50 protein-coding genes and 3 pseudogenes (2 of these 53 cut by a window edge) are annotated in these 56,143 nt (G+C 73.3%); 28 read left to right on the forward strand and 25 right to left on the reverse strand.

Translation table 11 applies throughout. The annotated features are described in order from the left end of the window. Positions 1–259 carry the beginning of a TetR/AcrR family transcriptional regulator gene (locus ACWD01_RS07760; protein ID WP_451159171.1) on the reverse strand. Its footprint begins 452 nt before the window's first position, so only the first 259 of its 711 coding nucleotides appear in the window; the start codon lies at positions 257–259; the stop codon falls past the left edge of the window. Between the two features lie 182 nt (positions 260–441). Here ACWD01_RS07760 and ACWD01_RS07765 point away from each other — a divergent pair, with 182 nt between their 5' ends. After that, on the forward strand, positions 442–1,494 hold the full coding sequence (locus ACWD01_RS07765) for an alcohol dehydrogenase catalytic domain-containing protein (RefSeq protein ID WP_451159173.1): 1,053 nt from the start codon (positions 442–444) through the stop codon (positions 1,492–1,494). Between the two features lie 121 nt (positions 1,495–1,615). Here ACWD01_RS07765 and ACWD01_RS07770 read toward each other — a convergent pair whose 3' ends face one another. Together ACWD01_RS07770 and ACWD01_RS07775 are read right to left on the reverse strand one after the other, a co-directional pair. Next, entirely contained in the window at positions 1,616–3,025 is a 1,410-nt protein-coding gene (locus ACWD01_RS07770; RefSeq protein WP_451159175.1) for a DEAD/DEAH box helicase, read from the reverse strand. A 151-nt stretch (positions 3,026–3,176) separates the two neighbouring features. Continuing rightward, on the reverse strand, positions 3,177–4,133 hold the full coding sequence (locus ACWD01_RS07775; protein ID WP_451159177.1) for a helix-turn-helix transcriptional regulator: 957 nt from the start codon (positions 4,131–4,133) through the stop codon (positions 3,177–3,179). A 39-nt stretch (positions 4,134–4,172) separates the two neighbouring features. Here ACWD01_RS07775 and ACWD01_RS07780 point away from each other — a divergent pair, with 39 nt between their 5' ends. The 3 genes from ACWD01_RS07780 to ACWD01_RS07790 all read left to right on the forward strand — a co-directional run bounded on the left by ACWD01_RS07780 (position 4,173) and on the right by ACWD01_RS07790 (position 5,723). Beyond that, complete coding sequence (locus tag ACWD01_RS07780; protein WP_451159179.1) at positions 4,173–4,655, forward strand: hypothetical protein; 483 nt, start codon at positions 4,173–4,175, stop codon at positions 4,653–4,655. A 154-nt stretch (positions 4,656–4,809) separates the two neighbouring features. Continuing rightward, entirely contained in the window at positions 4,810–5,139 is a 330-nt protein-coding gene (locus ACWD01_RS07785) for an STAS domain-containing protein (RefSeq protein WP_451159181.1), read from the forward strand. A 125-nt stretch (positions 5,140–5,264) separates the two neighbouring features. Next, on the forward strand, positions 5,265–5,723 hold the full coding sequence (locus ACWD01_RS07790) for an META domain-containing protein (RefSeq protein WP_451159183.1): 459 nt from the start codon (positions 5,265–5,267) through the stop codon (positions 5,721–5,723). 128 nt (positions 5,724–5,851) lie between these two features. Here ACWD01_RS07790 and ACWD01_RS07795 read toward each other — a convergent pair whose 3' ends face one another. From ACWD01_RS07795 to ACWD01_RS07810, 4 genes are read right to left on the reverse strand one after another with little or no spacing between them, the layout of a single operon-like run. Beyond that, positions 5,852–6,163, reverse strand: coding sequence for a hypothetical protein (locus tag ACWD01_RS07795; protein ID WP_451159185.1), 312 nt, complete (start codon positions 6,161–6,163; stop codon positions 5,852–5,854). Continuing rightward, the gene (locus ACWD01_RS07800; protein ID WP_451159187.1) at positions 6,150–6,539 is read right to left on the reverse strand and encodes a hypothetical protein; all 390 of its coding nucleotides are present in this window, start codon (positions 6,537–6,539) and stop codon (positions 6,150–6,152) included. Before ACWD01_RS07800 ends, ACWD01_RS07795 begins: the two co-directional genes overlap by 14 nt. 2 nt (positions 6,540–6,541) lie before the next feature. Continuing rightward, complete coding sequence (locus ACWD01_RS07805) at positions 6,542–7,771, reverse strand: Nramp family divalent metal transporter (RefSeq protein WP_451159189.1); 1,230 nt, start codon at positions 7,769–7,771, stop codon at positions 6,542–6,544. Next, positions 7,768–8,316, reverse strand: coding sequence for a hypothetical protein (locus tag ACWD01_RS07810; RefSeq protein WP_451159191.1), 549 nt, complete (start codon positions 8,314–8,316; stop codon positions 7,768–7,770). The genes ACWD01_RS07805 and ACWD01_RS07810 overlap by 4 nt, the downstream gene beginning before the upstream one ends. Positions 8,317–8,611: 295 nt before the next feature. On the opposite strand from ACWD01_RS07810, the gene ACWD01_RS07815 reads away from it, so the two are divergent. Then, the gene (locus tag ACWD01_RS07815; protein WP_451159193.1) at positions 8,612–9,970 is read left to right on the forward strand and encodes an alkaline phosphatase PhoX; all 1,359 of its coding nucleotides are present in this window, start codon (positions 8,612–8,614) and stop codon (positions 9,968–9,970) included. A 107-nt stretch (positions 9,971–10,077) separates the two neighbouring features. Here the strand turns inward: ACWD01_RS07815 and ACWD01_RS07820 are convergent, their stop codons facing one another. Beyond that, entirely contained in the window at positions 10,078–10,674 is a 597-nt protein-coding gene (locus tag ACWD01_RS07820) for a hypothetical protein (RefSeq protein WP_451159195.1), read from the reverse strand. 45 nt (positions 10,675–10,719) lie between these two features. Further along, the gene (locus tag ACWD01_RS07825) at positions 10,720–11,337 is read right to left on the reverse strand and encodes a TetR/AcrR family transcriptional regulator (RefSeq protein ID WP_451159197.1); all 618 of its coding nucleotides are present in this window, start codon (positions 11,335–11,337) and stop codon (positions 10,720–10,722) included. Between the two features lie 50 nt (positions 11,338–11,387). On the opposite strand from ACWD01_RS07825, the gene ACWD01_RS07830 reads away from it, so the two are divergent. Beyond that, positions 11,388–11,924, forward strand: a complete 537-nt coding sequence (locus ACWD01_RS07830) for a GNAT family N-acetyltransferase (protein ID WP_451159199.1) — start codon at positions 11,388–11,390, stop codon at positions 11,922–11,924. A 27-nt stretch (positions 11,925–11,951) separates the two neighbouring features. Here ACWD01_RS07830 and ACWD01_RS07835 read toward each other — a convergent pair. Then, positions 11,952–12,176, reverse strand: a pseudogene (locus ACWD01_RS07835) (class I SAM-dependent methyltransferase); the annotation flags it as partial. Positions 12,177–12,492: 316 nt separating this feature from the next. Between ACWD01_RS07835 and ACWD01_RS07840 the strand changes: the two are divergent. The 4 genes and pseudogenes from ACWD01_RS07840 to ACWD01_RS07855 form a co-directional block, all read left to right on the forward strand. Further along, a pseudogene (locus ACWD01_RS07840) lies at positions 12,493–12,684 on the forward strand (DUF4253 domain-containing protein); the annotation flags it as partial. Positions 12,685–12,806: 122 nt separating this feature from the next. Beyond that, a complete protein-coding gene (locus tag ACWD01_RS07845) occupies positions 12,807–12,911 on the forward strand; it encodes a hypothetical protein (RefSeq protein WP_451159201.1) in 105 nt (34 codons plus the stop codon). A 299-nt stretch (positions 12,912–13,210) separates the two neighbouring features. Then, entirely contained in the window at positions 13,211–14,941 is a 1,731-nt protein-coding gene (locus ACWD01_RS07850; protein WP_451159203.1) for an SPFH domain-containing protein, read from the forward strand. After that, positions 14,938–16,275, forward strand: coding sequence for an SPFH domain-containing protein (locus ACWD01_RS07855; RefSeq protein WP_451159205.1), 1,338 nt, complete (start codon positions 14,938–14,940; stop codon positions 16,273–16,275). Before ACWD01_RS07850 ends, ACWD01_RS07855 begins: the two co-directional genes overlap by 4 nt. Before the next feature lie 88 nt (positions 16,276–16,363). On the opposite strand, the gene ACWD01_RS07860 is transcribed toward ACWD01_RS07855, so the two are convergent. Genes ACWD01_RS07860 through ACWD01_RS07880 form a run of 5 tightly spaced genes read right to left on the reverse strand, consistent with a single transcriptional unit; the run spans position 16,364 to position 28,952 of the window. Then, complete coding sequence (locus ACWD01_RS07860; RefSeq protein WP_451159207.1) at positions 16,364–18,154, reverse strand: hypothetical protein; 1,791 nt, start codon at positions 18,152–18,154, stop codon at positions 16,364–16,366. Beyond that, positions 18,151–21,822 carry a vWA domain-containing protein gene (locus tag ACWD01_RS07865; protein ID WP_451159209.1) on the reverse strand — a complete coding sequence of 1,224 codons (3,672 nt, stop codon included), beginning with the start codon at positions 21,820–21,822 and terminating at the stop codon, positions 18,151–18,153. Before ACWD01_RS07865 ends, ACWD01_RS07860 begins: the two co-directional genes overlap by 4 nt. 4 nt (positions 21,823–21,826) lie before the next feature. Further along, positions 21,827–23,026 (reverse strand): AAA family ATPase, encoded by a 1,200-nt coding sequence (locus ACWD01_RS07870; RefSeq protein ID WP_451159211.1) that lies wholly within the window; start codon positions 23,024–23,026, stop codon positions 21,827–21,829. A 35-nt stretch (positions 23,027–23,061) separates the two neighbouring features. Beyond that, entirely contained in the window at positions 23,062–28,101 is a 5,040-nt protein-coding gene (locus ACWD01_RS07875) for a hypothetical protein (RefSeq protein ID WP_451159213.1), read from the reverse strand. Continuing rightward, on the reverse strand, positions 28,098–28,952 hold the full coding sequence (locus ACWD01_RS07880; protein WP_451159215.1) for a DUF4132 domain-containing protein: 855 nt from the start codon (positions 28,950–28,952) through the stop codon (positions 28,098–28,100). The genes ACWD01_RS07875 and ACWD01_RS07880 overlap by 4 nt, the downstream gene beginning before the upstream one ends. 242 nt (positions 28,953–29,194) lie before the next feature. Between ACWD01_RS07880 and ACWD01_RS07885 the strand changes: the two are divergent. Continuing rightward, positions 29,195–29,296: pseudogene (locus tag ACWD01_RS07885) on the forward strand (NAD(P)-dependent oxidoreductase); the annotation flags it as partial. Positions 29,297–29,357: 61 nt separating this feature from the next. Here ACWD01_RS07885 and ACWD01_RS07890 read toward each other — a convergent pair. Beyond that, positions 29,358–30,020 carry a response regulator gene (locus ACWD01_RS07890; protein WP_451159217.1) on the reverse strand — a complete coding sequence of 221 codons (663 nt, stop codon included), beginning with the start codon at positions 30,018–30,020 and terminating at the stop codon, positions 29,358–29,360. Next, positions 30,017–31,144: a sensor histidine kinase gene (locus ACWD01_RS07895; protein WP_451159219.1), complete on the reverse strand. Its 1,128-nt coding sequence runs from the start codon at positions 31,142–31,144 to the stop codon at positions 30,017–30,019. Before ACWD01_RS07895 ends, ACWD01_RS07890 begins: the two co-directional genes overlap by 4 nt. 193 nt (positions 31,145–31,337) lie before the next feature. On the opposite strand from ACWD01_RS07895, the gene ACWD01_RS07900 reads away from it, so the two are divergent. From ACWD01_RS07900 to ACWD01_RS07915, 4 genes are all read left to right on the forward strand, one after another. Then, the gene (locus tag ACWD01_RS07900) at positions 31,338–31,733 is read left to right on the forward strand and encodes a DUF6223 family protein (protein WP_451159221.1); all 396 of its coding nucleotides are present in this window, start codon (positions 31,338–31,340) and stop codon (positions 31,731–31,733) included. Positions 31,734–31,822: 89 nt separating this feature from the next. Beyond that, the gene (locus ACWD01_RS07905; protein WP_451159223.1) at positions 31,823–32,512 is read left to right on the forward strand and encodes a hypothetical protein; all 690 of its coding nucleotides are present in this window, start codon (positions 31,823–31,825) and stop codon (positions 32,510–32,512) included. Between the two features lie 60 nt (positions 32,513–32,572). Beyond that, a complete protein-coding gene (locus tag ACWD01_RS07910) occupies positions 32,573–33,637 on the forward strand; it encodes a hypothetical protein (protein ID WP_451159225.1) in 1,065 nt (354 codons plus the stop codon). A 160-nt stretch (positions 33,638–33,797) separates the two neighbouring features. Beyond that, on the forward strand, positions 33,798–34,310 hold the full coding sequence (locus tag ACWD01_RS07915; protein WP_451159227.1) for a hypothetical protein: 513 nt from the start codon (positions 33,798–33,800) through the stop codon (positions 34,308–34,310). A gap of 32 nt (positions 34,311–34,342) precedes the next feature. On the opposite strand, the gene ACWD01_RS07920 is transcribed toward ACWD01_RS07915, so the two are convergent. The 5 genes from ACWD01_RS07920 to ACWD01_RS07940 all read right to left on the reverse strand — a co-directional run bounded on the left by ACWD01_RS07920 (position 34,343) and on the right by ACWD01_RS07940 (position 37,493). Next, on the reverse strand, positions 34,343–34,798 hold the full coding sequence (locus ACWD01_RS07920; protein WP_451159229.1) for a pyridoxamine 5'-phosphate oxidase family protein: 456 nt from the start codon (positions 34,796–34,798) through the stop codon (positions 34,343–34,345). A 42-nt stretch (positions 34,799–34,840) separates the two neighbouring features. Next, a complete protein-coding gene (locus ACWD01_RS07925; protein ID WP_451159231.1) occupies positions 34,841–35,467 on the reverse strand; it encodes a VOC family protein in 627 nt (208 codons plus the stop codon). 5 nt (positions 35,468–35,472) lie between these two features. Further along, on the reverse strand, positions 35,473–35,925 hold the full coding sequence (locus ACWD01_RS07930) for a helix-turn-helix transcriptional regulator (protein WP_451159233.1): 453 nt from the start codon (positions 35,923–35,925) through the stop codon (positions 35,473–35,475). Positions 35,926–36,043: 118 nt separating this feature from the next. After that, positions 36,044–36,454: a VOC family protein gene (locus ACWD01_RS07935; RefSeq protein ID WP_451159235.1), complete on the reverse strand. Its 411-nt coding sequence runs from the start codon at positions 36,452–36,454 to the stop codon at positions 36,044–36,046. A gap of 58 nt (positions 36,455–36,512) precedes the next feature. Then, entirely contained in the window at positions 36,513–37,493 is a 981-nt protein-coding gene (locus ACWD01_RS07940; RefSeq protein WP_451159237.1) for a LysR family transcriptional regulator, read from the reverse strand. A gap of 40 nt (positions 37,494–37,533) precedes the next feature. Here ACWD01_RS07940 and ACWD01_RS07945 point away from each other — a divergent pair, with 40 nt between their 5' ends. Then, on the forward strand, positions 37,534–38,463 hold the full coding sequence (locus ACWD01_RS07945; protein ID WP_451159239.1) for an EamA family transporter: 930 nt from the start codon (positions 37,534–37,536) through the stop codon (positions 38,461–38,463). Between the two features lie 169 nt (positions 38,464–38,632). Further along, positions 38,633–39,769, forward strand: coding sequence for an MFS transporter (locus tag ACWD01_RS07950; RefSeq protein ID WP_451159241.1), 1,137 nt, complete (start codon positions 38,633–38,635; stop codon positions 39,767–39,769). Between the two features lie 81 nt (positions 39,770–39,850). On the opposite strand, the gene ACWD01_RS07955 is transcribed toward ACWD01_RS07950, so the two are convergent. Beyond that, positions 39,851–40,954 carry a flavin-containing monooxygenase gene (locus tag ACWD01_RS07955; protein WP_451159243.1) on the reverse strand — a complete coding sequence of 368 codons (1,104 nt, stop codon included), beginning with the start codon at positions 40,952–40,954 and terminating at the stop codon, positions 39,851–39,853. A 61-nt stretch (positions 40,955–41,015) separates the two neighbouring features. On the opposite strand from ACWD01_RS07955, the gene ACWD01_RS07960 reads away from it, so the two are divergent. Continuing rightward, complete coding sequence (locus tag ACWD01_RS07960) at positions 41,016–41,390, forward strand: ArsR/SmtB family transcription factor (RefSeq protein WP_451159245.1); 375 nt, start codon at positions 41,016–41,018, stop codon at positions 41,388–41,390. A 273-nt stretch (positions 41,391–41,663) separates the two neighbouring features. Here ACWD01_RS07960 and ACWD01_RS07965 read toward each other — a convergent pair whose 3' ends face one another. Next, entirely contained in the window at positions 41,664–42,029 is a 366-nt protein-coding gene (locus ACWD01_RS07965; protein ID WP_451159247.1) for an ArsR/SmtB family transcription factor, read from the reverse strand. A 74-nt stretch (positions 42,030–42,103) separates the two neighbouring features. On the opposite strand from ACWD01_RS07965, the gene ACWD01_RS07970 reads away from it, so the two are divergent. The 3 genes from ACWD01_RS07970 to ACWD01_RS07980 are packed head-to-tail and all read left to right on the forward strand — an operon-like array spanning position 42,104 to position 44,884. Next, positions 42,104–42,274, forward strand: a complete 171-nt coding sequence (locus ACWD01_RS07970; protein WP_451159249.1) for a hypothetical protein — start codon at positions 42,104–42,106, stop codon at positions 42,272–42,274. A 29-nt stretch (positions 42,275–42,303) separates the two neighbouring features. Then, on the forward strand, positions 42,304–43,659 hold the full coding sequence (locus ACWD01_RS07975; RefSeq protein ID WP_451159251.1) for an NAD(P)-binding domain-containing protein: 1,356 nt from the start codon (positions 42,304–42,306) through the stop codon (positions 43,657–43,659). Between the two features lie 4 nt (positions 43,660–43,663). Continuing rightward, entirely contained in the window at positions 43,664–44,884 is a 1,221-nt protein-coding gene (locus tag ACWD01_RS07980; protein ID WP_451159253.1) for an MFS transporter, read from the forward strand. A 19-nt stretch (positions 44,885–44,903) separates the two neighbouring features. On the opposite strand, the gene ACWD01_RS07985 is transcribed toward ACWD01_RS07980, so the two are convergent. Further along, positions 44,904–45,344: a GNAT family N-acetyltransferase gene (locus tag ACWD01_RS07985; RefSeq protein ID WP_451159255.1), complete on the reverse strand. Its 441-nt coding sequence runs from the start codon at positions 45,342–45,344 to the stop codon at positions 44,904–44,906. 164 nt (positions 45,345–45,508) lie between these two features. On the opposite strand from ACWD01_RS07985, the gene ACWD01_RS07990 reads away from it, so the two are divergent. The 7 genes from ACWD01_RS07990 to lpdA all read left to right on the forward strand — a co-directional run. Beyond that, the gene (locus ACWD01_RS07990; RefSeq protein WP_451159257.1) at positions 45,509–47,494 is read left to right on the forward strand and encodes a hypothetical protein; all 1,986 of its coding nucleotides are present in this window, start codon (positions 45,509–45,511) and stop codon (positions 47,492–47,494) included. After that, on the forward strand, positions 47,491–49,032 hold the full coding sequence (locus ACWD01_RS07995; RefSeq protein WP_451159259.1) for a hypothetical protein: 1,542 nt from the start codon (positions 47,491–47,493) through the stop codon (positions 49,030–49,032). The genes ACWD01_RS07990 and ACWD01_RS07995 overlap by 4 nt, the downstream gene beginning before the upstream one ends. Before the next feature lie 188 nt (positions 49,033–49,220). After that, positions 49,221–50,624 carry a hypothetical protein gene (locus ACWD01_RS08000; protein WP_451159261.1) on the forward strand — a complete coding sequence of 468 codons (1,404 nt, stop codon included), beginning with the start codon at positions 49,221–49,223 and terminating at the stop codon, positions 50,622–50,624. A gap of 85 nt (positions 50,625–50,709) precedes the next feature. Further along, a complete protein-coding gene (locus tag ACWD01_RS08005) occupies positions 50,710–51,975 on the forward strand; it encodes an AAA family ATPase (protein ID WP_451159263.1) in 1,266 nt (421 codons plus the stop codon). Then, positions 51,972–53,336 carry a vWA domain-containing protein gene (locus ACWD01_RS08010; protein ID WP_451159265.1) on the forward strand — a complete coding sequence of 455 codons (1,365 nt, stop codon included), beginning with the start codon at positions 51,972–51,974 and terminating at the stop codon, positions 53,334–53,336. The genes ACWD01_RS08005 and ACWD01_RS08010 overlap by 4 nt, the downstream gene beginning before the upstream one ends. A gap of 265 nt (positions 53,337–53,601) precedes the next feature. Continuing rightward, entirely contained in the window at positions 53,602–55,206 is a 1,605-nt protein-coding gene (locus tag ACWD01_RS08015) for a cellulase family glycosylhydrolase (protein WP_451159267.1), read from the forward strand. A gap of 169 nt (positions 55,207–55,375) precedes the next feature. Then, positions 55,376–56,143: the 5' portion of a dihydrolipoyl dehydrogenase gene (gene lpdA, locus ACWD01_RS08020; RefSeq protein WP_451159269.1), read on the forward strand. Its footprint extends 633 nt past the window's final position; only the first 768 of its 1,401 coding nucleotides appear in the window; the start codon lies at positions 55,376–55,378; its stop codon lies beyond the right edge, outside the window.

A 56,143-nucleotide genomic window follows, 5' to 3' on the forward strand; every position in this document is an offset into this window, starting at 1 on the left:
GGACCTCCCGGCGGGTGTCCACCGCCGGCAGATGCTTGTCGAGCACCGCCCGCAGCAGCCCCGCGCGGTCGCCGAAGTGGTACTGCAGAGCCGTCGCGTTGCGCTGGTCGGCGGCCCGGTTGATCTCGCTGAGCGACACACCGTCGACGCCCTTTGCCGCGAACAACTGCTCGGCGGCCCGGACGAGTTTGCCGCGAGTGTCACGGAGCTCCCGGCTCCGCGGCGGCCCTTTCTCTGCGCGCGTCTTTTGGGGTGTCACGGACTATGGTTTCCCCTCATACCAAAATGATACGGTCCCATTAAAGATTGATCCTAGCGCCTGAGGCGCGAGGGGGGACGGTCAATGCCCTGGACGTCGACACCGACACCACGGTCCTCTGCCTCGCCACTCCGGCGTCGTCGCGCTGCACCGGCGCCCCCCGCGCCCGGACGGAGGAATTAATGAAGGCCCTCACCTACCACGGCCGCCACGACATCCGCTACGGGGAGGTTCCCGACCCGGCCGTCACCAGCCCCACCGACGTGGTCGTCAGGGTCACCACGGCCGGCATCTGCGGCAGCGACCTGCACATCTACGACGGCCACGGCTTCAGCCCGGAGACCGGATACACCCCCGGACACGAGTGCGTCGGCGTGGTCGCGGAGACCGGCAGCCAGGTCACCCGCTTCAAGCCCGGCGACCGGGTCCTCGTCCCCGCCTCCGCCGGCTGCACCCTGTGCAGGACCTGCGCGGCCGGGTACACCGCCAGGTGCGAGCGCGCCAAGTCCCCGATCGACCTGTGCTACGGAGTGGGCCCCCAGCTCCAGGGCAGCCAGGCCGAGTCGCTGACCGTGCCCCACGCCGACGTCAACCTGGTGCACCTGCCGGAAGGCATCTCCGACGAGGCCGCCACCGTCCTGACGGACAACGCCCCCACGGCCTGGTACGGCTGCCGCCGCGCCCGTATCCAGCCCGGCGAGACCATTCTCGTCATCGGCCTCGGCCCGGTCGGCCTCATGGCCGCGCAGTCGGCCTTCGCCATGGGCGCCGCCCGGGTGCTGGGCGTGGATCCCGTCGCGGAGCGCCGCGCCTTCGCCGCCACCCTGGGCGTCGAGCCGGTGGAGGGCGAGGACGCGCGAACGGCCGTACGGGACATGACCGCGGGACGCGGGCCGGACGCCGTGGTGGAGGCCGTCGGCTCGGACACCACCATCGAGCTCGCCCTCAGAGTCGTCCGGCAGGCCGGCCGGGTCAGCGTCATCGGGGTCAGCCAGAACGCGGCGTTCCCGTTCCACATGGGGATGGCCCAGATCAAGGAGCTGGAGTTCGCGATCGGGCTCTGCTCGGTGCACTACGAACTGCCGGTCCTGATCGCCCTCACCCAGGCCGGACGGCTCACCCCGGAGGCCGTGGTCTCCCACCGTCTCGGCCTGTCCGAGGGCGGTGCGGCGTACGAGCTGTACAACAGCCGCGCCGCCGGCGTCCTCAAGGTCCTTCTCGACCCGGCCCGTTGACGTGTAGCCGCCGGACCTTCGCGTGACGCCGCTGCCGCCGCGGCGTCACGCGCCTTCCTGACGCGGCGTCACACACCGTCCCAACGAAACACCCCGGGCGGCAGGGGCCGACGGCGGTTGCTCAGCGTCCTCTGCGCACCCGGGCGGCTCTGCGCGCCTCCGCGACCTTGCGGGCCTCGGCGGCCTTGCGTGACTCCTTCGGGGCGCTGCCCGGCCGGGTGCCCATGCCGCGGAAGGCCGCGTTGCCGGTGGCCTTGGCCGCGGCGGGCGGACGCTTCGCTCCGGTGATGCTGCTCAGCTTCTCCTCGCCGGAGCGCACCTGCGTGACCACCGGCCGGATCCCGGCGTCGGACATCATCCGGTTCACGTCACGCCGCTGGTTCGGGGTGACGAGGGTGACCACGCTGCCCGACTCGCCCGCGCGTGCGGTGCGGCCGCCCCGGTGGAGATAGTCCTTGGGGTCGGCGGGGGCGTCGACGTTGACGACGAGGTCGAGGCCCTCAATGTGGATGCCGCGTGCGGCGACGTTGGTGGCCACCAGCACGTTGATCTCACCCTCCTTGAACTGCGCGAGCGTGTGCGTGCGCTGCGGCTGCGACTTCCCGCTGTGCAGCGCGGCCGCCCGGATTCCGCTGCCGCGCAGATGGCGGGTGAACTGGTCGACGCCGTGCTTGGTGTCCAGGAACATCAGCACCCGCCCGTCCCTGGCCGCGATCTCCGTGGCCGTGGCGTACTTGTCCGCGGGGTGGACGTTCAGCACATGGTGTTCCATCGCGGTGACCGCGCCCGCCGCCCGGTCCACCGTGGCGAGCACCGGGTCGTGGAGGTAGCGGCGGACCAGGTCGTCGATGTTGCGGTCGAGTGTGGCCGAGAACAGCATCCGCTGGCCCCCGGCGGGCACATGGTCCAGGAGCTCCGTCACCTGCGGCAGGAACCCCATGTCGCACATCTGGTCCGCCTCGTCCAGCACCGCGATCCGCACCTGGTCCAGGTGGCAGTCCCGGCGTCCGACGAGGTCGGTGAGGCGTCCCGGAGTGGCGATGACGACGTCGGCGCCGGCCCGCAGCTCGGTCGCCTGCCGCCCGATCGACAGTCCGCCGACGGCCGTCGCCAGCCGCAGCCCCAGCGCCACGGCGTACGGCTCCAGGGCGTCGGCGACCTGCTGCGCCAGTTCCCGGGTGGGGACCAGGACGAGCCCGCGCGGCCGCTTCGGCTCGGCGCGCCGACCCGCAGTGCGGACGAGCAGCGCCAGCCCGAAGGCGAGGGTCTTCCCCGAGCCGGTCCGCGCGCGGCCGAGGATGTCCCGGCCGGCCAGCGCGTCGGGCAGGGTGGCCGCCTGGATCGGGAACGGCTCCGTCACCGCGAGGTCGGTCATCACCCGCACCACCTCCGCCGGGAGCTCCAGCTCGGCGAAGGAAGCGGCGGGCGGCGAGCCAGGGGTCAGCGTCTCCGCCGAGAGCTCGCCCCGCGGCGCCACGGTCCGGGTCGTGCCGGCACCGGAGCGCCCACGGGCTGACGGCTTGCTGTTCATGGGGACCCTTCCCTGGTCTGGCGCCCGGAACGAGGCGGGGCCCGCACCCCTTGGCGCGGGCCCCGGCGATGTCGAAGCGTCCGCCCAGGCTACCAGCGCACCGAACAACACCTGCCGTGCAGAAGCGAGCGCCAAGGCCACCAGGACGACATCACACCGACGCGTACCGCGCTGCCAGCGCGCGGGACGTGGCCGCGAGGCGGGACCGCAGTTCCGCCGGCTCGAGGACCTCGGCGTCGGCGCCCATCGCGAGGAAGTAGCCGTGTGCGTGATCGAGCGACTCGACGGGCAGCACCGCCCTGATCCAGCCGTCCGCCTCCGCGGTGCCGGTCTCGGCCAGCGCCCGGGCCGCCGCCCCCGCGAGACCGGCCGCGGCCCGCGGTGCGAGACGGACGACGGCCTCGTCACGGTGGAGGCGGGCCCGGAAGTCCGCCTGATAGCGCTGCCAGTAACCGGCCAGGTCGAAGTCCGCCGGCGCCTTGAACCGCTCGTCGCACTCGGTGAGTTCGAGGATCTGGTCCACCCGGTACGTACGGGGGCCCGGGCCGGCCACGACGTACCAGCGGCCCGCCTTGAGCACCAGGCCGTAGGGCTCCAGCCGGCGGTCCACGTCGGTCGGCTCCTTCCAGCGGCGATAGCGGACCTCGAGCACCCGGCTCTCCCACACGGCGTTCGCGACCCGCCGCAGATGCGGGACGTCGTCGTCCTCGGCGTACCAGCCCGGGGCGTCGAGATGGAAACGGGAGCGCATCCGGTCGGCCTGGGAGCGCAGCTCCGGCGGGAGCGCCGCGCGCAGCTTGAGCCTGGCGGCGGCCAGGGCCCCGCCGAGTCCCAGCTCGGTGGCGGGCCCGGGGACCCCGGAGAGGAACAGCGCCTCCGCCTCGCCGGCGCTCAGCCCGGTGAGCCGGGTGCGGTAGCCGTCGATCAGGCGGTAGCCGCCGCTGTGCCCGGTGTCGGCGTAGAGCGGTACGCCCGCCGCGGTCAGCGACTCGATGTCGCGGTAGACCGTTCGTACCGAGACGTCCAGTTCCGCGGCGAGCTGGGCGGCGGTCGTCCGGCCCCTGGTCTGGAGCAGCAGCAGGATCGACAGAAGGCGGCTGGACTTCACTGACACAAGATGTCAGTGAAGCCGCTCTACGGTCCAGCCATGACTTTCGCCGAGAAACTGCTGCGCGCCCTGCCGCCCGTCGAGGTGGGCGGCCGCAGCGTCAAGCGCTACCACGTCACGTCCGACCCCGACGGCATCGCTCCCGAGGTGGAGAAGGCCGCGTACGCGATCCTTCCCGAATTGCTGCCGGAGGCGGACGGCACGCCGCCGGCGACCTTCGTCGTCCTCCACAGGGGAGGGGACGACGGGGCGTACCTCAATGCGTACAGCTGGGTGTGGGACAACGTCCTGCACTTCGGCGGGGCGGCGGCCGGCCAGCCGGTGCTGGGCTGCCCCGACCGGGATCCGGCACACTTCGTCCGGCTGGACCGGTCGCTGATCGGCTGCGTCTGGGAGCTGCCGCCGATCCTCCATGAGCGCGACGCATGGGTTCGGCACATGCTCGCGCCCGACCGCCCGGACCTCGCCGGCTATCTCGCCGACTCGCTTCCCGACGGAACCACGGGAGACCACCGCGCCTGAACGGCCGTCCGCCATCTCCTCAGCCGGCCCGGTCCGTGGCCGGCGTCGTGACCCGAAAGCAGCCGGATGTTCATATAGGGGGTGTATCTCTGACATAGAGCGCAAACTCTCACAAGGTTGCGCCGACGCCTCACGTGCCACCGGAGGGAGAACCATGATCACCTCGGCCTCACGCGGACAGCAGCACCCCGCGACCATCACGTCCGACGGTGAACGCGTCGACGTGGCCTTCCACGGCGCGCTCTACTCCTCGATGGCGCGCGCTCTGGAGGAGCAGCTACAGGATCCGCGGCTGCACGGCGCCCGGGTGTGGGTTTTCGACATGCACGCCCTGGAGCGGATCGACCTGGTGTGTGCCTACGCCCTGCTCCGCGCCGTCAGCACCGCGGACGCCCCGAGCGTCGTCGTCTCCGGCTCGAACCGTCGCGTGCAGCGCACGCTCCACCACGCGGGTCTGCACGCCGTCGCCACGTTCGACAACTGACGCCTCAGTGCACGTACGCGGGTGTCCTCGACGCCTCCGAAGGACCCACCGCCGGTGCGGAACCAGAGGCGGTTCGCCCACGTCACACGGCCATGAAGCGAGGGACGAATGCGAAGCACGCTGCCGTGGCCCTGGTCGCCACGGCCGCACTGGCCGCCTGTGGAACAGCGGCCGGCCAGAGCAACGTGGACGGCGCGGACAGCGACGCGCCGGTGACCGGTGTCCGCTGGGTGCCGGAGAGTGTCACCGTCGACGGCAAGGCGTACGACCTGCCGCCGGGGACCGGCTCCTACGTGGAATTCAAGCCCGGAAAGAAGGAGGGGGCCGGAGGAGACTCCGGAGGCAGGATGGGCTGCAACCACTTCGGCGTCGATGTCGCCGTCGAGGGCGACACGATCAAGATCTCCGACATGGTGTCGACGGCGATGGGCTGCGGCATGAAGGGCCTGCAGGAGTTCGAGGAGCGGTGGTCCCAGGTCTTCACCGGCGACCTCACGGCCAAGGTGTCCGACAACGGCAAGACCCTCACCCTGACCGCGGACGACGGCGACCGCATCACCCTCGCCACCGAGGGGAACAAGTAGGGAGCGGCGCGGATCCCTTGGCTCCCCCGTCTACTTGCCGCGGGGGCGGCGCAGGATCAGCCAGGCGAGGAGTGCGACGAGCGCCGCGTACTCCAGCCACGCGAAGAGGACGGCGAGTCCTTCCGTCGTCATGACGCGTCTCCCGTCGGCGCGGTGCGGACGGTGAGTCGGCGTTCGTGGAAGGAGAGGACGTCCGCCCAGGAGATCCGCCGGCTCCGGCGGTTGAGCAGGGTGGCGACGGCGGTGACCAGGTAGGGCCCGTTCACCTCGTGCTGTGCGTAGCCGAACCGGTAGGCGAGGGCGGACGGCCCGACCACGACGGCATCGATCCGCCACGGCTCTGACGCGGACGGACGCGCGAGGCGGATGTCGTGGACCTTCCCCAGCCGGCGTCCTCGGGTGTCCTCCACCACGGACCCCAGCAGGTCAGTCGCTCTCACGCTCACCCCCGGGCAGCCTGGACACGAGGTGGCGGCGCAGCCACCTCTCCGGGCCCAGAAGCCGCGGGAACGCCTGGATGCGGGCGTCGACGGAGATCACGGGGCCGACGTCGCCGATCAGCTCGGCGGGCACCTCGACGGGCCCTTCGGCCGGCGAGATCCGCCGGGCCAGCCCGGTCCACCAGAGTCCCGGCCGGCCGCCCAGCCGTGCTCCGAACGCCTGCTGGCCGACCAGCAGGGCCGCGAGGACGGGCGGCCCGCCGTCGGGGCCCGGGTCGGTGAAGAGGAGGTCGTCCACCTTGCCCAGCGACGTACCGTCGGCGTCGACGAGCTGACGGTCGAGGAGCTCCAGGCCGGCGTCCAGATACTCGGTCATGGTCACAGTCCCGCCTTGGTCGCGATGAGCAGGGGCAGGGCGGCCAGCGCGCCGGCCACCACAAGGAGCAGATAGACGGTGCCCACCGCGTTGGCAAGGCGCCCGTTGACCCGGTCCCCGAGATAGCGGCGGTCGTTGGAGATCACCAGGATCGGCAGATACGTCAGGGGCAGTACCGCGGCGCCGAGATAGACGGCGTAGATGGTGACCGTCACCGGGTTGACCGTGGTGAGCGCCACCGCCGTCGCGCCGAGCAGGGTCACCAGCAGCAGCGTGTGGAACCGGCTTGCGTCGGCGGGGCGTGCGACCTTGCCCCAGGTCCAGCCGAAGTGGTGGGCCACGGTGTAACTGGAGGAGAGCAGCGTTTCGATGGTGGAACCGAACACGGCGGCCACGATCCCCAGAATGGCCAGGGCGAACCCGACCTGCCCGAAGGCCAGGACGACGGGCAGCACGGTCTGGCTCAGATGCTCGACCTGGATGCCGGCGGGCTGCAGAACCTGGTGGGCGACGACCTGGATGCCGATGGCCAGGATCCCGCCGATGGGATACCCGATCCAGCAGTTCATCCGGACTTCCGTCAGGTTGCGCGCCCGCCAGCGGTGCTCCACGGCCGCCGAGGAGAAGAAGAACACCTCGTACGGCGTCATCTGCGCGCCGAGCATCACCAGCGCGTAGAAGAAGTAGGTGGGCAGGCCCTCACCTGCCGGCAGCTGCGGCTGCGTCACGTTGTGGAGCATCTCGCCCCAGTCCGGCCCGAGCTGCCAGACGGCCACCACGAAGACGAACAGCGCCATTCCGGCCAGGCCGTAGGCCCGCTCCATGAGTTCGAACGGCACACGCCAGATGACGAGCCAGGCGAGGAACGCGACCGGGGGCACCCAGAGCAGGTAGTGGACGTCCGTCAGGAGTTCGATGGCCAGGGCGATGCCGCACAGTTCCGCGACGAGGGCGATCGCGTTGACGAGATAGGAGACGACGACGGTGACCAGGCCGGTGCGGGCCCCCATGCGCTCGCGGATGAGGTCGAACACCGTGCGGCCGGTCACCACGGCGACGCGGCCGGCCATTTCCGAGTAGAGGGCCACGCCGATCACCGCGACCACCGTGACCCACACCAGGGCGAGCCCGAAGCGTGCCCCGATCAGAGCGTCGGTGATCAGGTCGCCGATGTCGATGAAACCGCCGATCGCCGTGAAGACGCCCAGCGCCAGGCTGAGGACCTTCTTCATGTCGGCCTGATCATCTCGAAGCGGGACAGCCGGGCGGAGAGCGCGGGCAGCCGTTCACCCAGCGCCACGAGTTCGGTGGTCCTGCCGTCGCGGGCGGCGATCCGCAGGTCCCCGAGGGTGCTGTGGCATTCGGTCAGCAGGGAGGTGATGCGGGTGCGCAGCCGGTTGCTCTCCTCGGTCGGGGGCTGCACGGAGCCGAGTTGCGTCGAGACCGTGCCTACCGCTGACTCCACGTCGGACAGCGTCCTGCTGGTGTACGCGGCGGGTGACTTCCCGGCCTCCACCGCGGTGACGACGAGGCGCGCCGTCTCGACGGACGAGCGTGCCGCCTCCGCGGCGTTGGCGACCTTCTCCTCGTAGTCCGCGCCGGTACGGGACGTGCCCACGCAGCCCGCCAGCGTCGCGAGAAGCACCAGCACCGGCAGCAGCACGGCGGCGCGGCGCGGGCACGCCCCGGGCGCCGGTACGCCGGCGAGGAACCCGGCCGGCCGTTCCTCGGCGCCGGCCCTCGTGCTGCCGGGCGGGTCCGACGTCGTGCGGGGCAACGTTCCTCCGTGATTCCGCCACGCCGACCGGTGACGCCGCTGGGTGTCCGTCTGATCGCCGCTGGGTGTCCGTCGCGGCCAGCCTGGCATCCGGAACGGGCCCGGCAGCGCCGCCACCGCTCCGACGGGCCCCGATTCCGCCGATTGGCAGCATCCCCGCGCACCTGGTGGGGCCGGGGACTCAGGTGGCTGAAAACGTTCGCCCAATGCTCATCTTCGGTTGGGAATCGGAACCGCGGCCCACTCCTAGGGTGATGGACGCCGCTCCCCAGCCCACAGCTTCGAGAGGACTCCCATGACAGGCACGTCCGCCGGAAGTTCGACCGGTTCCGGTTTCGAACGACGTACCCTCCTGCGCGGGGCCGCCGTGGCTGCGGCCGCGTCCGTCCCCTTCCAGGCCCTCGCCGCCCGTACGGCGTCCGCCGCGCCGGTCAAGTCCGCCTTCGACGCCGGGTACGGCCCGCTGGGCCCGGTCAAGGACCAGGCCACCGGTCTGGAACTGCTGCAGCTGCCGCGCGGGTTCGAGTACATCACCTACGGCTGGACGAACGACCTCATGGACGACGGGGTCCGCACCCCGGGCTCGCACGACGGCATGGCGGCCTTCCGCTACGGCGACAAGGTCCACCTCGTCCGCAACCACGAGCGCGGCGCCGGACCGGCCTTCACCGCCCCGGCGTACAACCCCGAGGCCGGCGGCGGGACCACCACCATGGTCTTCGACCCGGACGCGGGCCAGTGGCTGGAGTCCTACGGCAGCCTCGGCGGCACCATCCGCAACTGCGCCGGCGGACCCACCCCGTGGAACACCTGGCTCACCTGCGAGGAGACCTTCTCCACGACCGCCGGCAAGCGCCACGGCTACATCTTCGAGGTGGCCTCCGAGGGCAAGGGCAACCCCGAGCCGTACAAGGCCATGGGGCGGTTCAACCACGAGGCCGTCGCCATCGACCCGGTCACCGGCTACGTCTACGAGACCGAGGACCGCGGCGACGCGTCGCTGTACCGGTTCGTCCCTGCGGTGCCCGGCGACCTCTCCAAGGGCGGCCGGCTGGAGGCCATGCGCATCGGCGCCACGACGTACGACACCCGCCGCGACGGCGACAAGGCGTACGGCACCGTCTCCTGGGTGCCCGTGGAGGACGCCGACCCGGCGGCGGACACGGTGCGCCACCAGGCGCAGGCGAACGGCGCCGCGGTGTTCAGCCGCCTCGAGGGAGCCTGGTACGGCAACGACCGGATCTACGTGATCACGACCGACGGCGGCCCCGCCCGCCAGGGCCAGGTCTTCGAACTCGACCCGGCCACCGACGAGTTCCGGGTCCTCTTCGCCTCCCCGGGGGCCGAGGTGCTCAACGCGCCGGACAACATGTGCGTCAGCCCCCGCGGCGGTCTGGTGCTCTGCGAGGACGGCAGCGGCACCGAGTACGTCCACGGCCTGACCATGGAGGGCGAGATCTTCCGCTTCGCCGCCAACAACGCCGACCTGCGCGGCGGGACGGCGGGCAAGTCCGTCGCGGCGGCCGACCACCGGGGTTCCGAGTGGGCGGGATCCGTGTTCGAGCCGAAGAACGGGAACTGGCTGTTCGTGAACATCCAGACCCCCGGCATCACGTTCGCGATCACCGGCCCCTGGCGTCAGGGCGCGCTCTGATCCGGCCCCTGGGGTACCGTCCGGCCCCGGCCGGGCGGCCCCGGTGCTCAACGGCCGCTGTCCGGGCGGGACAGCGGCCGTTGTGTCCAGCGCTCACCGGAGCCGGCTCACTGCCCGCCGAGTAGCAGCACAACGGACACGTACAGGCTCCCCGACACCGTCAGGAACAGAAAACCGAGAGCCGTGTGGACGACGAGACCTCGCCCCGGCGCCAGACCCAGATGCACTCGGGCCGCCCGGCTCACCCTGGGCGCGGGGACTCCGCGCGCCGCGTTCGCGTCCGCCTTCTCGATCGCCCGGCGCAACTTCCGGCGGCTGCGCTCAGTGGTGACGCCCAGGCGTACACCGTGGGCGTCGCGCACCACCAGGGTGCGGTGGACACTGCCGTACGAGAAGGTCGTCAGCAGCCGGACCGTGGTGATCCGGTCCAGGTCGACGGACCGTTCGCCGGTCAGGGTGCGCGCGATCAGACGCGACGACGAGTGCCGGAACGGGGCCTGCTCCTCGCACAGGGCGGGCAGGAGCACGACGCCGATGATGCCGCCCAGCAGGCCGAGCACGATCGGTGTGCCCTCGGGAACCGCGCCTGTCCTGGCCAGTCCGTAGCCGGCGAAGGGCAGCAGAAGGACCGCCACCGCCAGGCCCGATCCCACGCGTGCACGGACCACGCTGCGGGCCGCGGCCGCGTCCTTCGGTGCCGCCACTGAACACCCCCGTGCTGTCTGCGGCGGCCGTCCGCCGTGATCGGATCACTGTACGGCCGCAGAGGGCGGGGACGGGGCCGGGGATGCCAGTGCGGTCAGGTAGTCGTCGAGCAGTTGTGTCTGCCGGTCGGGCGGAAAGGCGGCGGGATCGAACAACGCCTGGACCACCAGGCCCAGTACGAAGGCCTGAGCGCCGGCCGCGATGCGTCCCGGGTCTCCGGCGGGCAGTTCCCCGAGCCGCTGGGCGTCCGCGACCGACGCGCGCAGTCTGTCGCGGCTCCGGGCGTACTTGCGGCCGTAGTCGTCGCTCAACTCCGGGTCGGCGAGCGCCGTGTCCCACGAGGACACCCAGATCCGGTTGGCGGCGGTGGCCTCGGCGGTCAGCGGCAGCACGGCGAGCAGGGCAGCCCTCACCGCGGACAGCCCCTGCCCGGCGGCCCGCCGGGGACGAGCGGCGGTGCGGCGGTCGAGCAGGTCGAGGGCGTGTGCGACGAGGTCGTCCTTGGTGGGGAAGTAGTGCGTGAGCAGACCGGTGGTCGCGCCGAGCTCACGCGCGACGGCGCGCAGCGTCAGCCCGTTGAAGCCGTCGGCGGCCAGCACGCGCCAGACCGCCTCCGATACGTCGCGCCGACGGGCTTCGTGATCCCCCTTGGTACGTGGCATGCTGCGACGGTACATAACCATAACGCTTGTTGTGCGAATGCGAGGTTCCCATGTTCTCCCTCCCACTGCGGGACGACGCGCACCTGTTCCCGCTGGAGCCGTGGCACGCCGAGGAGTTCGCCGCCCACCTGGACCGGGCCCGCGAGCACATCCGGCCGTGGGTCGGGGCGGGCTTCGTCACCGACGACGTCGACGGGGCGCGCGCGACACTGCGCCGGTACGCCGAGCGCCAGGCCGCGGACGGGGCCCGCCTGTACGGCATCCGTCTCGACGGCGCCCTGGTCGGCGGCGTGATGTTCACGGACTTCAGCACCGCCACGGGCTCGTGCGAGATCGGCTGCTGGCTGGAGCCGTCCGCCGAGGGCCACGGCCTGGTCACCGCGGCGTGCCGCGCCCTGCTGGACTGGGCGTTCCTCACCCGCGGAATGCACCGCGCCGAATGGCACTGCCGGGCCGACAACGAACGCAGCGCCGCGGTGGCCAAGCGGCTCGGCATGACCCTCGAGGGCGTACGCCGCGAATCCTGGCCCTTCGACGGCACCCGCCACGACAAGCAGCTCTGGGCGGTCCTCGCCTCTGCATGGTGAGCGGCCTGGCGAGGCGGCCGGCCGGCGTCACCGCCGCTGCGACACTGCCAGCTCGATGAGACTGCGCTTGGTCACCCGGCCGCCGTACCGCCCGTCGATCAGGCCAGCGACGCACCTCAACAGGCCGTCCCTGGCGGCATCGGGAAGAGCCCGATGGCCGGAGTAGGTCCGCAACAGCTCCAGATACTCCGCGGTGGTGTACGAAAGGTCCTGCTCGTAGCAGCGGAACACGGTGGGGCCGAATCTGCCGGGTCCTGTACACGTGTGGGTCTCCGACGAGTTCCCCCAAGACGTCGAACGGCTGTGGCCCCGGCTGCTGAGCGAGCAAAGAACACACGGCCTGGTTCCACTCCTGTGCTGGCCCGGCGCCATCGGAAGACCGCTCAACTTGGACCGCCTCGACGCCGTCGAGCTGGAGGAGGTGCTGGCCGCGGACTTCGCCGAGTACCGCCGCAGGAGGCTGCCTATCTGGACGGACCCGACGCCAAGCCCAGTACCTGACGGAATCGAGCCGTGGCCACACGATCCCGGGCCACCCTTCGAACAGTGGCCGGGCCTGGCGCCGGCGATGCCGATCGCGCCGTCAGGCCCGACGCCCGAGGGGACTGCGGCAAGTCTGGTGGCCGGGCTCATCGAGGAGGGCCGGTTCGGGCTGGACGAATGCCGCCTCGTTCTCGTCCCTGCCCGTCGCAGCAGTGACGCTCTGGCGTTGACCGGCTGGTCCGCGGAAGCGCCACTCCCTCTGCTGTGTGCACTCCTGCGGAGCTGGGAGGAGCGCTTCGGCGCCCAGGTCGTGGCGGTGTTCGGCAGCGAGCTGCGTGTCTCGGGGTCGCGAGACCTACCGTTGAAGCAGAGCACACGGACCTGCTCGCTCTGGAACACGTGCTGTCGACCGCGGACAACATCGTCGACGACCCGCCCACACCATTTCCCGAGTACGCGACGGACCTCATGGGGCGAACTTCCTGGTCGTTCTGGTGGGACTGACCCGCGAGACGTCGCCGGACCCGGACGAGGGCGGCGCCGGGTGCGGTGCTGCCCGGCAGTGAGGTGAGGCTGATCGTTCGCAGGGCCAAATACCCTGTGCCTACGGCTCGTTGGCGCATCGCCCGGGCCGCGTTGCGTTGCCTGTGCGCCTCGGCGCCGAATGCGCCGGGTGACGCGGCGGGAGCGGCGTACGGCGTCTGTCCGGGTCGGAAACGCGTGGTGAATGACTACCCTGCCCTGTACCCGGCCGGGGCCATGGTGTGGGATGGCCCGCAGATAGCAAGAGCGAAGGGGGAAACGTGGCACGGACTCAGAACCTGCGGGAAGCCGCGCGTGCGTACGCAGGAGGTGCGAGCCCGCAGCAGATCGCCGAGGAGGCGCTGCGTCGCCGCGCCGGCGGCGCGGGCGGCGGCAGCGGTGGCGGCGACGACGGAGGCCGGCGGCAGTCCGGCGCGGCCGGGGCACAGGCCGGTCAGGGGACTCAGGACGAGGGCATGGACCCCGGAGACTTCCCCGCCGCCCGGGAACAGGGCGGCAGCATCGCCACCGTCATGGCGCAGAAGACCGTCCCGCTGGACGAGGCCGGCGAGGCCCTCAACCGCAGCGAGCAGCGCAAGGAGGGCGGCGAGCAGGTGCACGCCATCTGCCCGATGGTGATGCCGCGCGGCCGCTCCTTCCTGAGCATGCTGCCCGTCGTGCTGCTGCTCGTGCTCGGCGCCGTCGCCTCCGTCATCGTCGCGGCGGCCGGAGACGGCCTGCTCACGCACCCCCTCTTCGGCATCCACTACTGGGTGATCTCCGTCCTTGCCGTCGCCTTCGTCTGGGCGCGCCAGGGCATGGTGATGGTCCCGGACGGCTGCCAGGCGCTGATCACCCGCTTCGGCAAGCTGGAGAAGGTGGTGGGCCCCGGCCGGGTGATCCTGCTGAGCCCGTGGAAGCGGGTGTCGTACATCGTCAACACCACCCGCGAGTACCCGTTCAACGCACCGGTCCGCGAGGCGCCGACCAAGGGCGGGGTGAAGGCGTCGATCGACCTCTTCATCCAGTTCCGGATCAGCGACCCCACCGAGTTCGTCTACACGCTCGGCGCCGTGCGCGGCTTCGAGGAGAAGCTGAGCAACGCGGTGAGCGAGACCATCCGCAGTCTCATCTACGAGCAGGAAGCCGCCGCCATCTACGACATGGTCGGCGAGGACACCGGACGCCTGGTCGAGCAGCTCAACCAGCAGTTCCGGCCGGCCGTGGAGCTGACGAACGCCAACATCACGCACGCCGAGCCGTCCGACCGCGCCTACCGCATGGACCTGGCGTCGCCCGAGATGGTGCGCGTGGCGAAGGAGGCGTACACCCACGAGTACGCCCTCCAGCTCCGCAAGGAGCAGGACGAGGGTGACCTGACCAAGGAGCTGGCGACCCGTCAGGAGACGCTCTCGGCGATCCAGGCGGACATCGCGCAGTACCAGGCGCAGATGGACACCGCGGTCGAGCGCGAGACCAACCGGGCCGAGGCGCTGGCCCGCCAGCGGTACGTGCAGGCCGAGTCGGAGGCGAAGGCCAACGCGGCCCTTCTGGAGGCGCAGGCCCTCGACATCCGCGCGGTGACGGCGGCCGAGGCGCCGGAGATCCTGGAGTACCGCTACCAGCAGCAGGTGCTGGACACCCTGGAGCAGGTCGCGGACCACCTTCCGCGGTTGGTGCGGATCGGTGGTCCGGGGGAGCGCGGGGAGGCCGCCGGTGTCGACTTCCTGCAGCTCGCCAAGGAACTGATCGGCGAGCACGGGACGGAGCTGTTCACGGACGCGGACATGGCCACCATGCGCGCCCGGCTGACCGACGTCGCCGCTCGTATCGCTGATCGTGAGACCGAGATCAGCGCTCTGCTGGAGGCCGACCGGCCGGTGGTACCGCCCGTCCGTGGCGAGGAACCCGGCACCACGGAGCAGCCCGGCGGCCCCGGATCCGGCACAGAGTCCGGCTCCGGCTCCGAGTCCCCGTCGTCCCCGTCCGAGCCTGAGGAGGGCGCCCTGTGAGCACCGCACGTATGAACCGCAGGTCGGTCATCTCCGAAGCGGTCGCCCCCTGGAGCGAGATCGCCCAGCTGCTGCGCGGCGGCGAGGCCGGCACCCTGATTCCGGTCATCATTCCGCGTCACCGCCGCCGGCTCTGGTGGATGCTGCCCCTCTGGCTCGGCGTCTTCTCCCTGCTGTCCGGCGTGATGCTGACCCTGCGGGAAGCGGAGGCGGAGTCGGAGGGCAGCGATGTCGCCGACTTCGCCTACGGCGCACTCGCCACCCTCGGTTACGCCGGTGGCTGCGTGCTCCTCCTCGCGGGCGCCCTGTGGTGGTGGCGTTCCTCGATCGTGGAGATCGAGCAGGGCACCAACGGTGTGCTGACCCGCTACGGCGCCGTCACCAACACCCTGGAGGCCGGCCGCCACTACCTGTGGCACCCGTGGTCACGCGTGGACTTCGTGGTGGACACCGCCACCGAAATCCCGTACTCCGCCCCGGTCATGGCCTGCCCGACGCAGGAGAACGTGCCACTGCGGTCGATCGAGTTCTTCCTGAAGTTCCGCATCACCGACGCGGTGCTGTTCGTACGGACCATTGGCGCGGGCAACTTCGACCTGGTGCTCTCCAGCGCCGTCCAGGACGCGATCCGGCAGCGGGCGCGCCAGATGCGCACCGAGCGGGCCTACGACCTGCGCGGTTCGGACGTCGCCGACATGCAGGAGCTGCTCAACCGCCAGCTGTCCCGCTACGGCGTCCGCATCACCGGCTGCAACATCCCGGACGTGCAGCTGCCGACCCAGTACCAGCAGCATCTCGCCACCCGCGAGCGGGTGGCGAAGGAACGCCACGCGTACGAGCAGGAGTGGGGCCTGACCCGTAAACGCCGTATCGACAGCCTCGGAATGGACATCGAACGGGCCAAGAAGGTCCGCGACGCCCGCATCGTCGAGGTGAAGGCCGCGCTGAACCGGGCACGCGAGGCGGTGGCACAGCTGCTGGAGGAGCAGGAGACCAACGCGCAGCGCGTGCGTTTCGAGATCGAGACGCGCGGGCGCAGCGGGCTCATCGCCGCCGAGAACGAGGCCCGTGCGCAGCGCGCCCTCGCCCAGGCGTACCGGGACAACGCCGCGGTGCTCCAGTACGAACTGGCCCGTCGCCGGCTCGAGGTCGGCGCCGAACTGGCCACGCACGCCCCGCAGCCGGTGGTCATCCGTACGGACGGACCGGGCAGCGGCGACACCTCCGCCCTGTCCACCCTGCTCACGGCGCAGCTGCTGCCGCGACTGTCGCAGGCCCTGCCGGCCGGGGACGGCGTCCCCGCCGTGCGGTACGCGACGGACGACGAGGGATAGAGCGCGAAGGACCGAGCGGCGGAAAGCCGTTCGGGGCCCCTGCCGGTCGACGCACCGTTCGTCGCCGGCAGGGGCTGGGCATATCACCTCACCTGCTCCCGCTCCACGCGGCGGCGCACAACGACCGCTCCACCTCGTCCGTGTAGACGGCGGCCGCCAGCCACGCGCGTGCGAAGCGGTCGGTGTCCGCCGGGAGCAGGCGGCCGAAGGCGTCGCGCGAGCGGTCCGCGGCGGCCGCCTGGAGGCCGTCGAGAAGGTCGCCCGCCGTACTGAGACCGACCCGGCGGAGCCGGCCGCTGTCGCCTGCCCCGCTCCCGGGCAACGCCAGGACGCGGCGGCCTCCGGAGACGGCCTGGTGCAGGCGGCGCCGCAGCAGATGCAGCGGGGCTTCGTCCACGGCGGGTGCGGCCGCACTCTCGGGGGGTGTGCGCTGCGCGGGCAGATCCGCGTGCTGGAGGCGGTCCAGACCGAGGTCCACCCGGGCTGCCGGGTCGCCGGGGTGCTGGGCGGCGAGCAGCAGGGCGCGCGGGAGCGGCCCCGGCGCCAGGCGGGCGATGACCCGCAGCCGGCTGCCCCGGGCCGCGGCCAGGAGGCGGAGATTGTCCCGGTAGGGGAGAGCGGGGCTGTCGTGCGCCGTGGTGAGCCGGAGCGTCAGACCGTCGCTGTCGGCCAGCAGACAGTCGCCCGAGGCCTCCCGTGCCGTGCCCGTGAGCGTCACGTCGAGGAACAGCAGGTCGTGGCCGTCGCCGTCGAGGGCCCGGGCGACCTGCTGGGCGACGGGCACCGCCCACAGCAGCTCCAGCGGGTCGGCGTGCCACGCGACGCCGGAGGCGCGTACCGCCCGCACCCCCGCCCCCGCGCCGAGCCGGCCCGTCGGGGAGACGGTGGCGCCGGAGACGGCGAGGCCCGCACGGGACAGCTCACGGTGTGTCAGGGCGGTGTCGCCGATCCGTACGGCCCGGTCGGCGGCGCCGGTCGCCCGCCCGGGGCCGCCCGGTGCCACGTCGGCGACCGTGTAAAGACGGCCCTCGGCGTCGGCGGTCCAGGTGACGGCACCCGCGTACCCGGTCGCGGTGAGGACGGGCTCCGAGAACAGGCCGTACAGGCGCAGCGAGCCGTCGGGGCGGTACGGCTGCCGTACCGTGCCGCGCAGCCCGGCCAGATCCGCTCCCGTCGCCTGCGGCAGGCGGTGGGCGACGGCGAGGACGTCCCGGTGGGCGCCGGCCAGGTCGGCGAGACGGTACGCGGGGTCGGCGGAGCGGGCCGCGCGCACCGCGGTGACCACGGAGACCGCCGCCGCGGAGGCCCGTGGGAGGCCCGCCAGCCGGGCGGTGTACGCGGCGCGCAGCAGCTCCGCCTGGAGGACGGCGCCGGCTCCGTCCGTGCCCGCTTCGAGCACGGTGGCCGCGGCGTCGTACAACGCCTGTGCGGCGGTGCGCTGTTCGTCGGTGGCGGCCGCGTCCTCCGGGGCGTCGTCGTGCGAGGCGGTCCCCTCCGTGGAGTCCGACTTCGGAGTCCCGTCGGCCGCCGACGTCCCCTCCATGGCCGACGTCCCCTCCGTGGCCGAAGGCCCGTCCGCCGCCGGGGCCACGTCCGCGACCGGTGCCGCGGAGGCCGCGGCGGCGCGGTGCAGGCAGTCGGGGGCCAGCAGACAGCCGCAGCGGATGGCGTCCGCCGCGGTCACCACCCCGCCGGGGGCGTGTATCTCGAGGTCGGTGTCGTCGTCCACGGCGATGCGCACGGTGTCGCCGTCCCGGACGGCCGGGCGCGCCGCGAGCTTGGCGACGCCCGCGTCGAGCCGCTTGCGGAGCCGCGCCGACAGGGCCTCGACCAGTTCGGCGGTGACGGACGGGGCGACCGGAGGCAGGTCCGGGCTCATGCGATCTTCTCCCCTACCCAGCGGGCGAGTTCGAGCGGACTGAGGGCGGCGACGGGCATCCCGGCGGCGACGAGCTGTCCCGCGACGCCCGTGGAGTAACGGGGCCGGCCGGTGTCGTCGAGGCTCGCGCAGCCCAGGACGTGGCAGCCCGCCCCGACCAGCGCGCGGACCTCGGCGAGGAGCCCGCCCAGCGGATAGCCCTCCTCGAAGTCGCTGACGACCACGACGAGGGTGCGCGAGGGCACGGTGACCAGTTCGCGGGCGTGCCGCAGACCGGCCGCGATGTGGGTGCCGCCGCCGACGCTGACCTCCAGCAGCAGGGACAGCGGATCGTCGACGTGCCCGGTCAGGTCGACGACCTCGGTGGAGAAGGCCAGGAAGTGCGTGGACAACGTCGGGACGCCGGCGAGCACCGAGGCGGTCAGCGCGGCCCAGACGGTGGACGCCTCCATGGATCCCGACACGTCGGTGACCAGGACCAGCCGCCAGTCGGCGGCCCGCCGGGCGCGCGTGCGGAAGACCGGCCGTTCGGGGATGACCCGTACCGTGCCGTCGGGGCCGCGCTGCGCGGTCGCCAGGTTGGCGCGCAGGGTCCGGGGCAGGTCCAGGCCGCCCCCGGGCCGGCGGCTCGGGCGCGGCAGTGCGGTGCCGTGCAGGGCGGGGCGCAGCCGCGTGGCGAGTTGGCGGGTCAGTGCGTCGACCAGTTTCCGCACGAGCGGGCGCAGCGCGGCGAGCCGGGCCTCGGGCAGCCCGCCCGCGTGCCGCAGTACGGTGCGCAGCAGATCGACCGACGGCCGTACGCTGTCCGCGTCCAGCTCGGCGAGGACGTCCCGGCGCCCCGACTCGGCGGCGGCCGCCAGGACTTCTTCGCGGACGCCCGGCCCGAACAGCGCCGCCAGTTCCTGCGACCACTCCCGCACCCCGGGATAGGGCGCCTCCCGGCCGCCGCCCGCTCCGCCGAGGTCGCCTCTGCTGCCCTCTCCGCGTCCGGCGCCGTACAGCTCGTCGAGCGCGGTCGCCAACGGGGCGGCGGACGGAGGAAGCCGGTTCGTGCGACGGCCGAGGACCAGCCGCCAGCGGTCGGCGGGGGCCAGGAAGCGGTCCTGGACAGCGGGGGAGTCGGCCGAATCGGGGGAGTCGGCGGAACCGGGCGAGGTGTCGGGGGAGTCGGCGGAACGCGGCGATGCGTCGGAGACGGGTGAGGTGTCGGAGGCCAGTGGGGCATCGGTGACTGGTGAGACGCCGGAGATCGGTGTACGGGCTGCGACGGCACCCGCAGGCGGCGGCAGCAGGCCCAGCGACCGCAGGCTCTCGCGGGCAGTCAGGTCCGCCCGGGTCCAGACGGCGAGGGCGGCCGGGTCGACGCCGTCGGTGTCGGCGAGGCGCGGAGCGTCGAGGCACTCCTCGACGGTCGCGAGGAGACGGTCGCGGGCGGCCGGGCTCAGCGTGTCGAAGCCGCCGCGCAGCGCGGGAAGCCGGTCGAGGAACTCCCGGTCGGGCAGCTCCGAGACGCGGTCGAGCAGGGGTTCCAGGGCGGGCGCCGCCGCCTCCAGCAGCGGCCCGGCGGCGGCCAGCAGCCCACTGAGCCGGGCGGTGAGTGCGGAGCGCGCGTCGGGGCCGGTGGCCCCGTCGACCCAGGACGCCACCCGGTCACCGAAGTCCCGCGCGTCCTCCTGCCCGAGCAGAACGCGTACAGCTCCGGCGGCGCCGCGCATCAGCGGGGAGCCGTCGGCGGCCAGTCGGGCGAGGGCGTCGGTGAGCCGGATACCGCCCAACAGGTCCGCACGGTGGGCCAGTTCGAGCAGGGCGTGGGCGTCCGCCGGGTCCTCGGACCCGGTGAGACCGTCGACCTGCCGCACCGCCGCCGTCGTGAGCTGCTCGGCCACGGCGGCCGCCCGGGCCGTACGGTCCGCGTCGGCGTCGAGCCCCGGGACATGACCGGCGCGCAGCCGGTCCAGCAGCGCCAGTCCCGCGAGCAGCTCGGACAGGGTGCCGGACAACGGAAGCACCCGCGCGACGTCCTCGAGACGCTCGTCCGCGAGAGCGGGCAGGCCGCACTGGGCCGCCTGCGCCAGCCCCTCCAGGGCCTGCGCCGACGTCGTCCCGCCCGCGTCGGACTCGGCGCGCCGCCGCTCGCGCAGCACACCCTCGGCCGCCTGCGCGGGCGTGACCCCGCGTACGCCGGCCGCCGTCAGCATGGCCGCCGTCGCGGGTGTCCAGCGCACCTCCCAGCGCGAGGTGAGGGCCTCGGCGCCGCCCGCTGCGACGACCTCCTTGGCTTCCCCGTAGGGCACCCCGCACACCGTCAGCCGCTGCAGCAGCAGTTGCCGGCGCCGGTCGAGGTCCGAGCGCAGCGGATCCAGACGCAGGTCACGGGCCGCACCGGGGCCGGCCGCCTCTGGGCCCGGCAGGCCCAGGGCCGCCACCTCGGCCTCGACCGCGGGGGCGAGGCCGCTGCGCGGCGCGTCCGGGGCGGGGCGTCCGGTGCGGGTGCCGACGAGGACGTGCTCCATGGCCCGCGCCACCGCCCGCCCCCGGCCGTACGGTTCGCCCTGCGCGAGCACCGTCTGCAGCGCTTCGACCAGCTCACCGCGGCCCGCCGCGGGCAGTCCGCGCAGGCGGGCGAGGTCGGAGGCGAGGCGGGTCACCTCGCGCGCCTCTGCGGGCCCCGACGGATGGCCGAGCTCACGCAGTCGCGCGCACACCCGCACGGCCGCCCGCGTCAACGCCTCCTCCAGCGCGGCCGGATCGCCCGCCGCCCGCAGCACCCTGTCCTGCCACTCGGGGTCACGGATGCCCGCCGGGTAGCCCGACCGCTCGTCCAGGAGGGCGTAGGTGTAGGGGATGAGGGACGTCGTCCATGCGGGACGGGCTGCGCCCGCGCTGGAGGGCCCCGCCTCCGCTGCCGCCTCGTCAACCGCCTCCGTGGGGTCGACGGCCGCCCTGGTGTCCGGGCCGATCAGCGCGGGGGCGTGGAAGGCCCCGACCACCGCGGCGGCCCGCTCCCCCCGCGCGGTGGCCCGGGCCAGCTGGGCCCGCATCCACTGCTCGCGCCGCAGATCCAGCTCCGGCACACCGCCCGAGGAAGCCGCGTCCTCGCGCAGTGCCCACCCCGTGAGCAGGGCCGCCCGGCGCAGGGCCTCGGGCGGGGAGCCCGGAGCGGTGGCCTCGACGAGCCGGTCCCAGAGATCGTCCCCGGCGCGGCCGGACAGCCGGGCCCGCAGGGCCGTGGCGATCCCGGGCTCGCCCGAGCCCGGCGCCGTGCCCTGTCGGCCCTCCTCCCAGGCCCGGTCGGCGAGCGGCAGATCGCAGGCGATCACCGGCACGTCGTACCGGGCGGCCCAGCGCACGGCGGCCAGTTCGGGCGAGAAGTCGGCGAACGGATAGAACGCGGGGCCCTGGCCGCCGCCCCCGTGACCGGGGGCGGCGGCCAGCGCGACGGGGGCCCGCGTCTCTTCGTGCCCGAGCCACGGCAGCCACTGCTGCATCTCGGCCGGCAGCTCGACCAGCAGGACGTCCGGCTTCGCCTCGTCCAGCAGCACGGGCACGGCGGCGGCCAGGGACGGCGCGTGGTGCCGTACGCCGATGAGGTAGGGCGCCGCCGGGTCGGTGAGCGCCGCCAGCGCCTCGTCCGGAGCGCCGGTCACGGCGGCGGGGGAGGGGAGCACGGTGTCAGCCCTCCAGGACCGTACGCAGGTCCCACAGGGTGCGCCACGTGGCGGAGCCCTGTTCGGCGCGGCGCCGGACGGGGCCGTCCCAGTAGCCGCGCAGCCGCGCCGCGTCGGCCGGGTCGTCCTTGCGCACGACACCCAGCAGATGCCCCGGCAGCAGGCCCAGCACGTCACGGTCCCCGGGGAAGTACGCCGCGGCGAGAGCCAGCGCGCCCGCGACGGACACGGCCTCCGCGGTGCTCATCACCGTCGACGGCCGCTCCACTTCCCAGCCCTCCGCCGACCTGCCCTCACGCAGGTCCCGGAAGGCGGTGACGAGGGCCTCCAGAACGGCGTCGTCGACCTGGAAGGGCGCCCCGGCCCGCTCGACGGACGCCCGGGCCTGACTGCGCACCAGAGCGGTCTCCGCGTCCAGGTCCGCGATGGGGCCGACCGTCTCGAAGTTGAAGCGGCGCTTGAGAGCCGCGGACATCTCGGAGACGCCCTTGTCCCGCAGGTTGGCGGTGGCGATGAGGCAGAAGCCCGGCGCCGCGTGTGCGAGGGCGTCCTCCGTGCCCGCCAGTTCGGGCACGGCGATGCGCCGCTCGGAGAGCAACGACACCAGGGAGTCCTGCACTTCGGGCAGGCAGCGGGTGACCTCCTCGACCCGGGCGACGGCGCCCCGGCGCATCGCGGTCAGCACCGGCGAGGGCACCAGCGCCTGCCGGCTGGGCCCCTGGGCCAGCAGCAGGGCGTAGTTCCAGCCGTACTTCAGCTGGTCCTCCGTCGTGCCCGCCGTGCCCTGCACGACCAGGCCGCTGGTGCCGCACACGGCGGCCGACAGCAGCTCCGACAGCATCGACTTGGCGGTGCCGGGCTCGCCGACGAGGAGCAGCCCGCGCTCGCCCGCGAGCGTCACCACACACCGCTCGACCAGGGCCCGGTCGCCGACGAACTTGCCCTCGACGGCGAGGCGGCGCGGCACCCCGTCGGGCACCGCGGCGCCGTCGGGCAACTTCAGGGCCCGGCCGTCGCTGCCCATGACGAACGTGACGACCGCGCGGGGGGTGAGCCGCCACGCCGGCGGACGCGGCCCGTCGTCGTAGGCGGCGAGGAAGGCCAGCTCGACGGCGTGCCGGTCCTCGGGCGGGACGATCTGGCGGGCGAGGCCGGGAGAGGGAGAAGCGGAGTCGTGGGAGGTGGGGGAGAGCGTGGCGGTCATCGTCGCGTGTTCTTCCGGTTGCGGTGGGACGGTGGTCATCGGCGGCGGCCCTTGCGGGTCGCGCGGGTGGTGAGCTCCTCGTACGCCGGGGCGTCACCGGCGCGGACGCGGGCCACCGCGCGGGCGAACAGCTCCGGCACCGGCACCAGCGGCACCGTGCGGGCACGGGTCCGCACGGGGTAGAGGCCCCCCTTCCAGATCTCCACCGGCAGCGCGGGGGCCTTGAGGTCGAGCCAGCCGCCGGGCAGGAAGAGGGAGCGCCCGGCGCGCGGCCGCTTGGCCTCGACGACCAGGTCGGTGGCCGCGAGTTCGGCGCGGGCCTTCTTCATCCGGGCGGGCCTCCAGCCGGTCCAGCGGGCGCAGTTGCGGTCGGTGGGGTCGGGCAGGGCCAGCAGCTGGAGGTAGAGGGCCGCCGCGTCCTCGCTCAGGCCGTGGGCCTCGGCGGCCTCCCCGACCAGCTCGGGCACGCCGGCGGTCGGGTCCTGCGCGTAACCGGCGGACGGCTCTTCGGGACCGCTGCCCGCCGCGAGCGCGCGGGCCAGGTCCTCGCCGAGGATCGTCCGCAGGGCCCGCAGGCCCTCCCCGCGTCCCGCCCCGACGAGCCCTTCGACCAGACCGAACACGGCGTCGTCGGGACCGTCGAGTCCGGCCGGGCGCACCAGCACGGCCTCCTGGTCGCCGTACCCGGGGCGCAGTACCAAGGCCTCGCCCAGCCGGGTCAGGCCGTCCGCGTCGGCGCCCCCGGTGGCGGGCAGGCCGTACGCCTTGCGGAGCAGGGGTCCGGCCGGTCCCTTCTCCGCCCAGGCGATGTCGAGGTCGATCAGCAGGCCCGGGTCGGCGATACGGCCGCGCAGCGCGGCGAGGCCCTCGACCAGGGAGGCGCGCAGCGGGTGGCCGTAGGGCAGGCCGTAGGCGAGCGAGGCCAGCGTGTGCACGGCACTCGTCAGGTGGTACTGCCCCGGCAGGGCGGCGGGGTCCGCGGCGACGAGATCGCCGTTCTTGCCGGGGCGTTGGACCGTGGTGCGGCTGAGCCAGGGGGTCCACCGCGGGTTGAGCACGGCCTCGGCCGAGCCGGCGGGCACGCCCGCGAGGTCGAGGTCGGCCATGAGGTCCTCGGGCAGCCGGACGAACCCGCCGAGCCGCTCGGCCCACACGCGTCCTGCCGCCGCCGTGTCCGGGCCGGCCGTCCACAGGTCGGCGGGGGTCTCGGGCAGCAGGGCGCCGAGGAGCGCATTTCGGTGGCCGGACCACAGAGCACCCAGCAGGCCGTTGCCCAGATCCCTCTGACGCGGCTTCAGACCGATCGTCGTGAGCATCTCGGTGGACAGCTCCGTGGGCGTGCCCGCGAGCAGCAGGGCCGCCTGGAGGGGGCCCAGCCCGCCGCCGGTCGCGTGGGCGAGGGCGTCGGGCGCCTCGGGCTGCCAGGGCGCGGCGCCCTTGTCGCGGATCAGCCGGGTCACGGCGGTGAGCGCGTCGGCGGGGAAGACCGGCGGGTGCGCGATCTCCTTCTCCAGCGTGAAGTGGGCGACCGCGCCGAACAGTCCGGCCGGATCGTGGTCCAGCGCCAGCCAGTGCACGCGCCCGCTCTGCCGGTCGACGTTCCGATTGCCGATGACGACGACGGTTCGGCCGCCCTGCCGCAGGACCTGGCCGACGCGCTCCTGCTTGTCGTGCGGCTCGCTCAGGACGATCTCGCGCAGTCCGCCGCCCGGCGCGGCCAGCGGCCCGTCCGCGACCGCCTCGAGCAGCAGGAGCAGCGCCTCACGGTGCGCGTCGGACACGACCGGGGAGGCCGCGCGGTAGGCCAGCGGGCGCAGCACGTCCAGCACGGACGGCCAGGTCATGCCGCTGCCCGGGATCGTGCGGTCGTCGCTGACCCATCCGCCGGACGTGAGGCGGGAGCCCTTGTGCAGCGGCCTGCCGTCGGCGGGCTTCCCGGACAGCACGTGGTTGACGGAGCGGATCTGACGCAGCGCTCCCCACCGCCCACCGCCCCACCAGCCCTGCTGGGGGGCGAGGTCGGTGACCGCGCCGCGCAGCGTCTGGTCGTCGCCGTGTTCGGGGCTGAGGTCGGCGAACATGCCCTCGACGCCTCGCCGGTCCCCCTGCGGCCGCTCCACCGGAGGTGCCACGAACGCGGCGGTCGACTCGGCGAGCCGCAGCACCGCCCGCACCAGAGCGGCGACACCGGTGAGTAGGTGCGGCTCGGTCAGGGCGGGCAGGCAGCGGGACACGGCCTCGCGCAGGAAGGCGTCGGCGGTCGGCACAACGGGCTTCTCGGTGTCGGTTGTCGCGGTGGCGGCCGACGGCCCCCCGGCAGCGGCCACCATCGCCGCGCGCTCCGCCAGCGCCTCGGCCCCCGTACGCAGCAACTCACCCGCCTGTTCGTCGCTCAGTGCGCGCAGGAGCGCCGACGCTGCCTCGTCACGCGGCCGCAGCGCATGCCAGAAGGCGACCGGCGGGACCAGCCGCGTACCGGCCGCGAACTCACCGCCCCGTTCCAGCGGCGTCACCCGGCCCAGCTCCACGGCCGCGCCCGAGGCACTCCCGGCAGCGGGGCCCGGCCCCGCCTCGCCCGCGTGCAGGGCGATCTGCCGGTGCACGGCGACGACGACCGGCGCTGCGCCCCCGGGGAGGCGCAGCGCCCCCAGCGGAACACCCGCCACCCCGTCCCGCGCGGCCGGCAGGCAGACCGTCCGCCCGTCGGGGGTGCCGGCCGTCGTGCGGGCCTCGCCGCCCTCGCCCTCCGTGCGCACCCAGTGGCCGAGGACCGTACCGTCCGTGCCGAACGGGCTGTCCTCGAGGCCGGGCTGCAACGGCAGCACCGAGCACTGCTGCTGCAGCAGGGTCGCGCCCTCCCGGATGCCGGTCCGCAGGAACGCGGGCAGTGAGGCGCGCCCGTGCGTGCCGGAGACCGGGTCGTACTCGAGCCACAGCTGCTGCCGGCCCTGCCTGCCCTCCCGCCAGTACGAGGTGCCGTCGCCGAGGACTCGGCGGCCGGGCGGCAGGACGGTGTCACCGGCGTGCAGCGCGCGGCCACCGGTGGCGCGGCCGCCACCGGGCATCGGTAGCGACGGTTCACCGGCGTCACGGGGGTTGTACCAGCCGGGGACCCGCTCGCCGGTGAGCGGGAACACCTCGGCGGGGCGGGCCGACCAGTATCCGACCTGCTTGTTGTCCTGATGCCACATCACCAGCAGCTCGCCGTCCGTGTAACGGAACGACGGACGCTGCCACTGGTTCAGCTCCACGGGCAGGCGCAGATCGTGCTCCAGCAGGATTCCCTGCGGGCCGACGACGATCGCCTTGTGCCTGCGGGACAGGATCAGCGCGGGCCACGCCTCGTGAACGGCCAGGGTGTCGTCGCGGTCGCGCCGCGTCTCGGCGTCGAGCCGCCGCAGCGCCTCGTCCAGGGCGGGCCAGCCCAGTTCGTCCAGCAGGCCGGCGCGCAGGGTACGGCCGAGCAGCGGCGTGACCTCGTGCGCGGCGACCTGGGCGACGGCTGCCGGGCCGACCTGGGCGGCGACCGTACGGAAGGGTCGCATCCGCTCCAGCGCGGCGCGCGCCGCGGGCAGGGCGGCCGCGGCGGCCAGCTCGGCCGCCGCGTCGTCCAGCCACTCGCGCAGCACGTCGGCGAGCACGGGGTGGCCGGCCAGGCTCTTCAGCAGCTCGGCGTCCGGATGGTGGCCGCTCAGCGTGCCGACGGAGCTGTACAGCAGGCGCCGGCAGCGGGCGTCCGCGGCGACGGCGGTCAGATCCCGCCGGCCCGGCAGCGTCTCCCGCAGCCACTGGTTCAGGGGCAGGAAGACGTCCTTGTCCGGGCCGGGAAGGGTCAGCGGCACACCCTCCGCGACGCACAGGTCCAGCAGATCCAGATCGGCGCCGGCGTGCCAGCGGCCCGTGAACAGGTCCACCGGCCGGCCCTGGGCGCGCAGACGCGGCACCATCCGCTCGACCAGCGCGAGCGTGGCCGGCGAACGCCCGCTCACCGTACTGCCGTGCTTGCGGTACGCGGCCCAGCGGCTGAGCCAGTCCGCCGCGTCGACCTCCTCTGCCGCCGCCCCGGCCTCGCCGGTCAGCAGTGAGTCCGCCCCGGTCTCCGCGAGCAGCGTCAGCCAGAACTCGTCGTCCTCGGTGGACCCGCCCAGCCCCGCCGGCATGATCTCCAGCAGCCGGACCCGGACGGCGGGCTGCTGCCCGGCCAGGACGGACAGCGTCGCCCGGTACGCGTTCCAGAAGGACGCGGGCGCGCGGACCGCCGCGGGGGAGGCGAGCAGGTCGGCGACGAGGGCGCACTCCTCGGTGACCCGGTCCAGCCCTGCCGCCTTGATCAGCCCGCGGGCGTCCTGCGGCAGCGAGGCGTACGGCGGCATGCCCGCCGCGCAGCGCTCCACGGTGAGCTGCCGGAACTGGGCCCAGGCCGCGGCGGGACTCAGCCGCGTCGCGAGGGCCTTCACGTACTCCTTGAGCGCCTTGACCGTCAGCGCGCCGGCGAAGGCGAACTCGAGGAACACCGCGCGCTGCCGCTCCTCGTCCACGGTCAGCCCGTGCACCCGCTCGGCCTCGCGGGCCTTGCCGAAGAAGGCGGCCGCGTAGGTGGTGTTCTCGTGCTGGAGGAAGACGCGGGCTGCCTGCTCGTAGAAGGTCGGCAGGAAGTGCGGCACGGCACGGCCCAGCCGCTCCCCGAGCGCCTCGAAGCCCTCCTTGGCCGTACCGGGGCGGGACTTGGCCTGCCGCGCGAGCCGCTCGACGTCCTTGACCAGCGCCAGCGCGTGGTGCCCGTTCGCCGGGTCGTTGACCAGCGCCCAGGCGGGGAAGCCGAGCGTCTCTCGGCGCACCTGCCCGACCTCGGGCGTCAGCGGCTGCCGGACGAGTCCGAGGAAGTCCAGAGCCAGGTCCTCGGCCTCACCCAGCATGCCCGGCACCAGCCGGACGACCTTCCGCTCGTCCAGCGCGGGGTGGGTGTACGTCCGCACGGTCAGGATGTCGGCGTCGTCCCGGTTGGTGGTCGCCGGGGGCAGGACGGCGCCCGCGTCGAGCAGGGCCGCGGCAAGGGTCTCGTCGTACGTCGTCATGCCGCCTGCTCCTCGTCCTCGATGTCGCGCCCCGCGTACAACGCGGCCGCCATGCGCATGCCCTCCGACCAGGCCACCGGCCCGACCTGACCCAACGTCAGCACACGGCCGGCCGGGTCGGTGAACACCAGAGACCCGGTCTCCGTCTGCTCGTAGCCGTCGTAGTCGCCCACCCACACCCGGGCCTCGACACCGCGGCCGTCCTCCAGCACGGAGCAGACGGCGTGACCCGCTCGCACCCGGTACCCGAGCTGGGTCGCCCGGCCGTGCAGGAACCGCAGTTCCTTGAAGACACCGCCCGCGTACTCCTCGACGGACGTGGCCTCGGTGTCGACCGCGGCCGGCCGCCGCCACACCTCACGGAACAACTGCTGGGCGCGCTGCTCCACACCGAGCTCGACGGCGAACTCCCGCAACTCCTCGAGATCGTCGAGGAGTACCGGGTGCGGCAGGCGCACCAGGGCGGGGGTGATGCGGACGGTGTCCCCGTCCAGGTCCACCAGGCCCAGACCGCGCTCCGGATCGGCGTCCCGAAGGAAGCCGGCCACCTCGCCGTCCTCCCCGGTGACGACGAGGTCGCGCAGCGCGGCCTGCCAGGCGGGATCCGGCCACACGCCCGCGAGGACGGCGAACGGCACAGGCAGCGAACGCACCATCCACCGCTCCACGTCCGCCAGACACCCGCGCTCGTGCCGCTCCAGCCACTCGACGAGCTGCCGCAGGCCCACCACGGCCGGATCGTCGGCGATCTTGGGCGGCACGGACTTCAACCGCCGCCCCGCCGCATTGCGGCACACCACCTTGCCGTCGTCGAGAGCGACTTCATAGCCGCCGGCCGACACCCACCCCATGTGTGCCTCCTGCACCCGCAGTGATCAACTGCCGGGAACTCTAGGACAGGCCACTGACAACGACTCCGGCGGAAGCCTTCCGGCGGTCATCGCCCGGCCGCCCGCAGCGCGGCCGCAGGTGGCGGGAACCCCGGTTGCTCAGGCGGGGAGGGGCTCCAGGCCCGCATCGTCACAGGGCGGACAGCCGTCGCCGCCCATGTGCTCGGCCGCGTCGATGTAGTCGGCGCGGGCCCCTGGGCCTCGAGTTGTTCAAGGCGATGGCCGACCGCGCGATCGCCGCCGGACACGGCGGCGAGCAGTATCCCGTGCTGATCGAAGAGTTCGGCAAACCCCACGGCGGCTGACCGATCCCGGTCCGTGCCTGTGTCCCGAGCCGCCGCCCCGGGCCCGTGTCGCGGGCCTGGGTCAGCGGCTGCGGGGGGCCACCAGGCCGGACTCGTAGGCGAGGACCACCAGTTGGGCGCGGTCACGGGCGCGGAGCTTGGTCATGGCCCGGTTGATGTGGGTCTTCGCGGTCAGCGGGCTGATCACCATGCGGTCGGCGATGTCGTCGTTGGACAGGCCCCGTGCGACCAGGGCGACGGCCTCGCGCTCGCGGTTGGTCAGTTCCTCCAGGCCCGTGTCCGCACCGGTGTCGAGCGGCTGGGCGACGTACCGGCTGATGAGCCTACGGGTGATGGACGGCGCGAGCAGGGCGTCACCGCGTGCGGCGACACGCACCGAGTGCAGCAGGTCCTCCGGAACGATGTCCTTGACGAGGAATCCGGCGGCCCCGGCCCGCAGCGCGTTGAACACGTACTCGTCGAAGCCGTAGTTGGTCAGGATGACGACGTGCACCCCGCTCAGGGCCGGGTCCGCGGCGATCCGGCGGGTCGTCTCGATGCCGTCGAGGACCGGCATCCGGATGTCGACGAGTGCCACGTCGGGCAGCTGCTCCTTCACCAGCGCCAGCCCCGCTTCGCCGTCACCGGCCTCGCCCACCACCTCGATGTCCTCCTCGAGGTCGAGGAGCGCGCGAAATCCGCTGCGCAGCAGCGGCTGGTCGTCGACCAGCAGGACACGGATCACGGCGTCCGGTCCACGGGGAGCTCCGCGTGGACGGTGAAGCCGCCCTCGCTGCGCGGTTCCGCGCGCAGGCGGCCACCCAGCGCGGTGACCCGTTCGCGCATCCCGAGCAGCCCGACACCCGGCGTCGGGGCGGCGGCCGGCGTCGCCCTGCCGTCGTCGTCGACGCGTACGGTCAGGGCGTCCGGACCGTAGTCGATCCGCACCGACGCCGTGGCCGCGGCGGCGTGGCGGGCGACGTTGGTGAGCGATTCCTGAACGATCCGGTAGACGGTCCGGTCCACTGCCGCCGGCATGTCGTGCCGTGGCCCTTCGATGGTCAGCGCCGCGTCGAGGCCGTTCGTCCGGGCCCTTTCCACCAGTTCCGGGACGTCGTCGAGACCGCGCGGCGGGGTCCTGTCGTCGTCGCGGAGCGCCTCCAGGGTCGCGCGCAGCTCCCGGGTCGCCTCACGGCCGGCCTGCTGGATCGCCAGCAGCGCCGCCGGCACCTCCTCGCCGCGCTTGCGGGCCACATGAACGGCGACCTCCGACTGCACCTTGATGATCGAGATCTGGTGGACGAGCGAGTCGTGCAACTCCCGCGCGATGTGCAGCCGTTCCTCGTCGGCGCGCCGCCGCGCGGTCTCCTCCCGGGTGCGCTCGGCCTCGTCCGCCCGCCGCTCGGCCTGCCGCAGCGCTTCCCCCGCGGCGCCGGCCGCGACCAGCCAGGCGATCTCGAGGGCGCCTCTGGCCTGCGCGAGCACCTCACCTGTGTCGCGCAGCCCGGAGGCGAGGGCCGCCAGGGGGAGTGCGGCGAGCATGGCCACGCTCGCCGCCACCGTGACGGCGCGGTGCCCCTCCCGTACGGCGGCGTACACCGCGAACAGATACGCGACGGCCGGGACGTCGAAACCGGCCGCCTGGTAACCCGCCGCGCACAGCCCGGTGACGGCCAGGACGGGAACCGGCGCCCGGCGGCGCCCGACCAGCGCCAGGCCGCCGGCCACCAGCAGCGCATGGCCGAGCAGATCGGGGACCGTGCTGGAGTGCTGCCCGGACACCCCGGTGACCAGCAGCGTCGCTGCCACACCGACGGCGATCGCCCAGTCCCTGACACCGGCCGGGACACCGGGGCGTCCTGTGCTCATGCGCGCACCCTAGCCGGACGCCGCCACCGGGCGAGTCCCGCTCGGGGACGAGCGGCCGACTACCGCGGCCGCAGTACGTTCATGGTTCCTACGACGTCGGCGGCAGCGCGAAGTGTCTGCGCCTGCCGGACGACCGGCGTTGGGATCGGCGGACATGATCGGGCGACATCCAGTCGTAGAAGAGGAGCACCTCATGTCAGTGCGCAGTGTGTTCACGGGGACCGGAGCCGCCTTGATCTCCGGAACCGGGCTCGCCGCACCGGCCGCCGCCGATGTCTACGCCATGAGCGCCGGGCGGCTCGGCGCCAGTACGGCCGCCCTGATCGGCCTGCTCGGTCTGGTCGTCGGCGGCCTGGCCCTGGCCCGCCCCACCGGTCGCTTCGGCACCGGCAACGGGCGGCTCGGAGCCACGGTGGCCCTGGTGGCGGGGGCGATCGGCATGGCCCTCGGCGGACTCGTCGTGGCCACCTCCTCCGGCGGGATCGGCACCGGCAACGGGCTGGGCGGGGCCGTCGTGGCGCTGGTGGTGGGCCTGTTGGGCTTCGTCCTGGGCTGCCTGGCGCTGGCCCGCACCCGCCGCACCGGCTGACCGGCGCATCACCGGAACCCACGGGTCTGACCACTCGCAGCCGGGGAAGGGAGCAGAGGGGCGCTTGGGAGACGGGGGAGACGCCAGTGATGGGAAGACTGCGGGTTCGGGTGGCCGGTGCGCTGGTGGGCGTCACCGCGTCGATGCTGACATGCGTGCTCGCCGTGATCCTGGTCGTGTTGGTCCCCACGTGGTGGCCCCACCCGGCGACGGCCGTCGTCGCGGCGCTGTCGCTCCTGGGCATGGGTTTCGCTCTGATCGCCCTGTGCTTCATCCGCCTTGGTCCCTGGCACTTCGGGGCGGCCGCGATCGCGGAAGCTCTGCTGGCCGTCGGACTGCTGGCCTTTCTCGACCAGGCCGTGCTCGACGTGTGGGGCAAGCCGGTGAAGACCGTCGTCACGGAGGCCGTCCGGCACGAGAGGACCGGGCCGACGGGGACGGTGACCGGTACCTGGTGGGAATGCTCGCTGGAGCGGCTCGACGGGACGGAACTCGAACGGACCCTCCGGGAGTCGGACTTCGTCCCGCTGGGGAAGGCGTGCCCCGCCGGCGCGGAGGCGGGAGACCGGCTCCTGGTGTACGCCGTGCCCGGAGGGTTCGCCCGGCCACAGACGAACGCCCCGGTCGGAGGTGCCTGGTTGGTGGTCGCGCTCACCGCCGCCGCCACGGTGGCGGCGGCGGCGTTCTCGTCCGTCGGAATGACTCGTGCGGACGCGCCGAGAATGACGTGGGTCCCGTGGGGCGACCGGGCAGAGGAATCGCCGCCAACCACCACCTGAGACAGGGGACGTGCCGGAGCCGCGGGAGCCGTTGTCAGTGGGGCCCGTTACCGTCGAACCATGTCGATCACCGCACAACTGCGCGACTCGGTAGAGCTGCCCGGTGGCGGCGCACTGGTCCACGGCTTCGCCTTGGAGAGCCGCGGGGACGGACCGCGCCGCGCCCTCCTTCAGCACGGGCACGAGCTGGAGGTCTACGACCTGTACGAGGTGTTCGCGGGGGAGCGGGCGCCCACCGCCGTCTTCCCCCTTCCGTGGCCGGGGTGGGACCGCGGTGTCCACTCGGTGAGCCCTGAGGGCACGTTCGCGGTGTTCTCGGGTCAGCGCGCGGTACGGGCCGTCGGCGCCGGCGGAGAGACGCTGTGGGAGTACCGGCACGGCTGCTGGGGGCCCGAGATCGGGCACTCGCACACGGGGGACGAGTCGGAGGTGTGCCGCGGCCTCGAACACGGATCGTGCCGGGTCTCCGACGACGGCCGGCTCGTCTGGGCGCACGTGGTGGTCGAGCCGGAGGAGGCCGACTGGGAGGAGTGCTGGGTCGTCCTGGACACCCGGGACGGACGGGAGCTGGCCCGGCTGCCGCTGGACAGTGCGGCCGCCGGCTCACACCACCTCTCCCACCCGGACGGTGTCCACATGGGACTGTGCGTCGGCATGGGCCAGGACGGCATCCTGCTCCACTGGGCGCGCTGGGACGGCGAGAAGCTGACGCACTGGGATGTCAACGAGACCATGGACCGCATCCTGATGGACGTCCACGCGGCGCACCCGGGCTTCCTGACGGTCGAGCACTACGGCGCGGACCTGGAACTGCACGCCCTGGACGGCACCGTGCTCGCCGAGCGGGCGCCCGGGCCGGGCGACGACGAGGACCCGCCGAGCTGGGAGTACGGCTGCGGCTTCGTCGACGCCGACACCGTCATCGCCTCGACCGTCGAATCCGACGAGGCCCCGGAACGGACCCGCCACTGGCTGCTCGACGCCCGCACCCTGCGGATACGCGGGCCGGTCGCGTATCCCACCACCCCTGTCGCCGGCTACGTGCGCCCGCTCGGCGACGGGACCTGGCTCACCTACGACGACGCGAGCGGGACGCTCAACCGCTGGGCCCGCGCCGCGTCCTGAGCCGGTGAGCGGCTCGCGGGCACCAGGCGACGGTGGTGACGAGCCCGCCGGTCCTGCGCGGTGTCGCGTTCCAGGCAAACTCGGCCCGGCTACCGCCCGGTTGGACGAACCGCGAGGCCGCGCACCATACTCGGGCGGGATCAAACGGGGGCGGGACCAGATGGTGAACAGGACGGCGGCGGGACGGGCGCGCCGGGCGCGGGCGGGTATCCCGAAGGGGCTGTTCCCGGTGCTGGCTGGTTCGCTGGCGGCGTTGCTCGCCGGGTGCTTCCTGGTGGGGGAGACGCTCTGGTTCCGGTACCACAGCGTCGAGGCACGAGCGACGGTCACCACCATCGGCGATACGCGGACCTGCACCCGCAACGCGGGCAAGAGCGGCAGCGAGGAGTACGCCTGCCGGTCCGTGACCTACGAGTTCACCACACGCGAGGGCCGCGCGGCCGCGCTCACCCGGCGGCACGACGAGGACGACCGGCCCGCCGTGGGCGACCGCTTAACGATCCGGTACGGCCCTGAGGACCCCGAAGACGCCCGGTTCGCCTCGGCCACGCCCGGCATGTACGGCGTCGGCGCGGGGGCCCTGCTCGCCGGAGTCGTCGGCACCGTCCTCAGTACGGTCCTCCTCCGCCGCTACCACTCCGCCGGTGTGCGGGCGCGGCGCCCGGGGCAGTGACACCGCCGGCCCGGTTCCTTCCTGTGCGTCCGTCAGCCGAGCCAGCGGCCGTCGCGCATGAGGTCGCGCCCCCGCAGTTCGTTCACCTCGCGCCAGGCCTGGATGCGCCGCGGCCGGATCCGGAAGTACTGGTAGGGCGCGTCGAGTTCGCGCGGGTCGAAACCGGTTTTGGCCGCGAACGCGTCGCCCGCCTCGGGGCCGAGGCCGGCGATGTCCACCGGCTCGGCGGTGCCGTCGACAACGACGACGTCGCGGGTCGGTCCGAGGCTGAGTCGCACCCGCTCGTCCGCCAGCAGGTTGCGGCCGGTGACCGAGGCGCGCGGCGTCGAGACGAGGAACGCGGTCCCGTCCCAGAGGTACGAGAGGGGGACGAGGTGCACGCCGCCCGGGGAACCCGATGTCGCCACCCACAGGTCGATGTCGCTCGCCAGCCTCGCGCGGGTGTCCCGCAGCCTCTCCTCGAGTCCACGCGGTGGTGCGTCCGTCATGCTTCCTCCAGTCACGTTGTGAAGACCCTGTACGGGGAGGGCTCAGGGCGTGGGGGCCGGCGTCGCGGCCTCCCACGCGAACCCGTCCGGGTCGGTGAACGGCCCGTCACCGCCGCCGATCGCGAGCCGGTGCGATCCGGTGCCGTCGGGCGAGACACCGACGTCCTTGGCGAGCGCACGGCGCCGGTACAGGGCCAGCTTGACGGGACTCGACCCGGCTGCGAACTCGACGTACACGCGGCCGAAGCTCTTTGCCACGGCCAGGCCCTGGTCGAGGTAGAACCGCTTGCTCGCGGCCACGTCCGCGACGCCCAGCAGGAGCACGATCTCGTCGATCCGCCGGGTGGCGGGGCCGGTGTCCTTCTTCGCCGAGGTCGCGACCTTCCAGATCGTCCCGTCCGGGGCCCGTACGACACCGCCGTAGCCCCAGAACGACTTCGCGGCGGGCTTCAGCGGCGTGGCGCCGGCGGCGAGGGCGGCGTCGACGAGGCTGTCGACGTCGGCCGGCCGGGAGACCGTGAGCGAGAGCGTGAAGCCACGGAAGCCGGTGGTGGGCGCCTCCGAGGCCCGCAGCCGGATCTGCGAGTCCAGGCCGAAGGCGGTGGCATAGAACTGTTCGGCGGCCGTGGGGTCGGGCACGTCGAGGGTGATGGATTCGATGGTTGCCATGTCCCTCACGCTAGTTGCGGCTCGGTGACCGGCGCTTCTCGATTCCTGACCGGTCCTGCCATGTGTTCGGCCACACTCAGCGGCATCCTTGCCATGCGGCGCCGGTAGGCGCTCGGCGGCAAGCCGACCAGCTTGGTGAAACGGGTGCTGAAGACGCCCGGCGACGAGCAGCCGACCGCGCAGCAGACCTCGGTGACGCCGAGGTCGCCATGGCGCAGCAGCGCCGTCGCGCGCTCGATACGACGCGCCGTCAGGTACGCGTACGGCGACTTCCCGTACGCCAGCCGGAACGCGCGGCTGAGGCGCCCGGCGGACATGTTCGCGCCGCGGGCGAGTGCCTCGACGTTCAGCGGCCGCGCGTACTCCCGGTCGATCCGGTCGCGTACGCGGCGCAGTCGCGCGAGGTCGTTCAGACGCTGCGCCGCGGTGCGTGCGCGCCCCCACGAGGGGTGACACATGACAGGACTCCTCTTCATCGACGTCCGTTCGCGCTGCCGAGCGCCCGCCCAGGGCGTGCGTCGTGTTCCTCGCGGTGGGCCGCGGCGGCCGTCACCGCCGAAGCGGCGAGCCGACGGCTCAGCGAAGCTCCTGGATGCGGATCAGATTGCCCGCGGGGTCGCGGAAGGCGCAGTCGCGGATGCCGTACGGCTGCTCGGTCGGCTCCTGCACGACCTCGGCGTCGCCGGCCTGCACCTTCTCGAACGTGGCGTCGAGGTCCCGGGTGGCCAGCAGGATCCAGCCGTACGTGCCCTTGGCCATCATCTCGGCGATGGTGCGGCGCTCGTCCTCGGTGATCCCCGGGTCGGCGGCCGGCGGCGCCAGGAGGATGGAGGTGCCGGGCTGGCCGACGGGGCCGACCGTGATCCAGCGCATCTTGCCCTGTCCGACGTCGCTGCGGACCTCGAAGCCGAGGGTGTCGCGGTAGAAGGCCAGGGACGCGTCCGGGTCGTCGTGCGGGAGGAAGCTCGTGTGAATGGTGATGTCCATGACGATCATGCTAGGTGCGGCTCTGTGACCCGTGCTTCTCGATTCCTGACCGATTCGCTTACCTGGGCTGTCCGCACGCAGCCGCGTCCCCGGTCTTCTCGGGGACATGCTCGGTAGCCGTGCCGGGCGCGTCCGGGATGTCCAGCAGGGCGAGGAAGGCGGTCGCCGCGGGTGTGCGGTCCGCGCGGCTCCAGACGACGTATTCGACGCGGGCCGGCGCGTCGGTGACCTCGACCGTGGTGACGCCGCTGAGCTGAGGCACGTAGGCGGACGGCAGCATGGCGATGCCGAGGCCCTTGCCGACCAGTCGGGCCAGGAAGTCCGCGTTGGTCACCTCGAAGGCGACGTCGCGGCTGAGGCCGGCGGCTGCGAAGGCCTGGTCGGACTGGACACGTCCGGCGGTCTGGGCCGGCAGGTCCACGAACACCTCGGAGGAGAGCCGGCGGAGGTCGACCGCCGTCCCGCCGGCGAGGGGGTGGTCCGGTGCGACCACGGCGACGAGCCGGTCACGGGCGAGTTCATGGGCGTGGACGCCCTGGGGCCGCGCCGTGGTGGGCAGCCCGAGGAAGGCCACCTCGATGGCTCCCTGTCTGACCTGCTCGGCGAGTTCCTCGCTGGCGCCCACGCGCAGGCTGATGCGCACCTGCGGGTACTGCTGGTGGAAGTCGCGCAGGGCGCTGGGGATGTCGACCGCGGCGACGCTCGGGATCAGGCCCACGGCGAGCCGTCCGCGTACCTCGCCGACAGCCGCCGCGACCTCGGCGGCCGCGCGCTCGGCGGCGTCCAGACACTGACGGGCGGCGGGCAGGAACGCCGCACCGGCCGCGGTCAGCCGCACCCGGCGGCTGGTGCGTTCGAAGAGCCGCGCGCCCAGTTCCCGTTCCAGACGGGCGATTTGGTGGCTGAGGGCGGACTGCACGACCAGGCATCGTTCCGCGGCCCGGGTGAAGCTGTTCGTCTCGGCGACGGCGACGACGTAACGCATCTGCTGGAGCTCCATCGATCCATCGTCCATCGAGATCGATCGGGTGACAAACATGTGTTGGACTCATCGATCGTGGCCGGACGAGACTTCCGGCATGACCAGTCCAGCAGCACAGCGGGCAGAGAGTGTCCCCTCCGGAACCGGCGGCGGTGCTCCCCGCGGCCCCCTGCCGCGCACCGTTCTGACGGCGCTGCCCCCGATGGCGTGGGGCACGACCTACGTCGTCACCACCGAGCTTCTGCCGCCGGGACACCCGCTGTTCGCGGGACTCCTGCGCGCGCTGCCCGCCGGGCTGATCGCACTCGCGATCACCCGGACGCTGCCGCGCGGAGCGTGGTGGGGAAAGGCCGCGGCGCTCGGCGTGCTGAACATCGGACTCCTCTTCCCGCTGCTGTTCATCGCGGCCGAACGCCTGCCGGGAGGTGTGGCCGCCACCCTGTCGGCGGTCCAGCCGCTCGTCGTCGCCCTGCTGGCCGTGACGGTCCTTCAGGAGCGCCTGTCCGCCTGGCGCCTCGCGTGGGGACTGGCCGGCATGGCCGGCGTCGGCCTGGTGGTGGTCGGGCCGGACGCGGCACTCGACCTCGGCGGGGTCGTGGCGGGGCTCGGCGGCGCGGCCGCGATGGCGCTCGGCGTGACGCTCACCAAGCGGTGGGGACGCCCGTCCGGGGTCAGTCCCACGGCGTTCGCCGGCTGGCAGCTCACCGCGGGCGGGCTGTTCCTGGTGCCGGTCACGTTCCTCGCGGAGGGCGCGCCTCCCTCGGTCGACCAGGCCGCCGCCCTCGGCTATCTCTGGCTGGGGCTGGTCGGCGGCCTGATCGCCTACGTCCTGTGGTTCCGCGGCATCGGCACCCTGCCCGTCACCTCCGTCGCGGTCCTCGTCCTGCTCTCGCCGCTGGTCGCCGCGGTCCTCGGCGCCGTCGTGCTCGGCGAGACATTCGGCCCGGTCCAATGCGCCGGGTTCGCGCTCTCGCTCGCCGCGATCGTCGCGGGCCAGCTTCCCGCGCCCACCCGCTCGCGGGACTGAGGGCCCGGTCCAGGAGGAGCAGACGGCGCCTCAAGAGGATCTCCCTGCGGCGGCCCCGTCCCGAGGTGCGGTGACATGGTCCGCCGGATGATGGTGGGGAACCGTCATCCGACCCCGGTGCCGACGAGGAGCGAGGAGGGCAGACCGTGACGCTGCTGGTCAGCGGCCGATGAACGCGCCGCCCGCACCCGGGCAGCAGTTGTCCGGGGCCCGTTCCCGAGCCGTCTACGCCCTGCTGCTGGCGCTGGGAGCGCTGGACGCGGCCGGATACAGCGTGATCGCGCCCGTCCTGCCGACGCTCGCCTCGCAGACCGGGGGCGGCGCGACCGCGATGGGGATGCTGGTGGCCACCTTCCCGCTGGGCATGGTCGCCGGGTTCGCGGTGGGCGGTTTCGCGATCCAGCGCACTACCCCGGCGAAGGTCATGCTCGGTGGGCTGCTGCTGATCTGCGCGGGCTGTCTCGGATTCGTCCTCCGCACCGGCCTGGTCGACTACGGCGTGGCCCGGTTCGTCATGGGGCTGGGCTCCGGATGCCTGTGGCTCGGCATCACCTTCGCCACCCTCGCCGCCTGGCCGGGCCGGGAGTACGTGTGCATGAGCCGGATCTTCGCCGCCTACTCCGTCGGTGGTCTGCTCGGCCCGCTGCTGGGAGCGATCCACGGCGTACGCGGCCCGTTCGCCGCCTACCTGCTGCTCGCCGCGGCTGCCATGGTTCCGCTGCTGGTGCTGCGACTGCCCGCCCGCGCCGGGGCGTTCACCGCCGACCGCGGTGTGCTGCGCTCCCGCGACTTCCGGGCGGCAGGCGCCGGGATCGCCTTCGCCGTGCTGGCCCTCGGCCTGGTCGAGGGCGTCCTGCCGCTGCACTTCGGCACCAGGCTCGGCCAGTCCGAGATCGGGCTGCTCTACGCGGCGACCTCGGTGCTCGTCGCCACGGTCGCCGTCCTCGCCGCCCGGCTGCGGCCTCGCGCGGCGCTCCTGGGATCCACGATTCCGCTGGTCGTCGGTTTCACGGTGGTGGGAGCGGGTTCGGCGGTGACGGTGTGGATCGGGGCGCTGATCCTGGTGGGAGCCGGTATCGGCATGGCCAACACCGGTTCGATCGGCGTGCTGCTCGAGGCGGTGCCGGCCGGGCGGATCGTCACGGCGATGGTTCTGTGGTCACAGATCGGGATCCTGGGCTATCTGCTGGCACCGGTCCTCGGCGGCCCGCTTGCCGATGCCTACGGCTACACGGCGGTCGCGGGGCTTGTGGCGGTCGCCGCTGTGGCGGTCGTGGTCGCGCTGGGTGTCCGCGGGCGTAAATGACGACGTTGGGGGCCGTCGGCCCGGGTGTCCGCCGGCGGCGGAAATGCGCCGGGCGGCGTCGGCAGCCCGGCCGCGCTGCCGTCAGGACCTGCCCGGCTGCGGCTGGGAGGGCCTCCCGGCGGCGCGTCCGCCGGCCCGGCGGCTCTGGCGGTGCAGCCCGGCCAGGACGTGCCCGGCGTCCCTGCCCGCCCCGCGCAGGGTCTTGGAGGAGAAGCTCCGCTGGAACTCCATCCCCACGAAGCCGAGCGACGGCACGGCGGTGGCGATACCGCCCCGGTGCCGGGGCAGGCCGGCGAGGTCCAGGGCACCGGTGCCGGCCAGATAGGGGAAGGCCGGCCGGTAGCCGGTCGCCCAGATGATCGCGTCGACGGCCTCCTTCGTCCCGTCGGCCCACACGACACCGTCCGGGGTGACGCGGGCGAACATCTCGCGGCGGTCCACGCCGTGTTCGTCGAGGGCGGCGCGGTAGTGGCCGTCGTCGAGGACGGAGACCGGCACCTTCGCCAGCAGGCGACGGATCGGGGCGATGTCGAAGCGGGTGTGCTGGAACCACCAGTGCACGTCCCGGCCCAGCGGGCGCTGTGCCGTCCAGCCGATCGGGCGGCGGGTGGCGAGCGTGGTGTCGGCGACGGGGCCGAGTTCGGCGGCGATCTGGATCGCCGAGTTGCCGCCGCCCACGACGAGGACCCGCCGGCCGGCGAACCGCTCGGGGTTCCGGTAGTCGGCGGCGTGCAGCTGCTGCCCCGCGAACTCGCCCCGTCCGGGCACGTCCGGCACGTACGGGCCCGTGTAGTCGCCGGTGGCGGCCACGATCGCGGGTGCGCCGAACCGCCGGCCGTCGTCCGCGCTCACCACCCAGACGCCGTCCTCGCGGGACACGGACGAAACATGGGTGGACGTACGGATGCCGGCAGGCAGACGCCGGGCGTAGTCGCGCAGATAGCCGACCACCTCGTCACGCGTGGGGTAGCGGTCCGGGTCGCCGGGGAAGCGCATCCCCGGCAGGGACGAGTACCGGGCGGGGGAGAAGAGGGTGAGGCTGTCGTAGTAGCGCGGCCAGGCCCCGCCCGCCCGGTCGGCGGCCTCCAGCAGCAGGGTGCCGGTGAAGCCGTGACGGGGCGCGAGCGCGGCGGTGGCCAGACCGGACTGGCCCGCACCGATGACGATGAGGTCGGAGTGCTCCATGAGATCCTGAACCCTTCATACAGATCGTTGTTTCGGGAAGTGACGAAATGTCGAGCCTGAAGTGACCGCGACAAGCGAGGGGATCGGCAGGGGTGAGGTGGGCAGTGACGAGACCGGCCGTGACGAGACCGTGCCGGCGGTCGACCGGGCGACGGCCGACTTTCTCAAGGCGCTGGCGAGCGAGACCCGCCAGAGCGTCATGCGCCAGTTCACGGGCGGACGTGAACTCACCGTCGGAGAGATCGCCGAGCGGTGCGGTGTCAAGCCCTCGACCGCGTCCGAGCACCTGAGCCTGCTGCGCCGAGGCGGCCTGGTGCTGTCCCGCAAGGAGGGCAAGCAGGTCTTCTACCGCGCCGACGGTGCCACCATGGCAGACCGCCTGGACGCGCTCAGGGAGTACCTGGCGCGCTGCTGCCCGCCCGACTGCGGCGGCTGACCTAGGGCCTCTCGTTCGGATCTTGCCGGGCTCGCGTGCCCTGGTGCCCCGCACCTCGCTGCGTTGTCGTCAGTCGCCGACTCCCCCGTAGCCCTTCGGGCACGGGAGGTGCCCCCACCGCGTGGACTCTCCCCCTGCCTTCGGCGGGGGGACCCCTATCCTCCGCCTTGCGAGGCGTCCCCTCGGCCCTGGCGGGCCTGGGGAGACCCCATGCACCAGACCCCGCTCGCCGATCCGGCCTGATCCAAACGACAGACCCTGGGCCGCGGGCGGTCAGGCGCGCAGGTCGAGCATGGCGGACATCGCCGCCACCACGGACGGCGCGACCCGGTAGTACACCCAGGTGCCGCGCCGTTCGGAGGTCAGCAGGCCGGCCTCGCGCAGCTTCTTCAGATGGTGCGAGACCGTCGGCTGGGAGACCCCGACGTCGCCGATGTCGCACACGCACACCTCACCGCCCGGGTGTGAGGCCACCCGCGAGAACAGGCGCAGGCGCACCGGATCGGACAGCGCCTTGAACATCGCGGCCATCCTCTCCGCGTCGGCCTGTGACAGGTCCCCGGCCGTGATCGGGGGGCAGCACGGCACCACGGCCCCGGCCTGCGGATCGGGCGACTCCACCACTTCCAGATTCGACATGTGTCTATGTTGACAGCCGTCGAAGCAAGTGGCAAGCTCCAGCGTATCGACAGACATCGAATCAGGGGGTTGCCGTGACCATCGCGATCCGTACCGCTCTCACCGCCGCCAAGGCCCGCCGCACCGCCCGACACCTGGCCGGCGTCAGCTTCTGCGACAGCTGCGCCCAGGTCAGCGACGGCGCCGACCGCGCGGCAGGCCTTCGGCAGCACGCACAGCTCACCGCCCTCGTCCACGCCCGCTGACCCGCATTCGCACCGAGGAGAGACACCACATGAGCACGCAGCAGCTTCCCGTCATCGTCATCGGAGCCGGCCCCGTCGGACTCGCCGCAGCGGCCCACCTGCTGGAGCGCGACATCGAGCCCCTGGTGCTGGAAGCGGGCGAGAGCGCCGGCGCCGCCGTCCGCGAGTGGAGCCACGTCCGGCTGTTCTCCACCTGGGCCGAGCTGGTCGACCCGGCGGCCGAAAAGCTGCTCGCTCCGACCGGCTGGACGGCTCCCGACGGGGCCACGTACCCCACCGGCGGGGACTGGGCCGCCCGCTACCTCCAGCCGCTGGCCGACGCCCTCGGCGACAAGGTCCGCACCGGCGCCCGAGTCACCGGCGTCTCCCGCCTCGGCCGCGACCGCGTCGTCGACGCGGACCGCGAGCAGCAGCCCCTCACGGTCCACGTCCAGTACGCCGACGGCGCCGAAGCCCGCCTCATGGCCCGCGCCGTCGTCGACGCCTCCGGCACCTGGGCCACCCCCAGCCCGATCGGCAGCGACGGTCTGCCCGCCCTCGGCGAGCGCGCGGCCGCCGACCGTATCTCGTATCGCGTCCCCGACCTCAAGGACCCGGCCGTACGCGCCCGTTACGCCGGCCGGCGCACCGCCGTCATCGGCTCCGGCGCCTCCGCCTTCACCGCGCTCGCCTACCTCGCGGACCTCGCCAAGGACGAGCCCGGCACCCACGCGGTGTGGATCCTGCGACGGGGCATCAGCGGCTCCACCTTCGGCGGCGGCGAGGCCGACCAGCTTCCCGCCCGCGGCGCACTCGGCCTCGCGGCCAAGGCCGCCGTCGACAACGGCTACGCCGACGCCGTCACCGGCTTCCGCACGACCCACGTCGAACGGGACGGCGACCGGCTGGTGCTGGCGTCGGAGGACGGCCGCCGCCTGGACCCGGTCGACGAGGTCGTCGTCCTCACCGGATTCCGCCCCGACCTGTCCTTCCTCGACGAGCTCCGCCTCGGCCTCGACGAACGCCTCCAGGCCCCGGTCGCGCTCGCCCCGCTGATCGACCCCAACCAGCACTCCTGCGGCACCGTGTACCCGCACGGCGTGAACGAGCTCTCCCACCCCGAGAAGGACGTCTACCTGGTCGGCATGAAGTCCTACGGCCGCGCCCCCACCTTCCTCGCGATGACCGGCTACGAGCAGGTCCGCTCCATCGCCGCCTCCGTCGCCGGAGACCACGAGGCCGCCGAGCGCGTCGAACTCACCCTCCCGGAAACCGGCGTGTGCGGTGGCGCCGGACTGTTCGACGAGCCCGACGCGGCGCAGGCCGAGACCGGAGGCGGCTGCTGCGCCGCCCCGGCCACCGTGCAGATCGGCGTCGGTGCCCCTGCCGCCTCCGGCGGCTGCTGACACCGTGACCCACACGCACACGAGCGGGGCCGCGACCGGAACGGGGGACCGGTCGCGGCCCCGCGGCGTCCTGCCCGCGCTGTGCGCCACGCAGATCACCGGCTGGGGAATCCTCTACTACGCCTTCCCGGTCCTGCTGCCGCGCATCACCGCCGACACCGGCTGGTCCGCCGGCACGACGACGGCCGCCTTCTCCGTGGCCCTGCTCGTCTCGGCCCTGGCCGGGATCCCGGTCGGCCGCGTCCTGGACCGCCGCGGCCCGCACGCCGTCATGACGGGCGGCTCCCTCCTCGCGGTCCTCGCGATGCTCAGCGTCTCCGCGGCTCCGAACCTCCCGGTCTTCTTCGCCGCGTGGACAGCGGCCGGTGCGGCGATGGCCGCCACCTTCTACCAGCCGGCGTTCGCCGCCGTGACCCGCTGGTGGGGCGCCGACCGCGTCCGCGCACTCACCGTCATCACCCTGGCCGGCGGCCTGGCCAGCACCGTCTTCGCACCACTGACCGCGGCCCTCGCCGAGCACCTGAGCTGGCGCGCCACGTACGCCGTACTGGCCGCGGTCCTCGCTCTCGTCACCCTCCCCGCCCACGCGCTCGCGCTCCGCGCCCCGTGGCCGGCAGCGCCCGTGGAGGCCCGCGACCGGCCTGCCGCGCCGCAGGCGGACCGCGTCACCCGCACCCGCCCGTTCCTGCTCCTGGGCGCCGCGTTCACCCTGTCCGGTTTCGCGATGCACGCGGTCGTCTTCGGCCTCGTCCCCCTGCTGACCGAACGCGGCGCGAGCGCGTCGACCGCCGCCTGGGCACTGGGACTCGGCGGCGCCGGCCAGACCCTCGGACGGGCGCTGTACGCCACCCTCGCCCGCCGGACCGGCGCCATGACGCGCACCACGCTCCTCATCGCCGCGGGCGGCGCCACCACGGCGGCCTTCGCCCTGGTGCCCGGGCCGGTCCCGCTGCTGATCGCCCTCGCCGTCCTGGCCGGACTCGTCCGCGGCAACCTCACCCTCCTCCAGGCCACCGCCGTCTCCGACCGCTGGGGCACCCGCCACTACGCCCGCCTCTCCGCCCTCCTCGCAGCCCCGACCACCTTCGCCGCGGCCCTCGCCCCCTGGGCCGGCGCCGTGCTGGCGGGCGCGCTGGGAGGCCACACCGCGCTGTTCGGCGTCCTCGCCCTGATCTCCCTCACCGCCGCGGCCCTCGCGGCATGGAGCAGGGTGACGCCGCCGTAACCTCGCCCGACGCGACGTCTCAGGCCGGCTCGCGCACCATGAAGACGTCCACCGGGTCCTCGCTCTCGAGCCTGAACCCGTGCCGCTCGTACAACTGCCGGGCCGGACTGCCCCGCAGCACGTTCAGCCGGACAAGGATCCCGTCGCGGTCGCAGCGCTCCATCAGCCCGCGCAGCACACCGGAACCGATGCCCCTGCCCTGCAGACGCGGTGCCAGATAGAAGTGCTCCAGCCAGTGGGCGTCGCCGGCCCGTCGCAGCGCGACACAGCCGGCGAACGCGCCGCCCACCTCGATCACCCACGTGTGCGTCGGGTCGAAGCCGTCGCGCAGCCGCTGCCGCACCCGCCCCTCGTCGTACCGCCCGAGCCGCTCCAGGTCGTCCCGCAGCACCACGGCACGCAACTCGGCAACCGCCTCGACGTCCGCCGCCGAGGCCCGCCGGACATTCCACTCCACCATGATCGTCACGCTACTCCGCCGGTCCTCCGCCCCTGCCGGCCGGCGGGCGAAAAGGTTCGTTGCACAACCCTCTGCCGAGCAGCCGCCCGTCGGGTAAGTTCCCTCTGTGCACGCTCAGTTGATCTCATGATGCATGGCCGGGCAGGGGGAGGCGGGGGAGCGCCATGGGCGGGAGACTGTACGGTCAGCAGGCCCTGCACGAGGACTTCGTCCCCCGGCTGGTGGGACTGCACCACACCCACGGGTACCAGGTCCCGTTCGCCTATCCCAAGGGCGCGCCCGTGGTGCGGATCGTCGGCGGGCGGGGGAGCGGCAAGACCGCCCTGCTGGGCGCCGTCCATGACGCGTACAACGGCCGCGTGCCGCTCGCACGGGTCGACCTGGAGGCCGCCGGATACGGCGAACCGGGCGTCGCCGACGGCGACGACGACGTACCCAACGCCTCCCGCATCACCCACCTGTTGTATCTCCTGGCGTACAAACTCGGCCTGGACGTACGCCACTTCGGCAGACCCATGGCCTTTCCGCGGCTGTCGCTCGGCCTCCTCGTCGTCACCGCCTGGCGCCCGCTGAACAGCGACGGGACCGACGTGCGGCCGCCCGACCTGCGCCGGGCGGAGGACGACCTGCGCACCCTGATCACCGCGGAGGACCCCGACGTACGCCGCCGCAGGGAGAGCCTCGGCCGCTGGTTCGACGTCGTCACCGACCACCTCCCGCAGGTCCTGTCCGCCGTCCCCGGCCTCGACAGCATCGCCGCGATCGTCCTCGGCGCCGCCCGGGCGCAGCTCGTCAGGAGCGAACCGGACAAGGGCGCGCTCGCCTGGTGGGGCGGGCGGCTGCACCGCTCACAGGGCTACCAGGGCGACTCACTGCAACGGCTCTTCCAGTTCGTCCGCGGCTTCCGCAGACTCGACGACCGCAGACGCACCGCCGAGGAACATCTCGTCGCCGCCCTCCTCGACGACATCGACGCCAACTACGGCACCCTGCGCCGGCTCAACAAGAAGCCCAGACCGCTGCTGCTCCTCGACAACGCCCACACCGACGTCGGACGCACCGTCCTCGACCTCCTCGACGCCGGACACGGCGCGCCGGGCAAGGACCCGACCCGGCCCGTGGTCCTCGCCACCCTGCTCGGCAAGGGGCACCCGTACCCGCCGCTGAGCGAGGCCGGCGGCGACGCCGTACCGCGGCAACGGCCCCTGGTGCTCAGCATCCCCGACATCGAACCGGCCCACATCGCCGAGATGCTCAGCCCCGTCGACTACCCCGACCATCTGCCGCGCGTCGTCGCCCGCTACAGCGGCGGCCGCGCGGCGAGCGCCCGCATCCTCGCGGACACCGCCGTGCACCGCGTCCAGGAGGCGGGCACGGTGCGCAGCGCCGAACTCCTCGACGAGGCCGCGCCGTTACTCCTCGCCACACTGCTGCCCGATCCCGTGATGCGCGAACGCCTGGTGCTGCTGTCCGCCGCGGCCGACCCCGGCACCCGGCGCGGACTGTGGACCTTCTCCCACCCGGAGGACCACTCCCCGGATCTCGTCGCCGTCCGCGTCCGCGAGGCCGACGACTACCGCACCCGCTCCTGCCTCGACGGCGACCGCGCCCTCGACCTGCTGTTACGCCACCGGCTGACCGCCACCACCACCCACGAACGCCGGCGCGACACCCAACTGCGCCTGCGCTCCCTGTGCGACCCGCGCGGCGACACCGCTCTGCACCACACGCTCGCCGTCGGGCACGTCGAGGAGGTGGTGTGCGTACTGCACCACCGGTTCACCGTCGACCCGCCCGCCTCGTGGCTGACCTCGCTCAACCGCATCTGCGCCGCCCCGCACCCGCGCGACGGCTACCAACCCCCGGCCCAGAGCTCCACGCTGTCATGCACGGCCTGCGGCAGCGGCGTCCCGGGCCCCCACCACGACGCCGTCGCCTCACTGGTGCCCCTGCTCTGGCGGCTGTCCGACCCGCTGGCCCTCGCACCCCGCGAGGACGAACTGACCACCGTCCGCATCGCGTTGGAGATGCTGTACGGCAACAAGGCCGCGCACGCCGCCTACCGCGAGGCGTCCGCCGCCTGGCCGGCCCGGCTGCGGGCCGGCGTACAGGCCCCAGACCTGCCCGTCGAGGAAGGTGCCGCGTCATGACGTCGTTCATCGCACGACTCCCGGGCGGGCCGCTCACCAAGGCGGCCGCCCTCGTCGTCGCCCTGGCGGTCCTCGGCGCCGCCGTGTGGACCGGCATCGTCGTCTTCGGCCCGGACCCGGCCTGCGGCAAGGGCATCGAGGAACGCGGCCCCGAAGGCGCACGGGAATGCACCGGCGTCACCGACGGCAGCTTCGTCTTCGCCGCCAACCTCAAGGAGGTCAGCGCACGGATCAAGGCCGAGAACGAGCGGATCGAGGACGAACCGCACGTCTCCGTCGCCGTGATGCTGCCGATGGCGCCCGCCCAGGGCTTCGAACAGCGCAAGACCCTCCACGAGGTGCAGGGCGCCTACCTCGCGCAGTACCGCGCCAACCACGACTCCAACGGCAAGAAGCCGGCGATACGGCTCCTGCTCGCCAACCCGGGCCGCAACCACGCCCACTGGAGGCCGGTCGCCGAACAGATCGGCGCCATGTCCGAGTCCACGACCGACAACCTGCGCGCCGTGATCGGCTTCGACGTCTCCACCGCCACCACCCAGGCGGCCATCGCCTACCTCACCCGGGAGCGCGGCATTCCCGTCGTCGGCGGACCCATCACCGCCGACGACTCGGGCAACAGCCGCGAGCGGCCCGACGCGTACCCGGGACTCGCCCGTGTCGTACCCACCACCACCGACCAGGCCAGGGCCCTGTCCCACTTCAACAAGGACATCGACCCCAAGCACACCCTGGTCGTGGAGGACATCCGCACCGGCGACAACTACGTCGACGCCCTCAAACGGGCCTTCGCCGAACGGACGTTGGGATCACCCCGCGCACCCGAGCAGTACCGCGCGCCCGAGGACTTCCACGAGGAAGGCACCACCGCCAACGCCTTCGACCAGATGGTCGACACCATCTGCACGTCGTCCGCCAAGGTCGTCTACTTCGCCGGACGCCCCGTCCAGCTACGGCAGTTCGTCAACGAACTGGGCAACCGGGGCTGCACAGAGAAGAAGTACACCGTCATCACCGGCTCCGGCGCCTCGACCCTCCCCTCGGACCGGCTTCTCGACTGGGACGCCTTCCGCAAGGGCGTGACCCTCCAGTACGCCGCCGTCGCCCACCCCGACGCCTGGACCGGCCCGGAAGCGCCCGCCACCGGCGGTTCCGCTGCCGCCTACCGCACCCTGGCCGAGCTGGCGACCAGCAAGGAAGTCGGGGACATCGGCACGGTGGAACTCACCGACTCGCGGACCATCACCTTCTACGACGCCGGCCTCACGGCGATCACCGCCATCCGGATGCGCGACGACAACGACCCCGTCATCCCCGCCCTCGGCCGCATCAGCGACTCGTGGCTGCGCCTGCACGGCATGGGCAAGGTCGACGGCGCCAGCGGCTGGATCTGCCTCGACAACTACGGCAACCCGTACAACAAGGCGGTGTCCGTGGTGGAACTCGCGCCCGACGCGCCAGGACGCATCCGCTTCGTCGGCCTCGCCTGGCCGACCGGCCGGCCCACACCCGCGGACTGCACGGCGAGCCGCACCTGACAGGCCACGGCGGCCGGACGTCCGAGGAGGGGCGACCGGCCGCCGCGAGCCGTGCCGCTCGACGCTCACGCGCCCGCAGTCGAGGCGGAAAGCACCTGACAGCGGGGAGCGAGGGGCGCTACGATCACCGCGATGACGAACTGTTCTGCTGACAGATTGGGGGTCCCGTCCGCGCAAGGTGAGTGCTGATGCTCACTCGGATCGCGAACGAGGATTCCCGCCTTTCCCTTTGGCTGCGCGTGCGAGAGTTCGCCGTGCCGCCCTCCATGATCGAGACCGCGACCGCCCGCCGGTGTGCCGGTGACTGGGCGGGGGCGTGCGCCGCCGCAAACTTCGACGTCGATCTCGACCTGCGTACCGTGGCACGCACCCACGGCCGCGAACTCGCGGCCCGCGTACGGGCCGACCTCCGCCGGCTGGCACCCGACCTGCTGCGCTGGCACATGCCGAGGATCGCGCCCGACGGACTGCTGCGCCCCGGCCTGACCGTCGCTCTGGCGCGGTACGAGACGGACGGCCATGCCCGCGAACGCCCGGTGCACCTCGTGGCCCGCACGCCGCCGGCCTGGGCGGACGCCGGTCAGCGGATCAGCCTCGCGCTCTGGGACGGGTCCCGTGCCGGGACCGGTGCCTGGCGGCATCCGCATCCCCGCCCCGACCGGCGCCACCGTCTCGACCTGCACCGCCACTTGTGGGACGCGTACAGGACCGACGAGCTGCGGATCCGGTCCGGCGCCGAACCGCTGTCCGGCGACGGCCGTCCTGTGCTCGACCCGGATCTGCTGGAGGCGGTGCCCCAGGGGCACCGCTGTGCCGTGGACCGATGGGCGGCCGAGGCGAGGATCCTGCTCCGCGCCGAGGGCCGGCGCACCGGTCCCTTCACCGTGCGGCTCGGAACCGGGCACCGACTCGTCCTGCGGCCGGCCGGGGCCGGGGACAGCCTGCCCGCGATCGTCGCGGCGTCGGGGGACGGCGGCGCCTCCGCCCTGCCCGTCCTCCCCGACGCGGCAACCTGGGTGCTGCCCGACCTGGAGCTGATCCGCACCGGTCTCCTCGAGGCCGACCGGCTGCACCCACTGGTCGCCTCCGCGCTCACATCGGACCGCGCACCCGATCGTCTGCCGGCCCGTCCGTCCCCGAGCCCGTACGAAGCGGGACAACCGCGCTTCGTGGAGTGCCGAGGTGCTCGGCACCGGATCGGCCTGGTCGACGGGGCGCTGGCCCCGCTGGACCACGACCCGGCCGAGATCGGACGGGAAGAACTGCTGGCCGCGCTGACCGGTACTCCGCTTCCGTGCCTCCAGGCCATCGACGAGGCGCACCGCCGTCCGGACTGCCTCACCGGCGTCCGCGAACGCCTCGCCCACGGCGACACCGCCGGTGCGCTGGCCGTCGTCGAGGGCCTGTTGGGCCCCGGCGCACTGCTGCGCGACGGCGCTCTGCGGGACGCACTCGAGGCGGCCGCGCAGCGGCGGATCACGTACGGACTGTTCCGGGCAGGTCTGGTCGGGCCCGGACCCGACCGCATCCCCCCGAGGCATCCCCGGCCCCGTGACCACCGTTGGCACCCGCGCCAGATGATCTCTCGCTGACCGGGAAACCACGTCCCCCTCCTCCGCCCAACCCCTGCCCGAGTGTGCGCCACTCGGCTCCCGACGAAACCCAAGGTGATCGAACATGCCCACATCCACGTTTTCCACCGCGACCGCTCTCCTTGCCGACCCGGCCGGCACCCACTCCGAGCTCGATGTCGCCGGCGACCTGCTGGCCCTGCTGCGCGACGCGGACACCGAGCCGCGCCCCGACGTCCAGCTGGAGGCCCTGACTCTGGCCGTCGCCGCCGACCTGCCCGTACTTCTGTGGGGCGAGCCGGGCATCGGCAAGACCGCGGCCCTGACCCAGCTGGCCGCCGCCCTCGACCTGCCGCTGACGACGGTGATCGCCAGCGTGCACGAACCGTCCGACTTCTCGGGCCTGCCCGTGATCGGGGACGATCCCGCCGAGCACGGCGTCCCGATGGCCCCGCCGGACTGGGCGGTGCGGCTGGTACGGGCCGGGCGCGGCCTGCTGTTCCTGGACGAGCTGTCCACCGCGCCGCCCGCCGTGCAGGCCGCCCTTCTCCGACTCGTGCTGGAGCGGCGGATCGGCGCACTGCAACTGCCGCCCGGCGTACGGATCGTGGCCGCGGCCAACCCCCGGTCCTCGGCGGCCGACGGCTGGGAGCTGAGCCCGCCGCTGGCCAACCGGTTCGTCCATCTCCAGTGGACCCACGACCACGAGGTGGTCGTACGCGGCCTCGGCGGGACCTGGCCCCGGGCGACCCTGCCGCGGCTCCACCCGGAGAAGCTGCCGGAAGCCGTGGACTTCGCCCGCCGCGCGGTGTGCGGGCTGCTGTCCGCCCGCCCCGGTCTCGTGCACCGGCTGCCCAGCAGCGAAACGCGCCGCGGCGGCGCCTGGCCGTCCCCGCGCAGCTGGGAGATGACCCTGTGCCTCATCGCCTTCGCGACCGCGGCCGGCTCCTCACGGGACGTGCTCTCCCTGCTGGTCAGGGGCACCGTGGGGGACGGCCCGGGGCTGGAACTGCTGGCGAGCCTGGACCGGATGGACCTCCCGGACCCCGAAGTCCTTCTCGCCGACCCGGACGGCGCTGAGCTGCCCGAACGGGGTGATCTGCGGCAGGCCGTGCTCGACGGTGTGGTCGCGGCGGTCCGCCGGCGTCCGGACAAGTCCCGCTGGGACGCGGCGTGGGCGCTCCTGGTCCGGGCGATGGAGACCGGAGCGCCGGACCTGGTGGTCGTCCCCGCGACCACACTCGCCACGCTGCGCGAGGAGGCGTGGGACGTTCCGGCGTCGATCGAGAAACTCGCCGGCGCGGTGACCCTGTCCCGGCGCGCCGACCACGCGGCGGCCCGTGCCGCGGCCGTCGCGAAGGCCGCCCGATGACGCCGCCCGCGCCGGAGACGCCGGCCCTTGACGAACCGGCTGCGACGAGCACCCCGGGCGGCGAGGACCGGCCCGCCACGAGCCCGCCGGCCCGTGACGACGCCCCCGCCACCAGTCCGCTGGACCGCGAGAAGCTCTACGCCGCCCGCCTCCACGCCGCCCGGGTCCGGCCCTACCTCGCCACCGCGCTGTTCGCCCTGCACACCGTGGAGTCGCGACGGGTACCGACCATGGCCGTCGACCGGCACTGGCGGTGTTACGTCTCGGCGGCGTTCGTGGACCGGACGCCGGTGGAGGAGCTGGCCGGCGTATGGGTGCACGAGGTGTCGCACCTGCTGCGCGACCACCACGGGCGCAGCGACCGCCTCGCCAGGGAACGGGGGCTGACCGGCCCGGGGGAGCGGCTGCGGATGAACATCGCCGCGGACTGCGAGATCAACGACGACGTGTTCGGCGACGGGCTGGTCATGCCCGAAGGCGCTGTCACACCGGCGTCGTTGCATCTGGCCGAGGGAAAGCTCATGGAGGACTACCTGAGTCATTTCCGGCTCGGGCCGCCCACACGGAGCATGATCTGGCTGGACTGCGGCAGTGGCGCCGACGGACTGGAGCGGGACTGGGAGCTCGGACCGGACGGCGCGGACGGCCTCAGTGCGCAGGAACGGGACGCGGTCCGGTTCCGGGTGGCGCAGGGCATCAACGGCCGTCCGGGAAGCGCCCCGAAGGGCTGGCGGCGCTGGGCGGAGGAGGCGTTCCAACCGCCGCAGCCGTGGCGGGAGTTGCTGGGCGCGGCGCTTCGCTCGGCGGCCTCCGGCGCCGGGGCCGGCGAGGACTACACGTACGGCCGTCCCGCGCGGCGCTCGGCCGGGGTGCCCGGCGTCGTCCTGCCGAGCCTCCGGCGCCGGCCGCCCCGGGTCGTCGTGGTCATCGACACGTCGGGGTCGGTCAGCGACGCCGAACTGGGCAGCGCTCTCCAGGAGGTCGCCGCCATCTCCCGTGCCGTGGGCGGCCGTCGGGATCTGGTCAGTGTGCTCTCGTGCGACGCGGCCGCCGGGACCGTGCACCCGCTGTGCCGTGCCGAGGGGATCCCGCTGGTGGGCGGTGGCGGGACGAACCTGCGCGCGGGCTTCGCGAAGGCGCTACGGGCTCAGCCCCGGCCGGACGTGATCGTGGTCCTGACCGACGGGCACACGCCCTGGCCGGACACCCGGCCGCCGTGCCGGACGGTGGTCGGCCTGTTCCCCCGGCAGCAGGCCGCGTCGTGGGACGAGGACGACCCCGACCATGTGCCCGACTCGCCGCCCGCGTGGGCGCGAGTGGTCGTCATCGGGTCATCCGCCGCCGGGTCCGGAGGCCACTGACCGAGGCGGCCGACGCACAACGTCTTGACGTGCTCCTGGCGTCATGGCTTTATGGGAGCGCTCCCATACATCCGATGTCCACGGTTTCTCGGCCCCCACTCCTGGAGACACAGTGAGAACAGCAAGAAGCGCGACAGGAACGAGAAGCGCGACAAGAAGCACGACGGCAAGCACTGCGGCAAGCCCGGCAGTAGGCGCCGCGAGAGGCGCCACAGGCCGCGCTGCGCCCAGGACCTCCGTCGTCGCCCTGCTGGCCGGACTCGCCGTGGTCCTCGGGCTGTTCCTGCCCGGCTCCCTCGGCGCGAGCGCCGCGCACGCGCAGCCGTCCGATGTCCGCGCCGCTCCCGGACTTCACATCAGCGACGGCCGGCTCCTCGAAGCCAACGGCAACGACTTCGTCATGCGCGGCGTCAATCACGCCCACACCTGGTACCCGGGCGAGACCCGGTCGCTGGCCGACATCAAGGCGCTGGGCGCCAACACCGTACGGGTCGTCCTCTCCGACGGACACCGCTGGACCGAGAACAGCCCCGCCGACGTGGCCGCCGTCGTCGCGGACTGCAAGGCCAACCGGCTGATCTGCGTACTCGAGGTGCACGACACCACCGGCTACGGCGAGGAGGCGGCGGCCGGCACGCTCGACCACGCGGCCGACTACTGGATCGGCCTGCGCGACGTGCTCACCGGCGAGGAGGACTACGTCGTTGTCAACATCGGCAACGAGCCCTGGGGCAACACCGATCCGGCGGGCTGGACCGACCCCACCAGCGCCGCCGTCAAGAAGCTCCGCGACGCCGGCTTCCAGCACACGATCATGGTGGACGCACCCAACTGGGGCCAGGACTGGCAAGGCGTCATGCGCGCCAACGCCCAGGCCGTGTACGACGCCGACCCCACCGGGAACCTGATCTTCTCGATCCACATGTACAGCGTCTTCGACACCGCTCAGGAGATCACCGACTACCTGACCGCGTTCGTCGACGCCGGACTCCCCATCCTCATCGGCGAGTTCGGAGGCCCCGCCGACCAGTGGGGCGACCCCGACGAGGACACCATGATGGCCGCCGCAGAGCAGCTCCGGCTCGGCTATCTCGCGTGGTCCTGGAGCGGCAACACCGACCCGATCCTCGACCTGGCGATCGACTTCGACCCGAGCCGCCTCAGCTCCTGGGGCGAGCGCATCTTCCACGGCGCGAACGGCATCGCCCAGACCTCCCGCGAGGCCACCGTCTACGGCGGCGACACCGGCGACACCCAGGCCCCGACCGCCCCCGGCGCCCCGACCGCCGCCGCCGTGACCGCCGACTCGGTCACCCTTGCATGGCCCGCCGCCACCGACGACGTCGGCGTCACCGGATACGACGTCGTCAGCGTCAGCGGCGCCTCGGAGACCAACGTCGCCGCGTCGTCCACGACCACCGCCACGGTGACCGGCCTCACCGCCGGCACCGCGTACACCTTCGCCGTCTACGCCCGCGACGCGGCCGGGAACCGCTCGGCCCGCTCGGCTACGGTCGGCGTCACCACCGACGAAGGGGGCGCCCCCGGCGCGGCCTGCGCCGTCGGGTACCGCGTCGTCAACGAGTGGCCGGGAGGCTTCCAGGGCGAGATCGCCCTACGCAACACCGGCGCCGAGGCCGTCAACGGCTGGACGCTGGGCTTCAGCTTCGCCGACGGCCAGCGCGTCACCAACATGTGGGGCGGAACCCCGGCCCAGGACGGCGGCGCGGTGAGCGTCACCCCCGCCTCGTACACCTCGACCATCGCCGCGGGCGGTTCGGTGACCCTCGGCTTCACCGCCACCAAGGGCGGCGCCAACACCGCGCCGACGGGCTTCACGCTCGACGGCAGGGCCTGCACCACCGCGTGACCTGACCTTTGGGCCGCCGTGAGCCGCCTCCCGGCAGCCGAGGCCGAGCGACCCCGTCCGATCCGGGCGGGGTCGCTCAGCCTCGGGGCCCGTGCGGCGCGCCGGTGGATTCCGCCGATGCCGCACGGCGATACGCGACTCGCCGGACCCGCGCCCTTATTGTGCCGGTATGAGTGCACACTTCGATGTCGTGGTTCTCGGAGCCGGCCCCGGCGGCTACACGGCGGCGGTCCGCTGCGCCCAACTCGGGATGTCGGTCGCGGTGGTGGAGGAACGGTACTGGGGCGGAGTGTGCCTCAACGTGGGGTGCATTCCCTCGAAGGCGCTGCTGCGCAACGCCGAGTTGGCCCATCTGTTCACCCATGAGGCGAAGACCTTCGGCATCCGCGTCGAGGGCCGGGTCGAATTCGACTACGGGGAGGCGTTCCTGCGCAGCCGCAAGGTGGCCGACGGGCGCGTCCGGGGCGTGCACTACCTGATGAAGAAGAACGGCATCACCGAGTTCGACGGAACGGGCGTCTTCACCGGCGCCAACGCCATGCGCGTCCGCGCCTCGGACGGCTCGGAGCAGAGCATCGATTTTGATCACTGCATCCTCGCCACCGGCGCCACGACGAGGCTGCTGCCGGGCACGAGCCTGAGCGAGCGGGTGGTGACGTACGAGGAGCAGATCCTCAGCGACCGGCTGCCCGAGAGCATCGTCATCGCCGGCGCGGGCGCCATCGGCGTCGAGTTCGCGTACGTGCTGCACATCTACGGCGTGCAGGTGACGCTCGTGGAGTTCATGGACCGCATCGTTCCGCTCGAGGACGAGGACGTCTCCGCGGAACTGGCCCGCCGGTACCGCAAACTGGGCGTCAACGTGCTGACCTCCACGCGGGTCGAGGCCATCAACGACTCGGGCACGAAGGTGAGCGTCCATGTGACGACCGGCGGG

Source organism: Streptomyces sp. NPDC002835, assembly GCF_053591995.1.

Coding starts and splice junctions, on each gene's coding strand:
- ACWD01_RS07875 (WP_451159213.1), bottom strand. CDS start 28,101: ATGACGACGTACGACGAGACCCTTGCCGCGGCCCTGCTCGACGCGGGC.
- ACWD01_RS07780 (WP_451159179.1), top strand. CDS start 4,173: ATGACTTTCGCCGAGAAACTGCTGCGCGCCCTGCCGCCCGTCGAGGTG.
- ACWD01_RS07765 (WP_451159173.1), top strand. CDS start 442: ATGAAGGCCCTCACCTACCACGGCCGCCACGACATCCGCTACGGGGAG.
- ACWD01_RS07965 (WP_451159247.1), bottom strand. CDS start 42,029: ATGTCGAATCTGGAAGTGGTGGAGTCGCCCGATCCGCAGGCCGGGGCC.
- ACWD01_RS07895 (WP_451159219.1), bottom strand. CDS start 31,144: ATGAGCACAGGACGCCCCGGTGTCCCGGCCGGTGTCAGGGACTGGGCG.
- ACWD01_RS07955 (WP_451159243.1), bottom strand. CDS start 40,954: ATGGAGCACTCCGACCTCATCGTCATCGGTGCGGGCCAGTCCGGTCTG.
- ACWD01_RS07815 (WP_451159193.1), top strand. CDS start 8,612: ATGACAGGCACGTCCGCCGGAAGTTCGACCGGTTCCGGTTTCGAACGA.
- ACWD01_RS08010 (WP_451159265.1), top strand. CDS start 51,972: ATGACGCCGCCCGCGCCGGAGACGCCGGCCCTTGACGAACCGGCTGCG.
- ACWD01_RS07915 (WP_451159227.1), top strand. CDS start 33,798: ATGGTGAACAGGACGGCGGCGGGACGGGCGCGCCGGGCGCGGGCGGGT.
- ACWD01_RS07880 (WP_451159215.1), bottom strand. CDS start 28,952: ATGGGGTGGGTGTCGGCCGGCGGCTATGAAGTCGCTCTCGACGACGGC.
- ACWD01_RS07800 (WP_451159187.1), bottom strand. CDS start 6,539: ATGACCGAGTATCTGGACGCCGGCCTGGAGCTCCTCGACCGTCAGCTC.
- ACWD01_RS07770 (WP_451159175.1), bottom strand. CDS start 3,025: ATGAACAGCAAGCCGTCAGCCCGTGGGCGCTCCGGTGCCGGCACGACC.
- ACWD01_RS07975 (WP_451159251.1), top strand. CDS start 42,304: ATGAGCACGCAGCAGCTTCCCGTCATCGTCATCGGAGCCGGCCCCGTC.
- ACWD01_RS07930 (WP_451159233.1), bottom strand. CDS start 35,925: ATGTGTCACCCCTCGTGGGGGCGCGCACGCACCGCGGCGCAGCGTCTG.
- ACWD01_RS07825 (WP_451159197.1), bottom strand. CDS start 11,337: ATGCCACGTACCAAGGGGGATCACGAAGCCCGTCGGCGCGACGTATCG.
- ACWD01_RS07990 (WP_451159257.1), top strand. CDS start 45,509: ATGGGCGGGAGACTGTACGGTCAGCAGGCCCTGCACGAGGACTTCGTC.
- ACWD01_RS08000 (WP_451159261.1), top strand. CDS start 49,221: ATGCTCACTCGGATCGCGAACGAGGATTCCCGCCTTTCCCTTTGGCTG.
- ACWD01_RS07940 (WP_451159237.1), bottom strand. CDS start 37,493: ATGTTTGTCACCCGATCGATCTCGATGGACGATGGATCGATGGAGCTC.
- ACWD01_RS07870 (WP_451159211.1), bottom strand. CDS start 23,026: ATGACCGCCACGCTCTCCCCCACCTCCCACGACTCCGCTTCTCCCTCT.
- ACWD01_RS08005 (WP_451159263.1), top strand. CDS start 50,710: ATGCCCACATCCACGTTTTCCACCGCGACCGCTCTCCTTGCCGACCCG.
- ACWD01_RS07830 (WP_451159199.1), top strand. CDS start 11,388: ATGTTCTCCCTCCCACTGCGGGACGACGCGCACCTGTTCCCGCTGGAG.
- ACWD01_RS07805 (WP_451159189.1), bottom strand. CDS start 7,771: ATGAAGAAGGTCCTCAGCCTGGCGCTGGGCGTCTTCACGGCGATCGGC.
- ACWD01_RS07905 (WP_451159223.1), top strand. CDS start 31,823: ATGGGAAGACTGCGGGTTCGGGTGGCCGGTGCGCTGGTGGGCGTCACC.
- ACWD01_RS07950 (WP_451159241.1), top strand. CDS start 38,633: ATGAACGCGCCGCCCGCACCCGGGCAGCAGTTGTCCGGGGCCCGTTCC.
- ACWD01_RS07935 (WP_451159235.1), bottom strand. CDS start 36,454: ATGGACATCACCATTCACACGAGCTTCCTCCCGCACGACGACCCGGAC.
- ACWD01_RS07925 (WP_451159231.1), bottom strand. CDS start 35,467: ATGGCAACCATCGAATCCATCACCCTCGACGTGCCCGACCCCACGGCC.
- ACWD01_RS07785 (WP_451159181.1), top strand. CDS start 4,810: ATGATCACCTCGGCCTCACGCGGACAGCAGCACCCCGCGACCATCACG.
- ACWD01_RS07945 (WP_451159239.1), top strand. CDS start 37,534: ATGACCAGTCCAGCAGCACAGCGGGCAGAGAGTGTCCCCTCCGGAACC.
- ACWD01_RS07900 (WP_451159221.1), top strand. CDS start 31,338: ATGTCAGTGCGCAGTGTGTTCACGGGGACCGGAGCCGCCTTGATCTCC.
- ACWD01_RS07985 (WP_451159255.1), bottom strand. CDS start 45,344: ATGGTGGAGTGGAATGTCCGGCGGGCCTCGGCGGCGGACGTCGAGGCG.
- ACWD01_RS07860 (WP_451159207.1), bottom strand. CDS start 18,154: ATGAGCCCGGACCTGCCTCCGGTCGCCCCGTCCGTCACCGCCGAACTG.
- ACWD01_RS07995 (WP_451159259.1), top strand. CDS start 47,491: ATGACGTCGTTCATCGCACGACTCCCGGGCGGGCCGCTCACCAAGGCG.
- ACWD01_RS07910 (WP_451159225.1), top strand. CDS start 32,573: ATGTCGATCACCGCACAACTGCGCGACTCGGTAGAGCTGCCCGGTGGC.
- ACWD01_RS07920 (WP_451159229.1), bottom strand. CDS start 34,798: ATGACGGACGCACCACCGCGTGGACTCGAGGAGAGGCTGCGGGACACC.